Below are 55,023 nucleotides of genomic sequence, written 5' to 3' on the forward strand. Positions count from 1 at the left end.
AAATTTGGCGGTGGCGTTCAGCCCCAGCTCTGACATGGCATAGACAATGCGGCGCTGCACGGGCTTTAAACCGTCGCCAATATAAGGCAGCGCGCGGTCCATGATGACGTACATGGAGTAATTTAAGTACGCATTCTCAGTAAACGTATGCAGGGCAAGACGCTCTGCACCATCCTGCGTCAATTCGCTCATTAAGTCCTCATCCTCACATCGTGACCCGCAACGGCGGATCACCCGGCGGTTGTTTGGCGAGGATAGTACCTTATTCGTGGGTGTTAGTCACAGGCCAGACGCAGTCAGGCCTGGGGTTTTTTCCCGGTTGACCGATCGCCGAAAATCCGCCTCAGGACAAAATGCCGAATGTCTTATTTCTAATAGTTTGTGACCGCGCTCGCAATTAATTACCGGCGACGTTATAGCGTATTAATCCTGTCCCGTTTCGGGGACAACATTTAGTATTGTTGATTCGCCTTCCACGCCCTACATTCAATTTTAACGCTGTTACACACTTTTATTTTTTTCCAGGTTGGATTTAACGAATTGCCACTTAAGCACCGCTAACGAAATAATAGACAGGTGACTGAATGCAGAATCTGACTTCACGACAACACCGGTTACTGAAATTACTGCTGCAGGCGGGTACGCCGCTGGCTTTAACGCAATTAGCCCAGCAGTTAACCGTTTCTGAAAAAAGTATTTATCGCGATTTGCAAAGCCTGGAAATCTGGCTGGGCGCCTGGCAGGCGCAGTTGATCAAGCTGCCCGGTCGCAGCGTGATACTGCAAACCGAGGATATCGCGCAACGCCTGCGATTACAGCAGCATCTGGCCAGTGAAGAGAACTGGTCTGAAGGTTTAAGCAACAATGCACGCCGGGTGAAAATTCTGTCACAGCTGCTGAGGGATGCGCCGCGTGAAACCTCCATCAGTAAGTTATCTGAACGCTATTTCATTAGTCACGCTTCTATCGTCAACGATTTAAAGGTCATTGAAGAGTGGCTACAACCGCTGGCGCTGGCGCTGGTCAGAAGTCAGAGCGGTACGCATGTCGAAGGCAGTGAGCAGGCATTACGTCAGGCGATGGTATCGCTGATTAACGATGTTATGCAGCATAACGGTGGCAGTAACACGGCGCTACCGCGGCTGGACCCGGGCAGTTACCAGGCGCTGATCCACTATTTTGGCGAGGAGGATGTGGCGTTTGTGCAGACCTTACTGCAGCAGATGGAGCAGCAGCTTGGCTATCCACTGAGCGATGCGTACTACATCAATCTGTCCACCCACATCCTGATTATGATCCACCGCATGTCGCAGGGTAAGGCTTTATCTCTGCCCTTAGCGCTGAGCGCTCAGGAAATGGATAATCGCATTCTGAAGATTGCCCGTCAGATGGTGCGACAGGTTGAACAACGTTTAGACCAGTCAGTGCCGGCGGATGAAGTCGGATTTATTTATCAGTACATTATTTCGTCGGGCATTGTGGTTGAAGAACGCGGCAGCGATATGTTGCCGCAATATCAATTATCGAATGAAGCCTCGCGTAATATTACGGTTGAATTAATTCGCTGCTTCTCAGAACTTATTCAACAGGACCTCACTGCCGATCCTTTATTATTTGAAGGTTTACTTTTCCATATTAAGCCATTACTTAACCGGCTGAAATATCATATTAGCATTCGTAATCCATTGCTCGATGATATTAAAACGGAGCTGAGTGAAATTTTTACGCTGACTCAGCGGGCCATGCAGCTTACCGCCGCGCGTTTTCATTACGAGTCGATTGCGGACGACGAAGTGGGCTATTTATGTGTCCATTTTCAGGCCGCGCTGGAACGGCAAATCGCCCATAAACGCATTTTGCTGGTCTGTTCCAGCGGCGTCGGCACCTCGCATCTCCTGAAGAGCCGTATTCTGCGCGCGTTCCCGGACTGGATTATTGCGGGCGTCATTTCGGCCAGTAACCTCGGCGATTTTTGCCAACAGGAGCCGGTTGATCTGGTGATCTCGACTATTCACCTCGACACCTCGCTGTTTCCTACCGTGTATGTGACCGCGTTTTTCAATGACGACGATATTCGCCGTGTGACTGACGCCATGATTGGCAGCCAACTGCCGAAGGCCGTTAACAGCGCCCTGGCAGAACATTAACTGAATGAGGTCTGACTGATGGATATTTCTCGCATTCTTACGCCACGCCGCGTCAATCTCAACCTGCAAGCCAGCAGTAAAGAGGAGGCCATCATTGAACTGACCGATTTGCTGTTCAGTGACGGTGCGATTAGCGATAAACAGGCCTTTATCAAGGATGTCTGGCTACGCGAGGCAGAGGGATCGACAGGGTTTGAAAATCACATTGCCATTCCCCACGGGAAATCGTCAGCCGTGAAACAGACCACGTTAGCCATTGGGCGCAGCCAGCAGGATATTCCCTGGGAAACGCTGGATGGCAGCCAGGTGCGCTGCATCATCCTGTTTGCCGTTCGCCTTGAAGATCAAAATACCCCCCATATTCGCCTGCTGTCCCAGGTGGCCAGTGCGCTGGCCGATGATGAGGTGATTGCGCAGTTGCTGGTGGAAAACGACCCCAGCGAAATCATTCGGCTGTTCAGTCAGTACGCCGAAACCGACCTCTGTTAATCCTACACGTCCGAGGTAGACCATGAACATTGTCTGTGTTGCCGCCTGCACGGCGGGTATCGCGCATACCTACATTGCGCGCGAAAAACTGATCAAGGGAGCCCATGCCCTTGGTCACACCATCCACGTGGAAACGCAGGGCACCATTGGTACTGAAAACGCCCTCGATACGGAAACCATCGCCGCCGCCGATGTCGTCATTCTGGCGGTGGATGTCAAGATCAACGGTGAGGAACGCTTTCGCGGCAAACCGATCGTCAGGGTGAAAACTGAAGTGGTGATCAAGTCGCCGATTAAGTTTCTGGAAAAAGTGGCGGATTCACTGGCGCGTGCCTGAGGAGATCCACAATGAACGATAACAAAAGACAGTACGGACAGGAGATCAAAGGTCATCTGTTGACGGGGATCTCCTGGATGATCCCGCTGATTGTCGCCGCCGGGATCTGTATCGCGCTGGGCCAGGTCATCGGTGGTCCGGACGTAGGCAAACATCCCGGCACGATTGCCTGGATGCTGAACCAGATGGGCGGCTGGGGCATGGGATTGATCGTGCCGTTGATTAGCGCCGCCATCGCCTACTCGATTGCCGACAGGCCGGGCTTTGCGCCTGGCTTAATCGTAGGCTTTATCTGCGGCCAGATCGGCACGGGTTTTATCGGCGGCATCCTTGGCGGCTTCCTGGTGGGTTATACGGTGATTCTGTTGCGCCGCAGCATTCGGCTGCCGCAGTCGATGCAGGGCCTGATGCCGATCATGGTGTTACCGGTGCTGAGCACCATTATCGCCGGGCTTTTGATGATGACCTTCATCGGCCAGCCCATCGTCTGGTTGCAGAAGGCGCTGATTGCGCTGTTGGAATCCATGCAGGGCGGTTCGAAGTTCGTTATGGGCGCCATTCTGGGGGCGATGGCCACCTTCGACTTTGGCGGGCCGGTCAATAAAACCATGTCGCTGTTCGCGGATGGCATGCTGGTCGACGGTATTTACGGACCGGAAGCGGTCAAATTTGTCGGTTCGATGATCCCGCCCTTTGGTATCACCCTTTCCTGGCTGTTAACCCGCCATAAGTACACCCGCGCGGAAAAAGAGGCGCTGAAGGCGGCCTTTCCCATGGGGATCTGCATGATCACTGAAGGTGTGATCCCGATTGCCGCCCGCGATCTGCTTCGTGTCGTCGGCAGCTGTGTGGTGGCTTCCGCCGTCGCCGGCGGGCTGATTATGGTCTGGGGCGTCGAAGCGCCCGTGCCTCACGGCGGCATGTTCGTAGTGCCCCTCTTCACCAAACCCTGGCTGTTCTGCCTGGCGCTCGGTATCGGCAGCACGATCTGTGGCGTGATGCTATCGCTGCTGAAAAAGCCGGTGACCGAAGCCGACGAAGAGTTTGACGACGTGGAAGACCACAGCGTTCGCGACGACGACATTAAATTCACACTGGAATAAGGAGTGCGTATGTACGCGGCAATGAACGACCTGATCGCACGGGCTGCCCGTAATCAGTATGCGGTACTGGCCATCAACTGTTTCAATCTGGAGAGCGCACGTGCAGCAGTGAAGGCGGCGGAGGAGCAACGCGCGCCCCTGATCCTGAATGTTTATCAGGGGCACAGCCGCCATTTCCCGCCCGCTGTCGCCGTGCCCTTGGTTCAGGCGCTGGCAGCGAATGCCCGCGTGCCGATCGCGCTGGCGCTTGACCACGGAAAAGCCTTTCCGCTGATTGGACAGGCCTTTCGCGCCGGGTTTACCGGACTGATGATCGATGCCTCCTCCGAGCCGCTGGCAGAAAATATTCGCCAGACGGCAAAAGTGGTCGAGATGGCGCATACCGCCGGGGTTTGTGTGGAGGGCGAACTGGGGCATATCGCCGATGCCCCAACCTATGCGCTGGCAGACGCTGCGGTGAAAATGACCCAGGTGGCGGACGTGGTGCCCTTTCTGCAACAGACGGGCATCGATCTGTTAGCGGTGTCGGTTGGGACCGCGCACGGGCTCTATCCCGCTGGCGTCAAACCGCAAATCGACTTTCAGCGTCTGGCTGCGCTGCATGGGGTTTCGCCGGTTCCTCTGGCGCTGCACGGCGGCAGCGGCACGCCAGCCGACGATATTCGACGCGTCAGTCAGCACGGCGTCGCCAAGATTAACGTTGGCGCGGCGGTCTTTGATGCAGGCAAGCAGGCGCTCCATCAGGCGCTTAAGCAGCATCCCGCTGCTGAGCTGCCTGATCTGCTGGCGCTGATGGAGGCCGCCTGCTGCGAAGTCGTACATGACTATCTGAGCTGTTCCGGCTCCGCTAATCAGATCTGATTTTTTTCTGCTGTAACCCGGTGCGCGTCTCTGAACGTCAGCGCAGGGCATCCCTTTGTCGTAAAACAAGCTGAGGAAGATTTAACATGTTGATTTCAATGAAAGAGATGTTAAGCCCCACCCGCCAACACCGCTTTGCTATAGGCGCATTTAACGTGGCCGACAGCTGTTTTATCCGCGCGGTGGTGGAAGAAGCCGAAGCCACACAAACTCCGGCCATTATCTCTATTCACCCCAGCGAACTGGCGTTCGTGACGGATGCGTTTTTTGGCTATGTTCGGGAGCGCACTCTGAAAAGTACCGTGCCCTTTACCCTGCATCTGGATCATGGTGCTTCGGTTGCCCACGTGCTGCGCGCTATTCAGTGTGGCTTTACATCGGTCATGATTGACGGCTCGCTGCTGCCCTATGAAGAAAACGTGGCGCTGACCAAAGAGGTAGTGAAGCTGGCGCACGCGGTGGGCGTATCTGTCGAGGGCGAACTGGGGACCATTGGCGATACCGGCACCTCGGTAGAGGGCGGCGTCAGTAAAGTGATTTACACCGATCCCGCGCAGGCGGAAGACTTTGTGCAGCGCACCGGCGTGGATACTTTAGCGGTGGCAATAGGCACGGCGCACGGTATCTATCCCAAAGATATGAAGCCCGAACTGCAAATGCATATTCTGCGGGATATCTCGCAACGCGTGTCCATTCCGCTGGTCTTGCACGGCGGTTCGGCGAATCCCGATGCCGAAGTGGCGGAGGCGGTTACGCTGGGCGTGGGTAAAATCAATATTTCCAGCGATATGAAATATGCCTATTTCCAGAAGGTGCGCGAAGTCTTGACCCGCGAAACCTGGTGGGATCCAAACGTGATTTATCCTGAAGCGATTGAGGCGGCCAAGGCGGTCATTCGCTACAAAATGAACTTGTTTGGCGGACTGGGGAAAGCCTCTCTGTATTGAGTACTTAAGGGTAAAAATGTGTGGTTGGTGTTCCGTGCGGTTCCCACCGCCACGGTATCGGATCTGACGTCCTCGCGCCGCTAACGCGGTGCCTTCGCGGCGTTCGTCAGCCTGACGAACCAGCGGAGACGGTACTTCCTGTACCGGCTCCGCTTTTTGCCCGCGTCCTGCGGGCAAATTCTGGCTTCCTCGCTCTGCTCAGCGCTGCGAATTGTCTGTTCCGCTCCCGTGGCGGTGGGCACAGTGACGCATGTGCGCCGTTTCGGACGGCTATCTGCAGTTTTGAAGCCCGGCGTTAACACATCAGATAAACCCCCTGCTTTCTCTTTACTTCATCACACCCATCCACTGCTGGGCGATCTGCGCATATTCCCCGGTCGCGGTGCTCAGGTGCAGCCACTGATCGACATACTGCTTCCAGCTCATATCATCACGCGGAATCATGTAAGCTTTTTCACCGTACTGCAGCGGTTTATCCGGGTTGAGCGCACACAGGGAAGGAAAGCGTTTTTGCTGATACAGCGCCTCTGAGGCATCGGTGATCATCACATCGGCTTTATTGTCCACCAGCTGCTGGAAGATGGTCACATTATCGTGAAACAGCGTTAACGCAGCCTGAGGTAAGTGGCTGTGAACAAACGCCTCGTTCGTGCCCCCTGCTGGCTCAACCAGACGCACGCTGGGCTGGTTCATCTGTTCGACCGTCTGGTACTTCGCCTTATCGGCGCAGCGCACCAGCGGAATTTTACCGTCCACGCCTAACGGCTGCGCAAACCAGGCCGTTTGCTGGCGCTTCAGCGTGACCGATACGCCACCCAAGGCGATATCGCACTGCTTCGCGATAAAGTCCTGCATCAGGGTTTTCCAGGTGGTGGGTACCCATTGCACCTTCGCCCCCAGTGACGCGGCCAGGGATTCAGCCATGCTGATATCCAGCCCTTCATAGCTGCCATCCGGTTTCAGGAAGCTGTAAGGTTTGTAGTCCCCAGTAGTACAGACTTTCAGAGTTTTGGTGTTAAGAACGCTGTCCAGACGCGACTGGGCCTGCGCGCCGCCAGCCACCAGCAGTAACGTGATTACGAGTGTTTTTTTCATCATTGTATTTTTTTCGACAGTGAGTTTGCGCTGGTATGGTGACATAACCTCGGGGGTTATTGCGCTATTCGCAAAAGTGTTGTGATCATTCTCGCATTTTTCTCCCGCCCGCCACAGCCTAAGCTACCCCCCATTGACGCATACGGGAGACAAGCTTAATGAGTAACATTTTAATTATCGATGGCGGTAAAACCTTCGCCCATTCGAAAGGCGAGCTGAATCATACGCTGACCGAGGTGGCCGCCAGCCAGCTGCGTGATCTGGGCCATGAGGTCACGATCACCGTTGCCGACCACGCGTATGTTGTGGCCGATGAGGTGCAAAAATATCTCGACAGTGACGTGGTGATTTATCAAATGCCGGGCTGGTGGATGGGTGAACCCTGGACCGTGAAACGTTACATCGACGAGGTTTTCACCGACGGCCACGGTAAGCTGTATGCCAGCGATGGCCGCACCCGTGCCGACGGCGCAAAAAAATATGGTTCAGGCGGACTGATTCAGGGCAAAAAATATATGCTGTCCCTGACCTGGAACGCACCACTGGAGGCCTTTACCGACCCTGAACAGTTCTTTGAAGGCGTGGGCGTTGACGGACTATATCTGCATTTCCATAAGGCGAATCAGTTCCTGGGCATGGAAGCATTGCCGACCTTTATCTGCAACGACGTGATGAAACAGCCGGATGTTCCACGTGATATTGCACGTTATCGCACGCATCTCAGCAAAATTTTTGCTTAAATAGCGTTTCACCCAGAAAGAGGAAACGTAAATGTTAACCGTCGTTGCTGAAATTTGTGTTAAGCCGGGCTGTCGTCAGAAAGTGCTGGATGCGTTTCACCAGGTGATCCCTACCGTGCTGGAAGAAGAAGGCTGCCATCAGTACAGCCCTCTGGTCGATCACCAGGCGCAGGTGCCCTGGAAACACAATTCACCTGATTCGATTTTTATGCTGGAGCAGTGGGAAACCCTGCGCCATCTTGATCAGCATCAGCAGATGCCGCATATGGAAGCCCATCGTACGGCGATTAAAGACTATGTGACTGACGTGAAAATTCTGGTGCTGGAGCCGGGTAAATAATCCTGGCGGAACACGCACAAAAAAAGCCCCGTTCAGGGGCTTTTTCCATCAGGCTGCGGATTACACTTCAATATCCGCTTTATCGCCTTTTTCCTGCAGCCAGTTACGACGATCTTCGGATCGCTTTTTCGCCAGCAGCATATCCATTACCCGCAAAGTCTGTTCAATGTCATCGTCACTGACGGTGAGCTGCACCAGACGGCGCGTGTTGGGATCGAGCGTGGTTTCGCGCAGCTGCAGCGGGTTCATTTCACCCAGCCCTTTAAAGCGCTGCACGTTTGGCTTGCCCTTCTTGCGCTTCAGCTGCTCCAGTACGCCCTCTTTCTCGTCTTCATCCAGCGCGTAATACACTTCTTTGCCCAGATCGATGCGATACAGCGGCGGCATGGCGACATAGACGTGGCCATTTTTTACCAGGGTACGGAAGTGCTTCACAAACAGCGCACACAGCAATGTGGCGATGTGCAGCCCATCCGAGTCCGCATCAGCAAGGATACAGATTTTGCCGTAGCGCAGCTGTGAGAGATCTTCGCTATCGGGATCGATACCGATCGCCACCGAAATATCGTGCACCTCCTGCGAGGCCAGCACTTCATCGGACGAGACTTCCCACGTATTGAGGATCTTACCTTTAAGCGGCATGATCGCCTGATATTCGCGATCGCGCGCCTGCTTGGCCGATCCGCCCGCCGAATCCCCTTCCACCAGGAAGAGTTCGGTTTTATTCAGATCCTGCGCGGTGCAGTCTGCCAGCTTACCCGGTAGTGCCGGGCCGCTGGTCAGTTTTTTACGCACCACTTTTTTGGCTGCGCGCATACGGCGCTGGGCGCTGGAGATCGCCAGCTCCGCCAGCTGTTCTGCCGCCTGCACGTTCTGATTCAGCCACAGGCTAAAGGCATCTTTTACTACGGCAGACACAAAGGCGGCGCACTGGCGCGAGGATAAACGTTCTTTTGTCTGGCCTGCAAACTGCGGATCCTGCATTTTCACTGACAGCACATAGGCGCAGCGATCCCAGATATCCTCTGCGGACAGTTTGACGCCGCGCGGCAGAATATTGCGGTATTCACAAAACTCACGCATGGCATCCAGCAATCCCTGACGCAGACCGTTGACATGGGTACCGCCCTGCATGGTGGGAATCAGGTTCACATAGCTTTCGGTCAGCAGCTCACCGCCTTCCGGCAGCCACAGTAATGCCCAGTCCACCGCTTCGATATCACCGGCAAAGGTTCCGACGAAGGGCTTCTCTGGCAGGGTTGGCAGGCCGTTGACGGCTTCGCACAGGTAATCCGTCAGACCATCTTCGTAGCACCAGCGCTGTTCGGTATTGTTCAGCTTGTCTTTGAAGACAATTTCCACCCCTGGACACAGCACGGCTTTCGCCTTAAGCAGGTGTGATAAGCGGGACACCGAGAAGCGCGGGCTGTCAAAGAAGTGCTCATCCGGCCAGAAATGGACGCTGGTGCCGGTGTTGCGCTTCGCAACCGTGCCCGTGACGGTCAGATCCTGCACTTTTTCACCGTTTTCGAAGGCGATACTGTAGATCTCACCATTACGCCGCACGTTGACTTCAACACGTTTAGAGAGGGCATTGACCACCGAAATGCCGACGCCGTGCAGGCCACCGGAAAACTGGTAGTTTTTATTAGAGAATTTCCCCCCCGCGTGCAGCCGGCACAGGATGAGCTCAACGGCCGGGACGCCTTCTTCCGGATGGATATCCACCGGCATGCCGCGTCCGTCGTCAGTCACTTCTAACGACTGATCGGCATGTAAAATCACTTCTACGCGCCTGGCATGGCCCGCCAGTGCCTCATCGACACTGTTATCAATCACTTCCTGACCCAAGTGGTTAGGGCGCGTCGTATCGGTATACATTCCCGGGCGACGGCGAACCGGCTCAAGGCCAGTCAGGACCTCAATGTCACCCGCATTATAGCTTGATTGACTCATGGTAACTGTCTGATTAGAAGAAGAAAATGGTTGCGATTTCCGCGTTACTCAAGCGTGATTCAGGCCCAGAAAGTCCAGAATTTGCGGGAAATGGCGTTCGAATCCAGTAAATGCATGATTTCCGCCCTCTTCCACCGTATGACGGCACGCGCTGTAGTAATCGAGCGCCTGGCGGTAATCGAGCACTTCATCGCCGGTTTGTTGCAGCAACCACAACAAATCAGGTGCTTCCAGCGGTTCAATCTGCATCACTTTCAGATCGTAAATGTGGCGAGACTCTAACACATATTGCTGACCGGTGTAGGGATTCTGATTCTCCCCTAAAAAATCCACCAGCAACTCGAACGGCCGCACGGCAGGGTTGACGACCACTGCAGGCAACATAAAGCACTGGGACAGCCACGTCGCGTAGTAACCGCCCAGCGAGGAGCCCACCAGGCCCATTTCACGCCCGCTGTGACTTAACACGATGTCTTCCAGCATCGCCGCGGCCTCGGCCGGAAAAGTGGGAAGCTGCGGCACAATCATCTCTATGTCGGGATGATTGTGACTCAGCCACTGTTTGAACAGCGTCGCTTTCGCTGAGCGCGGGGAGCTGTTAAAGCCGTGCAGGTAAAGCAGCGCCTTCATCCGTCAGTATCCTTCGGCATCAAGATCGGGGCAAAACGCCTGAGTGCTGAGCCGGTTCACTTCTGTATCAAGCTGACCGTCATTGTGCAGCGTAAACCAGCGCCAGCCTGGCGCAAGGGTATCAATGGTAAAGCTGGTGCAGTGCGGTTTGAACTGCACGCAGGTGGAAGGCGTGGCCAGCACGCGGCGACCGTGCCACGCCACATCCATTTCCTGATGGATATGGCCGCACACCAGTGTCTTTGCCAGCGGATAGTGCTGTAACACGGCATCAAGCTGATGGGGATTGCGCAAACTGTGTTGATCAAGCCAGGTGCAGCCTGAAGCAAGCGGATGGTGGTGCAGCAGCACCAGCGTATGACGCAGGGGAAAGCGCGCGAGGGCGTTATCAAGCCAGTCGAGCTGATAGTCGCTTAACATGCCATGAGGCACGCCGAAGACCTGACTGTCCAGCAGCACGACCTGCCAGTGTTCGCCCACCAGCACATGCTTGTGCGCGTTGATGCCGGCTCTGGCCAGCGTATCCACCATTGCGGGCTGGAAATCATGATTACCCGGCAGCCAGACGCAGGGTTTTGGCAGGCGCGAAATGCCCTCAACAAAATGCTGATAGGCTTCGACCGAGTGATCCTGAGAGAGATCGCCGGTGGCCACAATGAGATCATAGTCGCGCTGTTGTGCGATGATCGCATCCAGCACGGCGTCATAACTCGACCAGGTATTCACTCCCAGCAGCGATTCGTGTTTTCCTGCGAACAAATGCGTGTCCGTCACTTGCAGAATCCGCACCCCAGATTCTGTTGCCGCAGGAAGAGTTAGCAGGCTATCCAAAGCGTTTCCTTCGTCTCTACGCCGTTCAATGCATTATACGTATCAGCAAGCCGGTACTGCCATGGCGCCATGCGTCAGACAGTAGCGTAACCAGTCAGCGAGGAACTGATTGATTTGATGCTTTTCATCACGCTGATTCATCTTTTTATTCGGGTAATCATAACGCGCTTTAAACCGATAGATCTGCTGTGTTGAACACACTTCAGCGACCATGGCGTCATGATACAGCCTGACAGACATGGAAGGCAGGCTCCAGTAACTCACCGCCGGTGCCGTCTGGCGAATTTCAACCAGAGTAGTGTAACGTGTTGATTCTTCTATTGTTAACTGATAGCGGGCGCCGCTCACCTGATAGCTAACCGATGCGCCTGCCTCGTCATCGCGCGGGAGCAGACGGCGTAACTGGGCGAAATTGGTTTCGCACAGCCGCATCATCTCGGGGAAATCAGGGATATAGCGCTGTTTCATTTTTGCGTCCACTCTTCTCGAAGTTCTTTATGGTGCAGTGCCAGCCATTGCAAGGCGATGACAGATGCCGCGTTATCAATAATCCCCTGTTCCACCCAGTGGTAAGCCTGTTCACGGCTTACGACATGCACAAGAATATCCTCATTCTCTTCCTCCAGGCCATGGCATCCTGTTGCCAGGCCGGCATCCACTTCTCCCACCATAACTGATAAACGTTCGCTGGTGCCGCCCGGGCTGGCAAGATAGTTCAACACGGGCTTCACCCGGCCAACGGTCAGACCGGCTTCTTCTGATGCTTCACGGCGTCCCACCTGTTCCGGAGTTTCACCGGGTTCAATAATGCCCGCAATCATTTCCAGCAGCCAGGGCGTTGGGCTGCAGTCGAAGGCCGGAATGCGGATCTGCTCAATCAGCACCACTTCATCACGGATGGGATCATAAGGTAGCAGGACGGCAGCATGGCCGCGCTCAAAAACTTCACGCGTCACTTCTCCGCTCATGCCGCCTTTAAACAGACGATGGCGAAAACGGTAGCGAACGATGGAAAAAAAACCGTCGTAGGCCGTTTCACGTGCAATAATTTCTACATCATTTTTTGTGAAAGTCACAGGTGATGTTTTATTGTCCTTCATCGTTTGGTTCCTTTTGCAGATTGGGATGACACAGATAAAACACAAGCCCGGGCACTATCTAAACAGTCATTACAGAGTTATTTACCTGAAACACGCAAATATGGCACGTTCAGCCACCTTATCTCACAGTTGCCCTCTGCTAGAATCTGCGATAATTTTTGGCTTACCGGCGGCACTATCATTGCGATTTGCTGCAACAAAAGGAATGCAAATGAAAAAACTGCTCCCATTATTTATTGGGCTGAGCCTGGGCGGTTTCAGCGTCGCCAGTCAGGCAGAAAACCTGCTTCAGGTTTACCAACAAGCGCGTTTAAGCAACCCGGACCTGCGGAGCTCCGCTGCCACTCGCGATGCTGCGTTTGAGAAAATCAACGAAGCGCGCAGCCCTTTATTACCACAACTGGGTTTGGGTGCAGATTACAGCTATGCAAATGGCTATCGTGATAGTAGCGGTATTCATTCCAACACGACCAGTGGCACACTGCAATTGACGCAAACCATTTTCGACATGTCAAAATGGCGCGCGCTGACCCTGCAGGAAAAAACCGCAGGTATTCAGGACGTCACCTATCAGGTTGCTCAGCAGGATTTGATTCTGAATACCGCGACGGCCTATTTCAACGTGCTGAAAGCCATTGATACGCTTTCTTACGTCGAAGCACAGAAGATGTCCATCTACCGCGAGCTGGATCAAACCACTCAGCGCTTTAACGTGGGCCTGGTGGCCATTACCGACGTGCAGAACGCCCGCGCCCAGTATGACAGCGTGCTGGCCAATGAAGTCACGGCGCGTAACAATCTGGATAACTCGGTGGAGTCTCTGCGTCAGATCACCGGCATGGACTATCTGGCACTGGCCTCACTGAACATCGATCGCTTTAAAACCACCAAACCTGATAACGTTAACGCGCTGCTCAAGCAGGCAGAAAGCCGTAACCTTAATCTGCTTTCTGCCCGTCTGAATCAGGATTTAGCTCGTGAACAGATCCGCTCTGCGGAATCAGGCCACCTGCCAACGCTCGATCTGACCGCGTCTACCGGTCTGTCTAACAGCAAATACGGCGGAAGCCGCGCTGAACAGAGTGCAAACTCAACAGACTCGATTACAGGAAACAGTAAAGTCGGCCTGAGCTTCACGCTTCCGCTTTACAGCGGTGGCAGCGTGACCTCACAGGTGAAGCAGGCGCAATATAACTTTGTCAGCGCCAGCGAACAGCTGGAGGCGGCTCACCGCTCTGCGGTTCAGACGGTACGTTCTTCTTACAACAACGTGAATGCGTCCGCGAGCAGCATTGCGGCGTACAAGCAAGCCGTGGTCTCTGCGCAGAGTTCATTAGACGCCATGGAAGCCGGTTATCAGGTCGGTACGCGTACCATCGTTGACGTGTTGAACGCCACCTCAACCCTGTATAACGCGAAACAGCAGTTGTCCGATGCACGTTACAGCTATCTGATTAATCAGCTAAATATCAGCTATGCGCTGGGCACGCTGAACGAGCAGAGTCTGGGCATTCTCAACAGCCAGTTAGGCAAAGAGATCTCCACCTCACCGGAAACCGTTCAGCCCCAGAACGTTCAGCAGGTACTGGGTGAAGATCACATCGCGAGTTCTTCTGAAACCGCGACGGCGCCAGTGCGCCCGGCCGCCCATAAAAGCAGCCGTAACCCTTTCGCTAACTGATCGCCCTGCGGGCCGCTTTGCGGCCCGCTTCTCTTAAAAACGTATAACTAAGTAAAGATCCCCGTCCTGCCTGGCCGTTAGCTTCATTTCTCGCCACTCATCCCCTATTCTATGCGCTACCTTTGGGCACAGGATATTTATAATGAAACGGACTAAAACGATCCGCTATGCCGCCTTTCGTAAGAGCTGGCAAGCAAGACACTTAACGCCTGTTGCTATCGCTGTATCAGCGGTATTTATGCTGGCAGGCTGTGAACAAAACGACGAAACCGTCTCGCTCTATCAGAACGCCGATGATTGTACGAAAGCCAATCCCGGCCAGAGTGCGCAATGCACCACCGCGTTTAACAACGCCAAAAAGGAAGCGGAACGCACCGCACCGAAATACGCCACACGTGAAGACTGCGTGGCAGAATTTGGTGAAAACCAGTGTCAGCAGGCGCCTGCACAGGCTGGCGTGGGCAGCACTAATGCCGAGTCGCAGCAAAGCGGCAGCTTCTGGATGCCGCTGATGGCGGGCTATATGATGGGCCGCATGATGGGCGGCGGCGCGGGTTTTGCGCAGCAGCCGCTGTTCTCACCTAAAACGCCAAACAGCCCGGCTAACGGTCAGTTCGTTGATGCGTCCGGCCGTAACTATGGTAACGCCACCTCCGGTAAAACCATGACGGTTCCTAAAACCGCCATGGCGCCTAAACCGACCACCACCTCAACGATTACGCGGGGTGGCTTTGGTGAAACGGTCGCGAAGCAAAACAGCATGCAGCGTAGCAGCAGCGCGTCCGGCACCTCCAGCCGTTCGCTGGGAGGCTAACCCCGCTTATGCAACGCATCGCGATTTCAGAGCGCCCGGGCTGGCGGGAAAAAGCCACGGAGTTTGGTTTTCGTTTTCACACCATGCACGGTGAGCCCTACTGGTGTGAAGAGGCTTACTATCAGTTCACGCTGGCGCAGATTGATTATCTTGAGGACGTCACCGCCGAGCTTCATCAGATGTGCCTGCAGGTCGTGGAAAAAGTGGTGAACAGTGAAGCGCTGCTCACCAAATTTCGCATTCCTAAGCATACCTGGGACTTCGTGCGTGATTCATGGCAACAGCGTCAGCCCTCGCTTTATTCGCGTCTCGACCTCGCATGGGACGGCAAAAGCGATGCCAAACTGCTGGAGAACAACGCCGACACGCCGACGTCGCTGTATGAGGCGGCGTTTTTCCAGTGGCTGTGGCTCGAAGACCAGCTCAATGCCGGTCAGCTGCCGCAGGGCAGCGATCAATTCAACAGCCTGCAAGAGAAACTCATTGAACGCTTTACGGTGCTTCATCAGCAACAGGGGTTTAACTGGCTGCATTTCGCCTGCTGCCGTGATACCGATGAAGATCGTGGAACGGTGCAATACTTGCAGGACTGCGCCACGGAAGCCGGGCTGCCGAGCGAATTTCTCTACATTGATGAGATAGGGCTGGGGGAAAAGGGCCAGTTTACTGACGCCCAGGATCAGGTCATCAGTAATCTGTTTAAGCTTTATCCGTGGGAATTCATGCTGCGCGAGATGTTTTCTACCAAGCTGGCCGATGCGGGCGTACGCTGGCTGGAGCCGGCATGGAAGAGCATCCTGTCAAACAAAGCGTTGCTGCCTCTGCTGTGGGAGATGTTCCCTAATCACCCTAACCTGTTGCCCGCCTGGTTTGCCGAAGACGATGTGCCACCGATGGAGAAATACGTAGTTAAGCCACTGTTCTCGCGCGAAGGGGCCAACATTCGTATTGTGGAAAACGGCAAAGAGATCGCCCGTGTGGACGGTCCTTACGGCGAAGAAGGCATGATCGTCCAGCAGTTCCATCCGCTGCCGAAATTTGGCGACAGCTATACCCTGATTGGTAGCTGGTTGATCGACGATCAGCCTGCGGGCATCGGCCTGCGCGAAGATCGCGACCTGATCACCCAGGATCTTTCGCGTTTCTATCCGCACGCGTTTATCGAGTAGCGCTTTCCTCCAGGCCAGCTCGCTGGCCTGGTTTCCCTCTAGCCGACCTGTACCGACAGCATACTGATTGCGCCCATTTCCATACCTTCAACAGGGACGGTGACGGCCTCACCTGGCTGACGGGACCCCAGCACGTACAGCAACGGCAGGAAGTGCTCCGGCGTGGGATTGGATAACGCCGCATCCGGATGCTGCATAAAATTCACCAACGGATGGGAATCTGCTCCGGCGTCAACCGCCAGATTATCGCGCACATAGTTGTTGAATCCGGTCGCCCAGTCATAAGCGTTTCCGCCGCCCCACAGCACCTTACGCAGGTTGTGTACCACATTGCCGCTGGCGACGATCATCACGCCGCGATCGCGCAAGGCAGACAGTTTTTGCCCTATTTCAAAATGCCAGGCCGCAGGCTTGCCGCTGTCGATACTAAGCTGGACTACCGGAATATCCGCCTCAGGATACATTTTAATCAGCACGCCCCAAGAGCCGTGATCGAATCCCCATGCATGGTCCTGATAAACCGGCACAGGCGATAAAATCTCAGCAATTTCATTTGCCAGTTCAGGCGAACCCGGCGCGGGATAGCGGGTATCAAAAAGCGCCTGCGGAAAACCGCCAAAGTCATGAATGGTGCGCGGGTTTTCCATCGCTGTGACCGCCGTTCCCTGGGTGTACCAGTGAGCCGAAATGGCCAGGACGGCCCGCGGTCGTGGCAGCGTAGCACCGGCTTTACGCCAGGCTTCGGTGTAGCGGTTTTCTTCTAACGCATTCATTGGGCTGCCGTGTCCCAAAAACAGTGCTGGCATACGTAACTGGCTCATAGCGATCCTCAATGTGTTAACTCTATGAGCACTACGATACGCTGTTTGCAGGGGTTATCACGCGGATAAGCATGATGTTCTCTGTCAGGAAATTTGAACGAAAGAGATGAGTCAGATAAGCAGGAAGGATGGGAGAAGAGATGAAGCAATCAGGCCAGTATTTCTGGCCTGACAGTAAGCCGGTTAGCTGGCCTGACGCGTTTCGTGCTCGCGACGATAGGCAACCAGATCTTCGATCGTCACGACCGGCATCGCATGCTGTTTAGCGAACAGGATCACTTCAGGCGCATGCGCCATAGAGCCGTCGTCGTTGGTCAGTTCACACAGGACGCCTGCAGGTTTAAAGCCGGCCAGCGTGACCAGATCGATGGTCGCTTCAGTATGACCGCCGCGGGTCAGAACACCACCATCGTGGGCACGCAGGGGAAAAACGTGGCCCGGACGGTTCAGATCTTCGGGTTTGGCGTTATCGGCAATCGCCGTGCGAATGGTAGTGATGCGATCCTGCGCGGATACGCCGGTAGTGACGCCCTTCGCCGCTTCGATGGTCACGGTAAACCCTGTGCCATAGGCGCTGGTGTTGTTTTCCACCATCATCGGTAATGCCAGCTGTTGGCGGCGTTCTTCGGTCAGGCAGAGACACACGATACCGCTGCCGTGGCGAATGGTGAGAGCCATCTGCTCGACGGTCATGGTTTCGGCAGCGAAAATCATATCGCCTTCGTTTTCACGATCTTCATCGTCGAGCACCATCACACCGCGTCCTTCACGGAGTGCGGCGATAGCACGTTCTACACGCTGTTTCGGCGTGCCAAATTCAGAAAGTAGAGTCTGATTCATGGTAATAAAACCTTTTAAATGTATTGGGTTACCAGAATCAGGGCAAGCTTAGGAGTGACGCCGTGTATAGACGTAGCAATGACGCAAAACAGACATAATGCCTGACAGATGTCGTTACCCTCTCCCATCCGGACTTTAACCGTCGGCCCCGGAATTTCACCGGATCTGCTGACCTTCACCATCACAGTGAAGCGCTCGCGGGCTGTCAGCCTGGGCTGATTTACCGCCGGTGGGGAATTTCGCCCCGCCCTGAGAATAAGCGTTTTAACTATAACGCTTCCTATTCGGGGCGGCAATCCACAAAGCCATTATTGCTTTAGCATTTTTTGCGCTAAGGATTTCAGGTTTAACCTTTTCAATTCAGGCATTACACTTAAGTGACTCTAGCGTTGGTACAATGCTGCCATAGCAACCCGTAACCAGGAAACCATCATGATCGACACGAAAAAAATTGAACAAATGGCCCGTCAGGTTCATGACGCGCTGCCGAAGGGAGTTCGTGAATTTGGCGATGATGTCGAGAAGAAAATCCGGCAGACGCTGCAGGCACAAATGACCCGCATGGATCTGGTCAACCGTGAAGAGTTTGATGTCCAGACTCAGGTTTTACTGCGTACGCGTGAAAAACTGGCGGCGCTGGAACAGCGTCTCGCTCAGCTGGAAAGCAAGAGTTCAGCGTCTGCCGCGCCCGCTGCCACCAGCACACCTGGCCCGGCACCGGCCATCGTGCCAGCCGCACATCCTGCTGACAAACCGGCTAAATAAAGGGCGGGCGGGAGCCCGGGCTCCCGCCGCCATGACTCAGTCGCCGCGAATGGTTTTGATGATATTGGTGGTCGAGATGCCATCTTCAAAGTTCAGCACCCGCACGTCACCGCCATTGGCCCAGACTTCCTGGCAGCCCGCGATATCTTCCGGTTTGTAATCCCCGCCTTTTACCAACAGATCGGGCAATACGCTGGCGATTAAGCGCTGTGGCGTGTCTTCTTCAAACAGCACGACCCAGTCTACCGCTTCCAGCGCACCCAGCACGATCATACGGTTTTCCTGCGGGTTCACCGGACGGCTGTCGCCTTTGAGGCGTTTGGTGGACGCATCGCTGTTTACCGCGACAATCAGGCGATCGCCCAGCTTGCGCGCGTTGGCAAGATAGGAAACATGGCCGGCATGCAGAATGTCGAAGACGCCGTTGGTCATCACCACTTTTTCGCCGCGCTGACGCGCCATGGCGACGGCCTCTTTCAGCTCGGATTCAGTCATGATACCAAAACCGCGCTCTGGACGCGCACGAATGGCGTTTTCCAGCTCCACGATGCTGACGGTTGATGTCCCCAACTTCCCAACCACCACGCCTGCAGCGGCGTTAGCCAGAAAACAGGCTTCTTCCAGCGAATCCCCTGCGGCTAAAGCAGCGGCCAGCACGCCAATGACGGTATCCCCGGCGCCGGTCACATCAAACACTTCCTGCGCCTGGGTCGGCAAATGCAGAGGCGCTTTACCCGGCTGCAGCAGCGACATGCCGTTTTCAGACCGCGTGACCAGCAGGGCGGAAAGGTCGCAGTCGGCGATCAGCTTCATGCCACGTTCCACAATCTCATTCTCTGTCTTGCATTTGCCCACCACGGCTTCGAACTCAGACAGGTTGGGCGTCAGCAGCGTCGCCCCGCGGTAGCGCGCAAAATCCGTGCCTTTCGGATCGATCAGCACCGGCACATTCGCCTCGCGTGCCAGCGCGATCATCTGCTGAACGCTGTCCAGTGCGCCTTTGCCGTAATCCGACAGCACCACCGCACCGCTACGGGACAGTGACTGGCGCATTTTTTCGTGCATCGGGGCGGCGTCCACCTGCTCAAATCCCTCTTCGAAGTCCAGACGGATGAGCTGTTGGTTGCGAGAAAGGACGCGCAGTTTGGTAATGGTGGGATGGCTTTTTAAGGTGACAAAATCGCAGTCAACACGAACATCCTTCAGCGTTTTACTCAGTACCTGAGCCGCATCGTCTTCTCCGGTCAGTCCGATCAGACGGGAACCCGCCCCCAGCGCAGCAATGTTCATTGCCACGTTAGCGGCGCCGCCTGGGCGTTCTTCAACGGTTTCCACCTTGACCACCGGCACCGGCGCTTCAGGCGAAATACGGCTGGTGGGGCCGTACCAGTAACGATCCAACATGACATCGCCAACGACCAGCACCGAGGCCTGGCCGAACGCGGGCAGAGTAACTTTCATTCCAGACACTCCAGACTGCATTCAAAATAGTGCGCGGATGATAACACAGTTGCGACAGGTGCTATCAGCATCACGCCGTGAGAGAGTGTGGTGACTGTAGCCATCGCTGCCAGCTGGTGTTCACCGACTCTTTTTCCTGCGCAAAGGCGTCAGGTTCAACATGCCCGGGCTGCTCCTGAAGCGCCAGATGATGCAGCGCATCGCGCAGCGTGACATAAGCATGCGTGAGCGCTGCCGCTTCCTCGTCAGACATTTTGTGGTGGATTGCCATCCGTTCAAAAATCCGCACATTGTCTGACCAGCGCGTCAGGTCGGGCTGCTCCGCCGCATAGCGCAGCACCAGGTACTGGGCGATGAATTCAATATCCGTAATGCCGCCTTCGTCTGTTTTGATCTCCCAGCGGCCCTTGTGCTTGTTGCTCAGGTGCGCGCGCATTTTGTCACGCATCTCTCTGACTTCCGTTTGCAACGCTGCCGCATCGCGCGGCAGACAGAGGATCGCACGGCGAATGGCGCTAAAACGCGCGCTCAGATCGGGCTCACCGAACACCACGCGGGCGCGGACCAGCGCCTGATGCTCCCACGTCCAGGCTTCGTTGCGCTGATAGTCGTCGAAGGCTTCAAAAGTACTGACCAGCATGCCAGCCGCGCCCGAAGGCCGCAGTCGCGCATCCACTTCGTACAAAATGCCGGACGACGTACGGGTGCTGAACAGATGCATGATGCGCTGCGCCAGCCGCAGGTAAAACTGCCGTCCGTCTATGCTGCGCTCGCCCTGCGTGACGGCTTCCATCGGGCAGTCGTGCAGGAAAACCAGATCGAGATCGGAGCTGTAGCCCAGTTCCCATCCGCCCAGCTTGCCATAGCCCAATACCGTGAAGCCCCGCTCGTGTTCATGCACAAGGTGTGACGGTGGGCCATAGCGCTGCACCATCATATTCCACGCCTGCTGCACCACCGATTCGATAATGGCCTCGGCCAGCCAGGTTAAGTGATCGCTCACTTTCATCACCGGCAACGTGCCCGCAATATCCGCCGCCGCGATGCGTAATAACTGTGCCTGTTTAAACTGGCGTAATGCTTCAAGCTGCTGCTCTTCATCATCCGCAGGAATGCGCATCAGGTACTGACGCAGCTCATCCCGGTAGGCATCCGTAGCGGTTGGCTGATAGAGCGTGGCGGGATCAAGCAGCTCATCCAGTAACAGCGGATAACGTGCCAGCTGGCTGGCCACCATCGGTGAGGCTGCGCAAAGACGAATCAGGTGACGCAACGCGCCGTGATACTCGGTGAGCAGCTCAAGGTAGGTACTGCGGGTCAGAACGCTCAGCAGCAACGGCGCCAGGCGGCTGAAGGTCACCGCGGCATCGCTGCGTGAACAGACTTCACTCAGCAGTTGAGGCATCAGCTGATCCAGCGCCTGACGGCCGCGCGGGCCGATAGTGCGGTGACCGATATCCTGGCGAAACGCTTCCAGCGCCTGATTGAGAGCATGACACTGCGTGGTATCCAGTTGTGGCACCAGCGGGGCCAGCTCAGTGTCTTCCAGGCTGTCGTGCCACAGCATGTTAAAGTCGGCCAGTTCGGGGCGATCGCCCACATCCGGCGTATCCTCACCGATTAACTCATCGAAGATGGCACGCACGGCGGCCATATGCGTTTCCAGCCGGGCGCTCAGCGCAGCCCAGTCATCACAGCCCATCGCCCACGCCAGCCGGGCGCGGGGTAACGCCTCTTCCGGCAGCGTTTGCGTTTGTTCGTCCGCCAGACTTTGCAACAGGTTTTCCAGCCGACGCAGAAACAGATAAGCCGCGCGCAATGCCGCAACCTGCTCGGGTGGCAGTAACGCCAGAGATTCAATAGCAGACAGCGTAGGTATCAAGGCCCGGAGCTGAAGCGAGCGCTCACGTCCACCACGAATCAACTGAAAAACCTGCACGATAAATTCTGTTTCGCGAATCCCGCCCGCGCCCAGCTTGATGTTGTTTTTCAGCCCGCGGCGACGCACTTCACGCGCGATCATCGCTTTCATATTGCGTAACGACTGGATGACGCTGAAATCGATGTAGCGGCGATAAACAAAGGGCCGCAGCATCTGCTGCAGTTCCTGGCTCCAGCGATCCTGCTCATCGCCCATCAGCCGCGCCTTCACCATGGCGTAGCGCTCCCAGTCGCGGCCCTGCTCCTGGTAATAATCTTCCAGGGCGGCAAAGCTCATGACCAGCGGCCCGCTGTCGCCAAACGGGCGCAGGCGCATATCGACCCGGTAAACAAAGCCGTCGGCCGTGGGCTGATGGAGTACTTTGATCAGACGCTGGCCCATGCGGGTAAAAAACTGCGCATTGTCGAGTTCGCGGCGACCGCCGCGCGTGGTGCCGTTTTCCGGCCAGGCAAAAATCAGATCGATATCGGAGGAGAAATTCAGCTCGCCGCCGCCCAGCTTGCCCATTCCGAGGATCAGCAGCGGCTGTGGTTCACCCGCGGCATTGCAGGGCGTGCCGAATTCGCGACAGCAGTCCTGATAAACCCAGTGGCGCGCGGCGTCGATCAGCACCTCGGCTAATACGCTCAGCTGCTGCAGCGTCTGCTCTGTCGTGGCAAGCTGCAAGCACTGCATCCAGGCAATGCGAACCAGCATGCGGCGGCGAAACAGGCGCAGCACGCGCATCAGGCTGGCTTCACTGTCCACCGCCGCCATGTCTCTGCCCAGCCACTGCGTATACTGCTGCCACTCGTCGGCCTCGGGCGACTGTGCGGCAATCTCCTGCCACCAGTGCGGATTCTGCTGCAGGTTATCCAGCACAAAGTCGCTGAAGGCCAGACCGGCAAGCTGCGCCTCGCTGAGAGCGGTATCCGCAAGACCGAGCTGTTCAACTGCCCGCGCGGCTTGGGTGCGCAATACGGTGGTTAAGGATGGCAACATGTTCTCTCCCTGATAGCGTGCTGTATGACTTAGCGTGGCGAACCGCTGGTTAACCAAAAGGGTGACTGTTTCATCGCCTGCGCCGTTAACCAGTCCAGGCTGGCGTGCTGCTGTTCCCTGATTGCGCGCTGCAGCTGCTGCCACGGCGCCAGCCAGTCGTGAACGGCATCCGGCGAGTAAGCGCCCGCCAGCAAATGCACCGCCAGCAGCTGTCGATCCAGACGCGTGGCCTTGTCCTGATACTCATTCACCTGATGGACGGTGCTGAAGGTTTCTTTCAGATCGGCATTGATGCGGCCCAGCATGATATCGCCAAAGCGTTTAAAGGAACCGTTGAGCTTAGTTTGCCCCTTTTCATCAATCCACTGCCGCCAGTGCGCCTCGGCTAACCAGTGAGTAAGTGCTAACTGGGTTTCTACCGAGAGAGCCGAAAAACAGAAGCTGTCGGCATCGACATCTTCATTCAGCAGCGTTTCTTCCAGCGTGGTCAGCTTCTGACGCAGCTCGCTACTGGCCTTGCGCGGGACTACCGCCCCAAACAGCGCAAACGCCTGACGCAGAACATCCAGCGCCTCACGAACCGCTTCTCTGGCGCGCTTATTGCCACGCAGCCACACTTCTTCATGATATTGCCAGTGGTGAAGACCTGCCGCCATGGCCGCTGCCATGCCCTCTTCCACCGTGGCTTTCGCCCCGGCTTTTAACAGCGGAAAGGCGGTTACCTCACGCGAGGGATTACCTTTGGCTAACTGATAGCCGCGCGCCGCCTTGCTCAGGCTGCCCATCCGCAGGTCGCCCACGGCCACTAACTGCTGAGCAAAGGTCAGCAACTCGCTGCGCTGGCCACCTTTTAGCTCAAGCTCAACCTCTGACAGAGGTTCGCTCAACTCCCCCGCCGTCACGTCGCCCCGATCGCAGGCAATTTCTATTTCACTACTGCCCGCCGTGACTACCCAGATCTCTCGTTCAAAATGGGTACTGAACAGCGGCTGCAGACGCTGCTGTAGCGCTGCCACATCCGTTCCTTCCGGCCAGATGTCTGCGGGCAGACGGCTGATGTCCAGCGTTGGCTCAGTGAGGTCAACGTTGTATTCACCGCGCTGATGTAGCCCACCCAGCGTTTTGCCGGCGGTTTTCAGCGTCATTTCGTAGCGTTGATCAACGCCCCGAATGCGCAATCCCATATTCCAACGACGTAACTGATTATCGTCGGTTTCAAAATAGATATTGGTCAGCTGACGGGCAGCCTGGTGCTGATGCGGAAACGCCGCCAGCCGTTCTGCCAGTTTCCCGGCAGCATTGGGTTTAGTAATGAACTTAAGTTCGATTTCGATGGTCATATTTTTTTATTCACTAACGCCGCTGGCACTTAAGGATATATTCCCTGCCTGTTTAAGGTTATCTTCTGCTGCATCCACTGAGCTGAAGGTTAGGGTTTTCAGGCGAAGAGTAATGCACAGAAGCCGGACTGTCTCTGCTTTCTTTGTGCTTTCGCTACCCTTTTCGCACTGTCATGAGACCAGGATAGTTCTCATTCAGATTTACGCGAAGCCTCTACAGACTGTGCCGGTAAATTATCTTTAATTTTTAAGCAAAACGAAATCTAATGAAAAAAATCACAATCGCTGGAATCACTTTGCTGGCCCTCAGCACCCTTGCACCTGCTCACGCCGATGAAAAACGTTACGTTTCTGACGAATTATCCACCTGGGTTCGTAGCGGTCCCGGCGACCAGTTTCGCCTGCTGGGCAAGCTGAATGCGGGTGAACAGGTACAGCTGCTGCAGACCAATGATGCCACCAAATATGGCCAGGTACGCGATGCCGAAGGCCGCACCGTCTGGATCCCCCTGTCGCAGCTGAGTGAAAATCCCAGCCTGCGCACCCGGGTACCGCAGCTGGAACAACAGGTTAAAGACCTGACCGCCAAGTTAGCCAATATTGATAACAGCTGGAATCAGCGCACCGCCGAAATGCAGAACAAAGTGGCCAGCAGCGACAGCGTGATCAACGGCTTAAAAGAGCAAAATCAGAAGCTGAAAAACGAACTGATCGTGGCGCAGAAGAAAGTCAGCGCCGCTAACGTTCAGTTGGATGACAAACAGCGTACGATCATCATGCAGTGGTTTATGTATGGTGGCGGCGTGCTAGGCGTCGGCCTGCTGCTGGGGCTACTGTTACCGCACATGGTGCCGCGCCGTAAGAAAAACGATCGCTGGATGAACTAGTTTTACCACCGCTCGCTATCAGGGGATCGTAAGATGCCCCTCTTGGCCTGTCTGCAATATGTCGAATTTGTGCAACAATAGAGTTTGTGCCCGTCTGGATTCAGGTGCCGGAAGCCCACAGACGCGCAGATCACTTATTTATCTCTGGAGTTGTGCGTGAAGACGTTTCTTGTTGGCGGTGCAGTGCGCGATGCGCTGTTGAAGTTGCCGGTTAAAGACAAAGACTGGGTTGTGGTAGGCGCGACCCCGGAAGCCATGCTGGAACAAGGCTACCAGCAGGTCGGCCGCGACTTCCCCGTGTTTCTGCATCCCGACAGCCGGGAAGAGTATGCGCTGGCGCGTACCGAACGGAAGAACGGCAAAGGCTACACCGGGTTCACGACCTGGTCGGCGCCAGACGTCACGCTGGAGCAGGATTTACAGCGCCGCGATTTGACGATTAACGCCATTGCCCGCGACGATCAAGGCGAGCTTTACGATCCCTACCACGGACAGCAGGATATTGCCGACCGGCAGCTGCGCCACGTTTCCGATGCCTTTAGTGAAGATCCCCTGCGCGTCCTGCGCGTCGCGCGTTTTGCCGCGCGCTTCGCCCACCTTAATTTTCGTATTGCCGACGAAACGCAGGCGCTGATGCGACAAATGGCAGAGAGCGGCGAGCTGGCCGATCTCACGGCCGAACGCGTCTGGAAAGAGACGGAAAAAGCCCTGTCCTCCCATAATCCCCAGGTTTACTTCCAGGTACTGCGCGACTGCGGCGCATTGCAGGGACTGTTTCCGGAAATCGATAACCTGTTCGGCGTGCCGGCGCCCGCCCGATGGCACCCGGAAATTGATACCGGGGTTCACACGCTGATGGCGTTAACCCTGTCTGCTGGCCTGTCGGAAGCGATTGACGTGCGCTTTGCGACGCTGTTTCACGATGTCGGTAAAGCCTTAACGCCGGTGGAAAAATGGCCCAGCCATCACGGACATGGCCCGGCAGGCGTTCCGCTGGTCGCCGCGCTGTGTCAACGGCTACGCGTGCCGAATGCGATCCGTGATCTGGCGCTGCTGGTCACGGAGTTTCACGACATGATGCATACCATTGAGCAGCGCCCTGCCGACGCGTTGATTGGCTTATTTGACCGCCTTGACGCCTGGCGCAAACCCGAGCGGGTTAACCAACTGGCGCTGTGCAGCGAAGCGGATGCCCGCGGACGCGGTGGCCTTGCCAACATGCCTTATCCTCAGGGCAACTACCTGCGACGTGCGTTTGCCCTGGCTCAGGCCGTGCCATCTAAGGCGGTCGTGGAGGCGGGATTTAAAGGGATAGAGGTGCGGGAAGAGCTCACGCGACGTCGTATTGAGGCTGTCGAACAGGGCTTAGCGTAACGCGGCCAGTTGCCCGACCGCGTTACCCTGTGGCTTACATGAAAATCATGTACACCGCGCCCGCCACGATAAAGCGGTAGATGGCAAATGACACGAAAGAGATGCGTTTGATCAGCTCCAGGAACACTTTGATGGCCAGCAACGCGACAACGAATGCGGTGATAAAGCCCACCGCAAACATCGGGAAGTCGGCCATCGTCAGGAAGCCGAGGCTTTTATAGATATCCAGCCCTGTCGCCCCGATCATCATCGGTACGGCCAGGATAAACGAGAACTCGGATGCGGCATAGCGGCTCACGCCCATCAGCATCCCGCCTGAAATGGTGGCGCCCGAACGCGAGAAGCCCGGCCACAGCGCCAGACACTGGAAGCAGCCAATCATAAACGCCTGACGATAGGTGATATCATCAATACCTGGCGATTTTGGCTGTTTCGGTTTCAGGAATTCCGCTGCCAGCAGCAGTAAGCCCCCGACCACCAGCGCATACATGACGTTAATCGGATTAAACAACGTTTTAATCTGATCGTGCAGCGCCAGACCAACCACCACCGCAGGGATCATGCCCAACAGGATATGGATCAGGGTTAACCGACCTGTCCCGACACCTTCATGTTTAACTTCACCAAAGTGAATGCCGATCAATCCAAACAAACGCCGCCAGAACATCACGACGACGGCAAGAATGGAACCTAACTGAATGACCACTTCAAAGGTTTCTGCTTTGTCGCCCTCAAAGCCCAGCAGGTGCCCCACTATAATCATGTGCCCGGTAGAAGAGACCGGTAAGAACTCGGTTAACCCTTCTACCACGCCCAGGATTGCAGCTACCCACAGCTGATGAAGATCTGCCATCAATGTATTCCCTCTGTCCGTTTTAAAATCATGAAAAAGGCGCTAGCTGTTGCGCTATCGCCTTAAATCTTATCTGCTTAAGTCTGAGTAAAACCTTAAGCTCAACTGCCGTTTAGTCTGTCGTAACGAAACGGCACGTGCTGAGACAAACAGTAATTTGGTTTGGTTTCATTGTGATGGCAATCACATCGTAATTATTTAGGAATAGTCCCGCGCTCAATTCGCACGCCAACCTGCGCTGCCTGAGCCACCGCGCCCGGTTTTGCTACCCTGATGCGCACGCCAGGTGAATTGAAACGGTTCATCAACAGATCCGCAATTTCTTCCGCTACGCGCTCCACCAACGCAAAACGCTGTCCCGTCAGATGCGACAGAATCGCTTCTGAGACATCGGCATAGCTCAGGCAGTCTTTCACATCGTCGCTGGCGGCGGCCTGACGGTTATCCCACGCCATTTCTACATCGATCACCAGCTTCTGCTGAATTCCCTGCTCCCAGTCGTAAACCCCTATCGTGGTGAAGACGGTGAGTTGTTCTATAAAGACGATATCCATGATGATGCTCTCTGTTTTTGGTCGCGCCGGATACCACTTCCGGCAGATTGTGCGTATTATCCATGGTAGACGTGATCAAAACGACCCCAAAGGAAACGGGACGGTGTTATGAGTGCTTTCGCGCTTGGTATGATTATTTTCGCGTATCTGTGCGGTTCAATTTCCAGTGCGATTCTGGTTTGCAAACTCGCCGGTTTACCCGATCCCCGCACCCACGGTTCAGGCAACCCGGGCGCAACCAACGTACTGCGTATCGGCGGCAAACTGGCGGCTGCGTCTGTGCTGGTGTTCGATATTGTGAAAGGTATGCTGCCCGTGTGGCTGGCCTATCTGTTTCATGTGCCCCCACTTTATCTGGGCTTAACCGCCATTGCTGCCTGTCTGGGCCATATTTATCCGGTGTTTTTTCGCTTTCGTGGCGGGAAAGGCGTGGCGACGGCGTTTGGTGCAATCGCCCCCATTGGCTGGGATCTGACCGGACTCATGACGGGAACGTGGCTGCTGACCGTGCTGCTGAGCGGCTACTCATCGCTTGGCGCGATTGTCAGTGCGCTTATCGCGCCGTTTTATGTCTGGTGGTTTAAGCCACAGTTTACGTTTCCGGTTTCCATGCTCTCCTGCCTGATTTTACTGCGTCATCATGACAACATTCAGCGCCTGTGGCGCGGCCAGGAAAGCAAAATCTGGAAGCGAAAAAAGAAAAAGTAAGCGTAAAAAAAGCCGGTTAACCGGCTTTTTTGATCTCAGATGGCGGGCAGTTCCGACAAGGGCCAGCGCGGCCTGACGCTCACGCCCAGTTCTCCCCGCGTGCCGCCTTTAAGGCGCACCATGCCCGCGTAGGCAATCATGGCCCCGTTATCGGTACAAAATTCAGGACGGGCATAGAACACCTCACCGCCCCGCTTTTGCATCATCACGGCCATCTGTTCACGCAGGGTGCGGTTAGCACTGACGCCGCCCGCAATGACCAGACGTTTAAAACCCGTATGATCCAGCGCGCGTTTGCATTTAATCGCCAGCGTATCGACAACCGCATCTTCAAACGCCCGGGCGATATCGGCGCGGGTTTGCGCGTCATCTTCATTGCCACGAATGGTATTCGCGGCAAAGGTTTTCAAGCCTGAGAAACTAAAATCCAGCCCCGGACGATCCGTCATCGGGCGCGGGAAGGTGAACCGCCCGGCGGTGCCCTGCTGCGCCATTTTCGACAGCATCGGGCCGCCAGGATAATCCAGCCCCAGCAGTTTGGCGGTTTTATCGAAGGCTTCACCTGCGGCATCGTCAATCGACTCGCCCAGCAGTGTGTATTCGCCAATACCGGTGACGCTGATTAACTGCGTATGACCGCCTGAAACCAGCAATGCGACAAACGGGAACGCGGGCGGATTCTCTTCCAGCATCGGTGCCAGCAGATGACCTTCCATATGGTGCACCGGCACCGCAGGTACCTTCCACGCAAAGGCCAGCGCGCGTCCAACCGTTGCGCCCACCAGCAACGCGCCCACCAGGCCCGGTCCGGCGGTATAGGCGACCGCATCAATTTGCTGCGGCGCCAGGTTGGCCTGCTTCAGGGCCGCCTGGATCAGCGGCACCGTTTTGCGCACGTGATCGCGTGATGCCAGTTCCGGCACCACGCCGCCGTAATCGGCATGCAGTTTTACCTGGCTGTACAGTTGGTTAGCCACCAGGCCAGCCTCGTCATCATAGATTGCGATGCCGGTTTCATCGCACGATGTTTCAATACCCAGAATTCGCATTGCTTCACCTCATTCTTGCGGCGCGCAGTTTAGCATAGCCCTTGCACGAAAAGAGGATGCAATCCACGCAAAAAGTCATTTTCTGCTGCCTAAAGAGTGCGCTATACTCCCGCCCCTGGAAAAAACCGGCAGCCGCACAGGCAAACGCTCCTGTTGGTTCTAAATTATCCATGGTGCTTTACAAGCCGACGCGAGTTGGAGTAAAATGCTGCACCATTTTGAAATGTGCTGGCGCCGCAGTCAGCAGCAAAACCGAATTTTATTGAGGTGAGAGTTACATGCCGGTAATTAAAGTACGTGAAAACGAGCCGTTCGACGTAGCACTGCGTCGCTTTAAGCGTTCCTGCGAGAAAGCAGGCGTTCTGGCTGAAGTTCGTCGTCGTGAGTTCTATGAAAAACCAACGACCGAACGTAAGCGCGCTAAAGCATCTGCAGTTAAGCGTCATGCCAAAAAACTGGCTCGCGAAAACGCACGCCGCACTCGTCTGTACTAATTTCCCGGAGGTTCGCCTCCACAGCGTGATAAACGCAGACCGAGTCAAGTAAAAGGCCGTGCTTTCCGAAAGGAAGCGCGGCTTGTTGTCGTTTATGAGCTGAAAAAACGGGGCTTATGGCAGGACGTATTCCACGCGTATTTATCAATGACTTACTTGCCCGCACGGACATCGTGGAGTTAATCGATGCCCGCGTTAAGCTGAAAAAGCAGGGAAAAAATTATCATGCGTGTTGTCCTTTCCATAATGAGAAAACGCCCTCTTTTACCGTAAATGGCGAAAAGCAGTTTTATCACTGCTTTGGTTGCGGCGCTCACGGTAACGCAATCGACTTTCTGATGAACTATGATCGTCTTGAGTTTGTTGAAAGTATTGAAGAGTTAGCCACTTCCCATGGTTTAGACGTACCTTACGAAGCGGGCAATGGGCCAAGCCAGATGGAACGCCATCAGCGCCAGAGCCTGTACCAGCTGATGGAGAACCTGAACGGTTTTTATCAGCAGAGTTTGCAGCAGTCCAGCGCCCAGTCAGCACGCGATTATCTTGAACATCGTGGTCTGAGCGCCGACATCATCAACCATTTTTCGATTGGCTATGCGCCCGCCGGTTGGGACAACGTCCTGAAACGCTTCGGCAAGCAGCCTGAAGATCGTGAATCGTTGATGGAAGCGGGGATGCTGGTCAGTAACGACAAAGGCCGGGTTTATGACCGCTTTCGCGAGCGCGTGATGTTCCCGATTCGCGATAAGCGAGGCCGCGTCATCGGTTTTGGTGGCCGCGTTCTGGGTAATGATACGCCTAAGTATTTGAACTCACCGGAAACGCCGGTTTTTCATAAAGGCCGTCAGCTCTATGGCCTGTATGAAGCGTTAAAAAATCATCCTGAACCTAAGCGCCTGTTAGTAGTAGAAGGCTATATGGATGTGGTTGCCCTGGCGCAATTCGGCGTGGATTACGCGGTTGCGTCACTGGGGACATCAACCACGGCTGAACATATTCAGCTGCTGTTTCGCAGCACGGACAACGTGATCTGCTGTTATGACGGCGATCGGGCCGGGCGTGAGGCAGCATGGCGTGCACTGGAAACCGCATTGCCTTACATGAATGACGGTCGTCAACTACGCTTTATGTTTCTACCCGACGGCGAAGACCCGGATACGCTGGTTCGCCAGGAGGGTAAAGCCGCATTTGAGGCGAGGATGGAGCAGGCGATGCCGCTCTCTTCGTTTCTGTTCGACAGCCTGCTACCTCAGGTAGATTTGAGCTCTCGCGACGGTAAAGCACGTTTAAGTACGTTGGCGTTGCCGCTGATCACACAGATTCCCGGTGAAACACTGCGTATCTATATGCGCCAGGCGCTGGGTAACAAGTTAGGTATTCTGGATGACTCTCAGCTTGAAAAGCTGATGCCAAAGCAGGCCCCGGGCGGAAGCGCACCGGTCGCCCCACCGCTTAAACGCACCACGATGCGCGTTTTAGTGGCGCTGCTGATTCAGAATCCGCAGCTGGCAACCCTGGTGCCGTCACTGGACGGGCTTGCCGAGTCGAAAATTGCCGGTTTACCGTTATTTATTGAATTAGTGACGCGCTGTAATGAGAATCCTGGATTGACCACCGGTCAGCTACTAGAGTTATATCGCGGAACAAATTTTAGCCAGACGCTTGAAACACTGGCCGTCTGGAACCACATGATAGTGGATGAGGAAAGCGAGGAGGTATTTCAGGACTCCCTTGCCAGCGTTTATGACTCGGCGTTGGAAGAGCGACTGGAGTTCCTGATTGCGCGTGAACGTACGCACGGGCTCAGTACCGACGAGCGACGCGAGCTTTGGGCGCTGAGCCAGGCCTTCGCGAAAAAGTAACGCATTATCCGGCCTGCGGCTTTCCCTAAGCGAAGCGGCATGCTGAAAAATTGAGGGGCGAAGCACGTTTTGTTTCTGTTGGCGCGCAGTCACCGGCGCGTACTGATGTACGTGAGGATGACGAGCACTTGGCAGCGGCAAAAATGGCGAGTAAGCCAGCTTCCGCTTTCGGGCCGTCGGCGTCGAAGCAAGTTTTGTCGCTGAAAGCGCGCAGTCACCGGAGCGTACTGATGTACGTGAGGATGACGAGCACTTGGCAGCGGCAAAAATGGCGAGTAAGCCAGGCCCGACATAAAATTTGCGGCTTAAGTGCCGATTACTGATGGGCAAAGCCCAGGCCGCGACGAAGGCAGCGGCGAGAATAAATGCCTTCACTGTTATTGTTGGCACGCTGCCGACCAACACCAATCTAATTAACAGAAGTGTGGATACCGTCTTATGGAGCAAAACCCGCAGTCACAGCTCAAGCTTCTTGTCACCCGTGGTAAGGAGCAAGGCTATCTGACCTATGCTGAGGTCAATGACCATCTGCCGGAAGATATCGTCGACTCCGATCAGATCGAAGACATCATCCAGATGATTAACGACATGGGCATCCAGGTGGTTGAAGAAGCCCCGGACGCCGACGATCTGATGCTGAATGAAAACAGCTCCGATACTGACGAAGATGCCGCGGAAGCTGCCGCTCAGGTATTATCCAGCGTTGAATCTGAAATTGGCCGCACCACTGACCCGGTTCGCATGTACATGCGTGAAATGGGTACCGTTGAACTGCTGACCCGCGAAGGCGAAATCGACATCGCGAAGCGTATCGAAGACGGTATTAACCAGGTTCAGTGTTCCGTTGCTGAATACCCGGAAGCCATTACCTACCTGCTGGATCAGTACGATCGCGTTGAAGCAGGCGAGTCGCGCCTGTCAGATTTAATCACTGGCTTTGTTGATCCTAACGCTGAAGAAGACCTGGCACCGACCGCCACTCACGTGGGTTCTGAGCTGTCTGAAGCCGATCGTAACGACGACGAAGATGACGACGAAGAGAGCGATGACGACAGCTCTGACGACGATAACTCTATCGATCCAGAACTGGCGCGCGAGAAGTTCTCTGACCTGCGCACGCAGTACGAAACCACGCGTGACGTGATCAAAAGCAAAGGACGCAGCCATGCTGCCTCGGTTGCCGAGATCCAGAACCTGTCTGACGTCTTTAAGCAGTTCCGCCTGGTACCGAAGCAGTTCGACTACCTCGTGAACAACATGCGTGAAATGATGGAGCGTGTCCGTACTCAGGAACGTTTGATCATGAAGCTGTGTATTGAAGTGTGCAAAATGCCGAAGAAAAACTTCATTACGCTGTTCACCGGTAACGAGACTAACGAGAGCTGGTTCAAAGCCGCACTGGCCATGAACAAGCCGTGGTCTGAAAAACTGCTGGACGTGCAGGATGACGTGATGCGTTCTCTGCAGAAACTGGCCCAGATTGAAGAAGAAACCGGCCTGACCATCGAGCAGGTGAAAGACATCAACCGTCGTATGTCGATCGGTGAAGCGAAAGCCCGCCGCGCGAAGAAAGAGATGGTTGAAGCTAACCTGCGTCTGGTCATTTCCATCGCGAAGAAATACACCAACCGTGGTCTGCAGTTCCTGGATCTGATTCAGGAAGGTAACATCGGCCTGATGAAAGCGGTTGATAAGTTCGAATACCGTCGCGGCTATAAGTTCTCAACTTATGCCACATGGTGGATTCGTCAGGCGATTACCCGTTCTATCGCTGACCAGGCGCGTACCATCCGTATTCCGGTGCACATGATTGAGACGATCAACAAACTCAACCGTATCTCGCGCCAGATGCTTCAGGAGATGGGCCGCGAGCCGACGCCAGAAGAACTGGCTGAGCGCATGCTGATGCCTGAAGATAAGATCCGCAAGGTGCTGAAGATTGCCAAAGAGCCTATCTCTATGGAGACACCGATTGGTGATGATGAAGATTCACATCTGGGTGATTTTATCGAAGACACCACGCTGGAGCTGCCGCTGGACTCTGCCACCTCTGAGAGCCTGCGTTCTGCCACCCATGACGTGCTGGCTGGCCTGACCGCCCGTGAAGCCAAAGTGCTGCGCATGCGTTTCGGTATCGATATGAACACCGACCACACGTTAGAAGAAGTGGGCAAACAGTTTGACGTTACTCGTGAGCGTATCCGTCAGATTGAAGCGAAAGCCCTGCGTAAACTGCGCCATCCGAGCCGCTCGGAAGTGCTGCGTAGCTTCCTCGACGACTAAGTCAGTTAAAACCCCGGTTCGCCGGGGTTTTTTATATCTGCCGCCCTGCCCTTTTCCCGCAAACCGCCAGCATTAAGGCCGCAGCTGTAGCGCATCGTACATCTGACGATATAGCGCCACCATCTCTTCCAGCGACGCACGATTTAACCCACTCGGATTCGGCAGCACCCAGACCTGGGTTTTCCCCATATAAATCGGCTGCTCGCCCCACTCCACCTTGCTCTGCCGAAACGCGCGTTTAAAGGCATCCTTACCCAGGATAGCCAGCGCAGCAGGTTGGTAACGTATCACCTTATCCATCAGCCGCTGACCGCCATCGCGTAGCTCATCACCACCCAGTTCATTCGCCTGGATGGTCGGACGCTCGACCAGCATCGTGATACCGCAGCCGGTCTCCAGTAAGCGCTGCTCCTCTTCCGGCTTCAACTGCTGCTCGGTAAACCCTGCCAGATGAATCACCTTCCAGAAGCGGTTGCCGGGATGGGCAAAATGGTAGCCGGTGTGCGCCGTCGACTGACCGGGATTGATACCGCAAAACAGCACGTTCAGATCCGTTGCAATGATATCGGTGATGTTGTGTTCGCTCATGGGGCTCCTGGCTTTGCGCTGCGCCTTACAGCCGCTCACGCATCCTTATTCGTCATAATCTTGCCACTGATTAAAGCGCATTTGCCGGTTAACGTCCTGGCCTGAGTGGGTTTTTTTTATTGTTAAGCGGGGAAAGACATTTAAGGATAACAGCGTCAGTTGCACCGCCGCCCATCAGCCAGAGATTTTCGTCTGTTTTATCATAGTTATCAGCAAGTAAAACATTGCTGCTTATTTCAGCAACCAGCCGAACAACGCTGGATTGCCCTGGACAGATACTTTATAATCCCCGCTCCATTGGCCCCTTAGCTCAGTGGTTAGAGCAGGCGACTCATAATCGCTTGGTCGCTGGTTCAAACCCAGCAGGGGCCACCAGATTTAGTGATGAAAATCATGCAGTTAAGCCACCTTAAAAGGGTGGCTTTTTTGTTTTCAGAATTCGTCATTGGTCGTAAAATACCAGATATAGATCTTCTCAAACGGCCGAGACGGCAAAATGATTCGCCGCGAGTTTGCGATGAAGGGCTAAGCATAGTCCTTTGAAAAGTTCGCAAAATAGCAGGCTTAGGACAAGCCCTGGCTGGGAGAGAAGGCAGATAAGCAGCAAACCATAATGGCTTTTGCCTGCGAGGCAATGGGAAACCCACTCGCAACCGAGTTTAACGCAAAAATTTTTGCGTCTTATCGTGAGCAGCGATTAAGCGGCAAAATTACTCGCTCCAACCGAGTAAAGATAGTTACACCTCGCACAGTAAATTTAGAGCTGGCGTATTTCAGAGCAATGTTTAACGAGTTGCGTCGGTTAGATGAATGGACCGCGCCTAATCCGCTTGAGAATGTACGCGAGTTTAAGATCAGTGAATCAGAGATGGCATATCTCACCATTGAGGAAATTAGAACTCTCCTTACCGAATGTGAGAAGAGCCGATCCAAAGACCTGACAACCATTGTGAAAATCTGCCTGGCAACTGGAGCACGATGGAGTGAGGCAGAAGGCTTAAAGGGGAACCAAATTCGTGCCGGCCAGATCATATTTGTAAAAACTAAAGGCAAGAAAAATCGAGCGGTGCCGATAACAGATAAACTACTGGCAGAACTACCTCTTAGCCGCAAAGCGCAGCCCCTGTTCACGCCCTGTTATTCTGCTTTCAGGAAAGCGATACAACGGGCCGGCATCGAAACGCCACCAGGACAGTTGACGCACGTGCTTCGTCACACCTTTGCGTCACACTTTATGATGAATGGTGGCAATATTCTGGTGCTTCAGCGAATACTAGGACATACAGATATAAAGGTAACGATGCGGTATGCACATTTTGCGCCGGATCACTTATCTGAAGCACTAAGGTATAACCCCTTGCAATCCGCAGAATTATAATCAGTAGTCAAGAACACCTATAACTAGTCCGTTCTTGAAATTGAGAGTTCCCTCAACGTTTAGATTTTGATGCGCATTATAAAAACGATCATCTGAAATTATAGTAACCCCACTTTCATCTTTGCGATGAAGAGCGTTAATAGGCACACTCATTCTAACCTCTACATTTTCGCCTTCAGAATTAATATCTCTCGAAATGTATTCAAAATCTTGATTGACAATTTCAACTAATAAATCATTAGTTACACCAACAAAAAGCAAACTTGTTGAGTCAACAAAAAAACATCTACCACCATATCCTCCTTTTGTGTCTCCATCATAATAGGCATTAAAAAAATACGTTGGTCTATTACCAGAATCATAATTAAAAGAACCTCTTGAATTTGGTTTTAATTTTATATCTTCCGTATAGTCAAAGCTTTCATTTAAAAGCTGTGAAAGTCTTTTATCAATAACCTCAATCAATTCTGACTCTGGTGCAATTATATTTAAAATACGAAGATAATATTGAAGCCTACTAAAAACCCTTAAAAAGACAACGTCAAATTCATCATCATTACCAGGTGGGTCGACTAAATAACAACACACTTCATTTTGATCTATAGTAGCGATAGTCCCGTAGTTGTAATTACCATTTATTACAGATTTTACGTTTTTTTTCTTGCATATATCATTATATGGTTTTGATATTGCCAATTTAATTGCTGACGTTCCTTTCGTCTCAAGCTGTACTAACCCAGAAGCTGATATTGCTAAGCTGAAATCAAGTGTCTTATTCCTATTGGATTCTGGTATAACATCCCAGTCAGCATTTGTTATCCCATAGAAATGAGAAATAATTAACATTCCAATAGATTCACCTATATTATCAGTCACCCCACGAGGAAGTGCCCTTCTGTATCTTTTCTGAATAGTTGAATTTGAAACAACAATATGTAATGATAACAAATCTTCCATTGATTTAACTTTTGTAGCAAACTCAGCCTGCGTTATCCCATACCCTTTGTTATAAAAAAGAGTGTATAAAACAAAGTCCGCACCTTTTATGTTACATCCATTTTTGATAACGCGTCTAATTTCATCTGTTACTTTTTTAGGGTAATTTGCTTTATTTAAAAGCTTTAATCTATGCGGTAAATTATAAAACTTAACTTTAATCAACAAATTGCTTTCAATGATACCTTGCATTTGACTCATTGGGTCCCTCCAAAGAATGTTTAATAGTTTAATTCAATTAGCTTTAATCTTTAGCATGATTTCATGAGTATTGTAAAATGCTGATTACAGCTTCCCTACAAACAGTGGCAGCAAAGTGGCAGCAGAGCGCAACGCTATTCAACGCTTTCTGTCGCTATTCGGTCTAAAGAAAAGATAAAAATCAGTAACTTACTGATTTAACTCACTTCAAAATGGGACTCATAATCGCTTGTTCGCTTCCTTAAGTCTAACGAAAATGAAGCTTGTAAGGTTAGCCAAAATTTCAAAATGACTTGCTGAGGTAACATTCAATTTTTTTCGCTTACATCGATAAACAGGTTGCAGCAAAATACGATATTACTGCGAGCCATTTAAAAATGGTAGATATAAGTCCTGCATTTAAAATTAAACCCACTTACTATATCTTATATAAAAACAAGCAACGATACCGACCCAGGCAAAGACAAACCCCATTGGGTAAAATGGAACAAATAACACAATAAAATAAGCGCCAACAGCACTGGCTATAATCGGTATAAGATAGAAAAAAGATTGCATTAACCATACAATAAAAGCTTCATTTACTCAAACTCCATCAAAGCCTCAGCTATTTTATCAAAGTTGTAATGGCCACATTAAAAAATTCACAATAGCGAAATTTAGCTTTTTCCATTTACCACACATATAATTAACTCAACATTTCACCCACAAATTTATCCCTTCGGCTCAATTCCCCTTGCCTTTAACGCCTCCCTAGCCAGATTCTTCAACCAGTTTGCTAAACTAATTCCTTCTTCAGTTGCAACCGCATCGAGCTGTTTTTTCAAGGCGGGATCAATGCGCATTTGAAATTGTGGGGACTTGCCTCGACCTTTTGGTTTTTTTTCACGCATTATGATTGACATGTATTGACCTATTCCCTCATTTTAATCCTTTAAAAGACCACACTAACATGAGGACTTTTATGAGAGCAACGCCCCGGCAGTGATGCAACACATACCGGAGCGTTTAACCACAACGTTCACTCTTTAGGAAACAACGCTATGGCTAACACCGATAGTAACACAACTGCCCATCATCAAATCTTGGACATTCAGCCAGTTATCGGATCTGCGATCTCAAACCTCTTGAAAACGCCGCTCGGCACCACGCACGATCTCTTTCAGGTGCTGGATACGTGCGTGCGCTATGTCGATGCCCTGGTGGAATGTAACGAGCTCGCAGCTCGCATGGCGCTATGCGGTCGCCTGCTTGCTGCACTGGAAGTCCTGAGGGTTCTGTTGGACCAGCCACTGCCAGAACACCTGATTGAGCGCCTCACGCTGGAGAAAGGTGATGACAAAGCCTGTCGCACCAAGGATTTGATAGACTCGGAAGAGATGCGGCAATATTGCAGCGCGTTAACGTTAGTATTGCTGAATCAGCAGGCCCCGGCAGACTTGCAAAAACATATCACGGGCTTGTTATTCCAGATGGTTAACATCATGGCTGATGACTTAACCGCGCCGCGCTTTTTGCGAACAGAGTCGGGGCTGGTGATGATAGAGAGCAAATTTACACATATCGTTCACTGATTTTGGACCCTTCCCTTCTTCCGCAGGGAAGAAGGGAATTCGCATGCAAAATTTAAAATCTCACTGTTGACTCACTCTCAGTGCCAAAATGCTTTATAGCCCTGAGTTTTCTTCTGCCGAAAATACCGCCACGATTCATCTCCATTCACTGGACATATATTTTGTCGTGCTGACACTCCTGGAATCTTTTCATTCCCGTACAGTTATTGCCACTGTCCCCAAGGGTCCGCGCCCTACCCGCCGTACAGTTATTAACAGAACTCCCAGAGGGCGCTGTCGCCCCCTTAAACGTCAACGGCGCGCTGGCCTTCAGCCTCATCTCCCAGCGATCCCATCCAGGCCGCAGCCATAAAAAAACCCGCTTTCGCGGGTTGGGCTTACAGCAGCTGCGGTGACGGATTATTGCTGCCTTTTGCCATCATCGGCACCGTATTGATCTGCGCCGGTTCGACGATAATCCCGGACACGCTCTCCAGGGTTTTAAAGGTACAACTGCAGTTAATGTTCTGGCACTGGTGATAACGTTCCTTCGTCTCTTTCGAAACGTAGCGACTGCTTTTCGTATGGGCGGCGGTCTGACATTTTGGGCAATGCATCATGGTGGTTCTCCTCTCTGGCATACAACAATATTAGCCAAAGACTAAACAAAAAGCAACTTAAATTAGACTTAATCTAACCAACCTGTTTTTCCACTAAGACGTAATCCACGTTTTCAACCATCAGCTCCAGGTTCAACAAGGTGGTAAATCCACTTTTATCGATGGTATGCACGATATTGGTAATCAGCCATTTTTGATTATCGATGACCGATTTAAAGCCCTGGGCTTTGACCGGCGTTTCAGGAATCAGCTTTGCAGCGCCCAGTGCCAGTAGGATCTTCAACGTAGCCCGGTTACGTTGCAGATCCTGCCACTTCGCTTTAGCCGCCTCCTCTGCTTCCTCCTGGCTACTGAAGTGCGTATTCAGTACATACAGCTTCTTATTGCTGCCAAAAACATAGGTTTTTCCCGGGTCTTGTTGCCCGATTGTGGGGATATTTTTGGCCGCCGGATGGACAGGGTTCACCGCCGGTGTTGCTGGCGGTATCGTGTTGACGGTTATCCCTTTCTGCTGCGCCTTTTTCTGATCGTACCATTTTGCTTCAACGCCACTGTAATCGTCGCGCTTAAACAATTTGTACTCATACTTATCGCCATCCTGTCGGTTCAGATTCAGGAGTGGAATCGGCTTTCCGCTCACGGTCACGCCCTGCCCGGGGGGAAAGAACAGTAGCGTCTTATCTTTTATTGCCGCCACCGCGCCAACCAGCATAGCCAGCCGGGTAATGAACGTGCCGTCCGTTTCCTGCGTCTGATCGATATGCTTAATCTTTTTTTTGGCTATCTCCGGCCGCACGTCGGAGGTAAGTCCGTTACGTTTCGCGATTTTGTCCACAACCTCGCCAACCGTCATGTCTGGATATGAATCAGTGATTTTAACATCGAGCGAGCCGCTAAAATCGGCGCTTCGGGCGACAACCGTTATCGTGTCCGGCGCGCCTTGGTAGGTGACCTGATCAATGATGTAGGAGCCCTTATCTGCAAGCGGCTGCCCCTTCCAGCCTATCTCTAAGACCACTTTTGCGCCAAAGGGCGGCATGACCAACTGGCCGTCACTGTCGTCGAGCACCAGGTCCAGCTGATCGACCTCCAGGCCGCGGTTGTCCGTCAACTTCAGAGAAATCAGCCGTGGGCGAATATCTTCCGTTTTATCCTTCGTCTCAATTTTGATAGTAAAGTCCGGCGTAGGCGCAACGCGCAGGGGCACCGGAATCGGGACGATATCGCTCATCTCAGCGCCCTCCATTCAGCGCAGAAGTGGCGCTGTTGATGACAGAGCCGACCCGTTGCGCTGCGTCGCTGGCCCGGTTTTGCAGTTCTTCCGCCTGCCTTTTTAAGTCCCCGAACATACTGGTTAGTGAATCGTCTACCCGCATCAGGTTGAGGGTAAAGCCTATCTTGCGCGCGCTGCCGTCGCTGTAGAACTCCGTATGCGTGGCCGAGAAATCCGTCACAACAAACATGCCGTAAATAATGCCATTGCCGCCAATCAGCGGCCACGCCAGCCCTTCATCGGCCATGGCCTTCAGCGCCAGCAGCGTGACATTGCCGCCGGTGATTTCAGGCCGGAGCTCGCCAGACAGCTTGATTTTATCGTCGCCGCCGCCCAAAAACTGGGTCGACTCACGACGCCCCACGCGGCTGTTTTTTGCCCAGCGATAGGTAATGTCATGCTGTAAATTGTCGAAGGGAAGGGTTTGCCGTACAAACGGCATCATGCCTAATATCATCATCATGGTTAATTAATCCAGACTAAACATGGAGTTATAGCTATGGTCAGACGTGGGCCATGGCGATGCAGTGGAATACTGCGCAACGGCCTGTCCAATCGCCTGAGGCTCACCTGTCGCATAGATATTGTTGGTGACCGTGTGCTGACGGTTATCCACGTTTGAATTGTTAACCGAGGGCAAAGGCTGATTGAGCGTGCTGTTCAGGCTGGCGCGCGATGCGGCCGGACGGGCATCCGCGTTATCCTCATCCTCTTCATCCTGCTCACGCATTTTGGGCGGAGGCAGCTTGTCTTTCACCTTGTCAGATTTCTCATCGATGATGCCAAGCTTGCCCAGCACCCAGTCAATGCCGCCTCGCAGCTGATTCAGGGCTTCACCGGGTAATTTGAGTGCTGTCGCCAGCATATTGCCGAAGCGCTGTCCCATCTCACCTGCCGAGGCCAGTTCCTGCTGAGAAAACTTCACGGGTTCCAGCAGCTTTGAGAACCAGGCCCCCAGCTCGGACACTTTATTGCTGAACCACTCAAATACCGGCTTCAGCGGCGCGAACGCGTCGCTTATCGGCCCCATCGCCGCACTGAAGCCCTGAGCGATGCCGCTGATAAAGGCGCTAATCGGTTCCCAGTACTGATAAACCAGCATGGCCCCCGCCGCGATAGCGGCACCAAGCACCACCACCGGCAGCGTGATCGCTCCCAGCGTGGCCGTAATGGCGCCGCCGATGATGGCAAATGCACCGCCCAGCAGCTCCACGCCCGCCATAATGGTGCTCAGCCCGCTAATGACCGGCCAGGCAATGTTCCCGACGCTGGCCAGGGAATCCACCAAGGTCAGCCCACCGGCCGCCAGCGTCAGCAGGCTGTCAGAAAGTTGAGGATTGATATTCATGACGCCGGTCAGAACGGACTGAACGGATAAGCCGTCCTGACTGATAGCTTGCAGGTTAGTATCCACAGAGGCATCTGCTGCAGGCGGCTGGGCTGCGGGCGACTGAGACAGCTGATCCAGCCGGCCACTGGCCGCGCCCTTCATCAATGCTGCGGCAGGTGCGGCGCCCTGTTCACCAAAGATGGCCTGCAGATAAGTGGCCTGCTGGGCAGCGTCGAGCTTGTTTTTCTCAAACGCCGCCTGCACCTGGCTGAGCACCGCGAAAATGGGCTGACTGTTGCCCTGGTCGTCAGCGGTTTGCACATTCAACGCTTTAAGCGCGCTATCTGCGCTGGCATCAGGCGCCTGAACGTGCGTTAACATCGCACTGGCGCCGGCGCCTGCCTGGCTGCCCGTTATACCGTTTTCCGCCAGCACGCCCATCATGGCCGCAGTCTGGCCAACACTCAGTCCCGCCTGTTTTGCCACCGGGCCGACACTGGCCATCGCCTTATTGAGTTCTGTGATATTGCCCGCGCCCTGCCCGTCAACGCGTCCCTTGCCGTCTTTCGCGTCACTGGGTGACAGGTAATCGATAACTTTGCGGCCCTTCTCGACAAAGTCTTTGGCCTTCGAACTGGCGCTTTGTACGTTATCTGCCAGCGCCATGCCCGCACGGTAACGTTCACGGGTGCGGTTGAGCTTGTCCTGGCGCTGATTTAGCAGATTCATGGACTCACCCTGCGCATTGAGGGTGGATGTCGTGCGCTCTGTTTGTTGATTCAGCTTCTGGCGCTCGCTGCTCAACCGGCGCGTGGAAATTCCCGCCTCGTTCAGGGACTGGCGCTGATCCTGCACTGACTGACGCAGTTGAAGGTTTTTTTGCTGCAGCGCGTTAGCCGACTGACGCAGCTTATCCAGCGCCTGGGTTTGTTCCGCGGTAGGGTTTTGGGTGTTTTTAAGTTGAATGGCAAGTGCCGCTGCTTCTGCCCGGGTATTTTTAAGATTTTGTTGGGTCAGCGTCAGTTCTTTGCGGGTTTCACGGAACCCTTCAATCTGCGCGGATTTGGCGTTGAGCTCGTCCAGGCGATCCTGCGTTTCCTGGATATCCGCAGACAGCTTTTCGGTTTCTTTACGTACGGCATTGAACGGGCGCGTAGCCCGATCAACCGCTTCCAGCAGCACTTGCAGCTTGAGCGTGTTACTCATCTGAGGTTACTCCACTGCGGATCATCACTCTATGCCGCCAGTCGAGTAACTCTTCCAGCGACATGGGATACATTTCTGAGGGTGGCCAGTGAAAAACGCTGGCAATATCGGCCATCAGGTCATTGACCGTCAGATCGCGGGGCCAGCTTACGCGGCCGATTTCGCTGACAAAAAACCAATCACCTTGCCGCCCAGGGCAATCAGGTCAACTGGGTCCAGTGCGTTGCACTCTGCTTTGGTCAGCGATGGCATGGTGATGCGGGGCAGCACCATCAACAGGGCATCCACATCGGACGAGGCCAGATCAGCCAGCCGCACACCGCGCAGCGCGCCGGCGGTCGGTTTCACCAGCTCAACCTGAGCGATCACCACATCGCCACGTGAAATCGGGCTTTCCAGCACCACCAGGTTTTCTTTCAGTTCTGGCTTATCAAGCTGTTCCATTTTTTCTCCATCCCAATCAAGAGGGGCCAGCGCAGGACGCGCCGGCCGTTGTTATTACACCAGGCCGAGGTTTTTACGGCGCTGTTCCAGACGATCGACGCCGTTGACCTTCTCCACCATGTTGACGGTGTCGATTTCGATCAGCTCTTTGCCATTCCAAGTCAGTTTGAAATAGGTGTTTTTACTGGTGATTTTGGTTTCGGTGTTTTCGCCCTGTTTGGCTTCACCGAAGTCAAAGGACTGGTGCTTACCGCGTACTTCGATTTCCACGGCGATTTCTTCGCCGGTGTCATCACGCTGATAAGAACCGGTGAAACGCAACGGTACGTTCGCCATCGCGCCCCACTGGCTTAATACCAGCTCATCCATCCCGCCCAGCGTCCACTCCATATCGAGTGCCGCATCGTCCAGGCCGTTATCAATGAATGCCGCACCGTTCATACCGCCAGCACGGTAGGTATCCAGCTTGCGTGACAGCTTCGGCAGCGTAACTGCGGTGACGATGCCCTGATAGCTGTTTGAATCGTTGAAGAGGTTCAACCCCTTGAGTTTACGTGGCAGTGCCATTTATCCGGCTCCTTAGCTGTTTACGGATGCGGCGAAGTTCGCCAGATAGGTATCGGTGATGCGCTGACGCAGGGTCAGATCTTCCAGCGGCGGCACCGGCGTGTAGTCGTAATCGATAAACAGTTTACCCGCCTTCAGGCTCTCTTTATCGTTGGCGCTTTCGTCGTACCAGCAGTTGGCGCCCAGCAGATAACCGGCGCTGACCAGCTCACGGAACTTGGCATTGATACCGGCGATGATTTCGCGTACCAGTACTGGCGTCAGCGGTTTGTCGTTGGCCCACATGTGCGCTTCCGCCATGGTATCGGCCAGCACCTGCGCTGAACGGGTGTAGTTTTCAAAGGCAAAAAGTGGATCGTCACTGCAGGTGCGGTTGCCCCAGAAACGGAAACCGTCCTTGCGAATCAGCGTGGTCACACATTTTTCGTTCAGCAGATCGGCATCGGTGCCGGTCTGTTGCAGATCCCAGAAAACATCTGCAGAGATACCCGTCACGCCATTGACGCCCACGTTAGACAGGGTTTTATGCCAGCCGGTGTCGTTGTCAATTTTGGCGCGCAGGCCCAGCGCACGTGCGGTGGCATAAGCCATTTCAGATTTATTGGTTGCCGTGTTCCAGGCAATAAAATCTGGCCAGATCACCATCAGCTCGCGCTGGCTGAAGTTTTCGCGGTACTTCATGGCGTCAGAGATGGTTTTACTGTTCCAGGCGGACACGTAGGCAAAGCCACGCAGCTGCTGGGCAATGCTGGCCAGCGCTGTCGCCACTTCCAGCGAATCCAGACCCGGCACGCCAAGAATGCGCGGTTTAACACCCAGCTGCGTTTGCGCGCTGAGCAGCGCCTTCATGCCGGTGTATTTACCGTTCGCATCCGTCGAGCCAATCAGGTTAGAGGTGGTTTCAGCCTGGCTCGCGCCTTCTGCAACGCGAACCACGACGGTTACCGGCTTCGCCTGGTCAGCAATCGCCTGCAGCGCGGCCGCTAAGGTGCCTTTGGTACCGGCTTTACCGATAGCTGCCTGCACGTTGGTCAGCAGAACAGGTGTGTTAAGAGGAAATGCCGTTGCATCAGCATCTTCTGCGGTGCAGATCATGCCAACAATGGCGGTTGAAACTGTTGAAATGGTGCGTGTACCGTCATTGACTTCGACGACGCGGACACCGTGATGAAAATCAGACATCTGTAGCACTCCGTGTTGTGGGTGTGCTCAGAGTGTCAGGTCAGTGAAAAGGATGCATTCGATTGCGGTTTGCTGGCATATGACTAAACAGCACTTGAACTAATCGCAATTATAGTGAAGGATTCTCAGCGCCAGACAGCGCACGAAAAAAAATAACCCATTGTAAATATTAAACTTAATGACTCAACGATTCTTTTTAACAGAAGTTTTTATGAGGTTCGCTTTTCATGATATATCCAAGCGTATGAACAGGGGCACAGGGGAAATAAAGAACAGGATTTGACGTTACTGCAAATGGCTCAGCTGGGGCTAAAACTTAAGGTCTGGGAAGTGATGAGTGAAACCGTTAATTGTAATGAAGTGATACGCCGCGCGATAAATTCATCCGTTAATGACTGATGAAGGATATCGCCGCAGCGTAGTAGATGCAGAGCGAAGAATGTCATCCTGCTCAACCAGCTCTCAAATTTCCAGCATGCTACTCTGGTGCTTGAGGCCAGTCGGGTTTGGCTGTATCCACACGGTTAAGCATTACCCGATATTTTTTCCAGGAAAGTAAACGGGCTTTTTCTTCATCAGTGGCCATCTCTAAGTCTGCGGCATCCTGAAGCGGCGCAACGACTTTAGATGCTGCGACAAGTCGCTTAGCTTTTTCAGCTTCTGCAAAAGCCGTCAGCTCTTGCTCCGTATAAATCCGCTCTACAATGCCCTTACCGTCAAACACCCAACCACCGGTATTATCGGCAAGACGGTTTTGCTCCGTATTTTCAATCTCCGTTACGCTAAGCCCATCAGGAAATAAAGAGGATACATCGGTAAAATTGTTCGCAATAGCCGCGACAATCCCTTTTTCACGATACGCAATTTTGATAGTGTCTGGCGAAAACAATTTCTGACTTTCATACCATTCATTACCGTCTTCATCGAACAAAAACCATGCACCGCCCTGTGCCAGCGCTTTCTGCTGCTCGGTTCTGGGTTCACCACGTTTAAAGTTTTTAAGATTCATCATTATGAGCGTCCCACCGTTATCCATTGACCACTTCTGTAATACTGGATATAGCTCCAGAAAAGCCCTTCTGCGGAATAATCAGCATCACCATTGGTAAAACCGGTTAATACGGTATTCGCATTGCGATAATCCGTGATGCCGTTAGCACCGACCTGGTGCTCTGCTGTTAAGCGTATATCCGTCACTCTGTTAGCCTGAGCATCACTTGCCGCATTCCGTATCGCAGCGAGTTGTGAATTGAGCCAGTCGCTTAGCCAACCGCCCCAAGCGCTTCCATATAAATTACCGTCCGTTTGAAAGCACGCATCCTGGGCGTAGAAATTACCTTCTATACGTGTATTTGCACCCAAATACAGCCGCCCATCATTTGCATTGATGCGCAACGGTCGGGAGTTATCCCATAAGCCATCAGGATCGCCATTTACCGTTTTCAAAATATAAAAATCGTTGCCATCAAAGCGGAGAAAAAACGCCTTATTATCGGTGCGAATACGATAGCTATTTAGACTTGTCGTACTAAGCTCACCTGTCATAGTTCCCCCGGCGACAGGAACTGCGTCAATATCTCTGGCAGTAGGTTTATTATTTGTATGATATAACTCATACCAGTCATTCCAGGTCTGATTGTCGCCGTTCATTGTACGGACTTTAAAGTGATTACCATTTGCGTAACTGGCAGCAAGCTGGACGCGATAATTCCCTGTATGTCCTGAGAAGTCCAACAAAGATGCCTCGAAACCCGGCGAGTTTTTAGCTGAGGAATAGACAAAACTGACAGCATTAGCTGATAGATCGTTAGTGTCTTTGTAAGCGCTGTCGCCTTCTCCACGAGCGTAAACAGTCCGTACCGCAATCGCCCCACCGTTAACCAGTGCACGTCCAGCAGTAACATCATCTTTTGAAGTCTGGATCTCACTCAAGGCCGCACTGCCTAATTCAAGATTTTTTCGGGCTTCAGCCATCAATCCAGCATTTTTAATCTCCGCTAATGCATTAGCCGTTTGTAGATACTGAGGGTGAGGATTGGCTGCCTCGACGTGTTTTTTCATCACGTCGTCGGTATAGCCTTTTACCTCAATCGTTTTATCATCCACATACTGCCGCGTGGCCAGCACAACCGAAGGGTCGATCTTTAGCGTAACGGAACTGGGACTATTTACGATCAGAATCATGCGCACGGTCTGAGTACGACCGCTGCCTTCCTGCAGCTTTGGCTTGTAAGTTTCCGCGCAGTTCGCGACGGCAACCATCGTGCCGTCGTCGTCATACAGGGCAATCTCGCGGATCCAGAAGCCACCCTCGTCCTCTGGAATAATCTGTTCAGCAATAATATGGTTGCTGTTAGCGGTATCAGTTTTCAGCGTATTCAGTGCGGCACGGCGCTTTTCGCTAATCAGTTTGGTCTGCGCGGGGTCCGGTGTTGGCAGGCTGCCTCCACCATCGCCCAAAGCCATTTCGGTAATCTTCAATTGAGTACCCTGGGCTGCGGCATTGGCCAGCTTTGCCGCGCCCTGATTGGTCAGTAGGGCAAAATATTTCGTTGTCATGCTCTCACTTCCGTCAGATCATTAAGATGGACCGCTGCACGGTGTAACCTGAACCGCCTGCGGTGTTGATTAAGGTATAAAGGGATAAACGGTTAATTCGTCACCGCTATAGCTGGCGACAGTCACAGGTAAAGAACCCGTTGAATCAAGATTGATAGACAATCCAATCAAATGTCGGCTAACCGGTTTTGCATCAGCAATTAACCGCTCCAGCTCGTTGTACATTGCCTCATCAATCCCGGCTTCCTGCACGCCAACATCGATGCGAAAGGTGCCCGGAACCCCATCGTTTTGCCACCATTCGGTGAAACGGATCAGGTAGCCAATCGGCTCCACCACACGACGCAGAGAGCCAATCGTCCCTTTGTGTTTATGGATATATTCCGATGCAGCAACCACGCTGCGTTTCGTGCTTTCGCTCCAGCCCGAATCCCAACGATCCACCGACCAGGCCCAGGCCAGATAGGGCAGTAGCTCTACCGGACAGGTCTGCGAATTCCATAACTGGCGCAAAGGAACAGGAATGGACTCCAGCGCTGCGCAGGCTTCAGCCGCGGCAACTTCCAGGGCTGATGAACCCGTTGGCAGCAGGCGTTTACTCATCGGAACCTCCTACCGTGATCTGGTAGCCGGTGCAGAACGCGGCCTGAGTTTTATCCAGCACCACATCGGCCACCGGCTGGGCCAGTTCGACGCGCTGTACACCTTCTACATGTAGCGCGGCATACAGCGCAGACTTGCGAATATCGCGGCCTAAACGTGCCTGGGTGTTTACAAATGCCTTGAGCTTCGCCTCGGATGCGGCACGGATGGGCTCCGCCTCGGGACCGGGATACAAATACAGCGTGGCGTCAACGCGATAATCCACAATCTGAGCCGACTGGACGGTAACCCGGTCAGCAACCGGACGGACATCTTCGTCATTTAGCGCGGCATTCACGATCGCCAGCAGGTCGCTGCCCGCCGCACCGTTGCCTTCGCGGGACAGCACGGTAATCGTGACGCTGGCGGGAGAGGGACTGATAGCCGAGGCATCGGCTACGCGGCCATCGGCGCTGCGTGCATGAAATTCGTAAGCGCCGGACGGCCCCGCAACACTCAGCCCTTCAAACGCGGCGGCAATGCGGGCGCGGAAGTCTTCATCCCGCTCCATTACCGCCTCAACAGGGGGCGTAACGGTATTATCCGCCGGCGTCAGCACCAGCCGCGTCACGCCGTTGTTGGCGCCCAGTTGATCCAGATCGCTGCCGTTGGCCCAGGCCACCATCACCGCCTTGGCCGCCTCGTTGATGCGCTGACGCAGAATGACTTCCCGGTAGGCGTTCTCCTGCAGGAGTTTCACCAGCGGGTCGGACTCCAGCGCCAGAACCCGAGCAACCGATGCCTGCTCGTCTGCAGGATAGAGCGAAATCAAGGTGGCTTTGCGTTCGGCAAGCAGCGTTTCATAGTCCAGCGTTTCCACCACGTTTGGCGCAGGCAGCTGGCTCAGGTCGATAGTAGGCATGATTCAACTCACAGGGACGGTTAACGAAAAATCCTGCGCGGTGTCCGCACGGTTGCCGGTGATTTCCACCACCATCCCGCCGTCAAACGCAGATTCAAAATTAATGGCAGTCAGGCTGATGCGCGGCTCCCACTGCAGGATCGCCATATAACAGGCCGACATGATTTGCAGGCGCAACCTGTCGTTCTGCGGCTGGTCGATTAGCGCCGACAGCAGTGAACCGTAGTTACGGCGCATCACCCGCGATCCCAGCGGCGTCGTCAGAATGTCACGGACGGACTGGCGGATATGCTCCAGCTCAACGAGGGTTACGCCTGTTTCGCGGCTCATGCCGGTGTAGCGTGCTGTTGTCATAATGGTGCTCCTGTGGTGCCACCGCTGTCGCCCGGATGCTGGTGCGTATGCAGCACTTTGCCGTTGGAGGCGAAGCTGCCGCCGCTGTGCGACACATCGCCCTTCATGGTGCCGCCCTGGGTCACTTCCAGCGTGGCGGTTTTCAGTAACGTGGTGCATTCCACTTCTGGCGTATCCAGCAGGATTTTGACAGCCGCCTTGATCGTCGCCGTCTGAATCCCTTCGGCTTTAAGCGCGCCGGTTGCAGGCTCGTATTCAATGACCGCACCATCGGGAAAAGAGTAGTGCAGCGCATCGGCAGAGGCCGAGGGCGCCGGGCTGGCGTCAGAGAACACGCCGGGTAACACGAAGCCGCTGTTCAGCTCACCGCCCAGGCTTATGATCAGCACCTGCTCGCCTGGCGACGGCGCATTCCATGAACGGGTTCTTCCCGCCCGGGCACTTAGCCAGTGCAGCCAGTCAGTGGTGTTATCGCCGGTTTTTACCCGGCAGGTTCCCGCCTCCAGATTGATGGCGGCAACGGTGCCAATGCGGACCATATTGCGCAGCAAGCGCTTGATTTCTAATATTTGCTCGTTCATGGCATTAGTTTCTCGTTGCAGGAGAAAAGCGGCAATCGAATGCCGTTTACCCAGGGATGGCTAAACAGCGCGTCAGCGGATAAGGGTTATCGCTATGTTTTCCATTCGCTGACCAGCTTGCCTTTGATGTACAACTGCCAGGGGCGCTCAACATTTTCCGGCATAGCCGGTTCTGGCAGATGCGTGATGTGTAATGCGCCGTTCTGCTGCTCAACCCAGACGCGTTCGGTCAGTTGCAGAGTGATATTCACCTTACTGCGCCCATCGCCGGTTGCCTCAAGGGTGAAGGTAAAGCCGGTGCGACGTTTCTCATCCGAAACCATGATGTCGGGCTGGTTTTCCCGAAGCCATGTCAGCAGGGGAACCATGATCAGATCGATATCCTCTGCGTAGTCAGTAATCGTGACGGCCAGCTGGAAGTGGTATTCAAACGACAGCGAGCTGGCCAGCGTGGAAACCAGGTTTCCGGACTGAATCGCTATCGTCAGGTTGTCAGGATTTTGCTGAAGCAGCGGAACGCTGTTTATCAGCACCTGGCGTAGTTGGGTCGCTTTCAACATCATGCTGCTCCTGGCACGCTTTAATCATCTCAATCTGCAACCCGCACGATGCGAGCGCAGCCTCTAACTGGCGGTTATCCGCCGCCAAATCACCCTGCGTCTGCAGGTTGTTTTCCGGAATGGGGCAACTTGTCACGCGTGGACAACCAGTCCAGATAATCTCGGGCATTGCTGAAGGCCGGACGGCTGTGCAGCCGGATAACGTCAGCAGGCAAAGCAGCAGCGCTCCAGACACGTAAAGCGGGATTGGCATCGGTTTCTCTTCTGATAATGGTTTCACGATGGAGCGCCTGCGCGCTGGCCTGGTTCTGAAGCAACCGCAGCGCCGCCTCGCGTTTTCGGCTAGCCTGGATATCCGCATCGAGTTGGGCCAGCGCCTTGTCACGGCTGCTGACGTCAGCCGTCAGCGTACTCACCCTGCGCTGTGCCTCATCCCGTTGATGAGTCATCACGCTAAGGCGCCAGCCGGTTAAGCCCAGGGCAATAAGCAAAATGGCGATCGCCAGTGCAACCAGTCGCATCATGCCGCTCCTTTTAAACACCACGCCATTTCGCGCTGGCGACGGTTATCCAGGCCCGGGTTGTAGGTGCCTTTGACATATACCCAGCGCTTAAGCTGCAGGCAGGCATCGTGCCAGCGGCCGCTGTTGATCAATCCCGCCAGCGTTGAGTGACAGGCGGCGTGCACGCCAACGTTAAAACCGAATGACACCACCGCGTCATAAACCTGGTACGGCATTTCACGTGGCATGCATTGGTCGATCCCGCGTTCAACGCGCATCACGTCGTAAACCAGGTTTACTGCGGCCTGGCGCTCGTTCACCACGCTGGTCGGGGTAACACCTTGCGTGTGACCAATGCCGTTGGTCCAGACGCCGGCGCTGCACTGATAGGGCGAGGTGCGGCAGCCTTCTGCATCGGCAATCAGCTTCAGGCCGGCTTCAGAGGTTTTCAGCATGTTGATTTGCGGTAGCAACGCGGCCAGGGCCAGTACGGCCGCCACGGCGCAACGTTTAGCGGTCTGGCTCAAAGTTAAGCCCCTGTAAGTTGCGCTGCTGTAGCTCGTAAGTTTTGCGACGGTAGTGCCAGTTGATAAAAAACGTCGCAACGTTGGTGCACATGGTCAAAACGGCGACGCCAGAGCCAACCATAAAGGCGATATCCTGCGGTGTGTGACGTCCAAACCACATCAGGACGATCCCGATGAGGTAATTAATCAGAGAACTGATTTTTTCCATTGGCGCTAATCCCACAGATTGAGGGTTTCACCCGTGGCCGCCTGAGGCAGCTCCGGTAACACCACTCTGCATCCGTGCGGTAATGTTGGGCCTTGTTCTGCCAGGCCAGGATTGGCGGCATAAACCTGTTCAACCGCCTGCTGCGTGCGTCCGTAGTAACGCCAGCAGATCTCATCAACGGTTTCTTCCTGTTGTGCGTAAATCAGCATTGATTGGCCCCTTATGAGCGTAAAAGCCATGGTCGAGTAGGCGATAAGTTGAGAACATCCGCTGTCGTGGTGACAGGCAATAAAGGCCCCGTTGGCCAACAGAAACCTGTTCAGAGAATTGCACCGTCGGGCCACCAAACCGCCCTGAAGCCGAATCCAGATAACCTGGATACGCGATGTGCATTGGCCTTCGCGCAGAGCGATCCAGAGATTGCTGTGCCTGCCGCTTGTCAGAAGTAGTGTGTGCCTCAGCAGGCGCTTGCTCAACGCAAGGCCGTCCGCTCAAGGCTGGGCGGGCAGAGGGTTACACCCCGAATGCGGGCGCCGATGGAAGGGTCGCGAAAGCGCTGGGATGACGTGAGCACATTTGCTTTCACAGCGACGACCGGGAGAGGTCGTAAGCCAGCAACAGGAAAGGGGCAGTAACCAAAAGATTGCCGCGAACGCTGACAGGAAAGCGGCCGGGATAACGTTATTCAGTAAAGGTGGGGGAAGACTACGCCTGGCGAACAGGGGTTGCTGCAAACGCCTGCAGGCAGCAGATGCCCGGCGTTTTCGGTCGGTCATGACGCAATGTCAGCGATAAAACGTACTGGCGCGGTTTTGCTGTTGCCCGCGCCTGAACCCTCTCATCCGTTAAGATGGCTCAGGCAACGGACAACCGTCCTGATGTCACAGTGAACGCGTCGCCATCATGATTTTTTTAAAGGCGTCGCCGCAAAGACAACAGAAAAGTGGTTATCGGAAAGGGTGTAGTTCGCAGCGATTTCAGCGATCAAATTTAACGCGATTTCCCTGTCACGCTCCCGGCAGGCTCCTTCACTGGTAAGCCTGGCGATAAGTTCGACGCGTTCAAGCATGACTCGCTCATGTAATTCATTTCCCACAATTCCCTCCCCCAAATAAATACTGTACATACATACAGTATCATAGCATTCATTAACTGTGGAAGCGTTTTAAGATAGTTCGTAAAAAATTATATCATGTTGATAGGCATCAACTTTTGTTGTACTGCCTGCCAGACAGGTGAAGGCACACTTACGCCAGAAGCGTAAGAAAAATCAATAGATTTTCCTCATTTACCCATCCAAAACAGCAGGTTTTCACTCCGTCTTTTCGTCACGTCAGGGCGAAAAAGAAATCCTCACCGTTGGCTGGGCTGCAGGAGAAGCATCGCCTCTGTCGTGGCCTGAAACAGGGCCAGGAATGCGTAAAGGCGAAGCCCGGCAGATAAACCTGGAAGCCCTTTCGCCTTGGTGACCTCTGCGCCACGGATCTGTGCGCAGATCGTCAGAGACCTCACTTCTGGCATAAAAACGGCTTACGGGGTCCGTACAGTTATTAACAGAACTCCAAGACAACGAAGCGGACTGGCTTTTTTCGTCGCCCGTATCTTCAGCACGTTTGGGCACCAGCTTCCATAGCTTTAACCGCGTCAGGACTGGCGTATCAGCACCAACGGCAGTGGCGTAAACGCCTTTAATTGACTGGATTTCCTCACCAAACGCATTACAGCTTTCGGCGGGCTGGTACCAGGTGCGCACCGCAAGCGCGTCGCGTTTAACGAACGGGCCGCCCTGGGCATTGATGTAGTCGGCCCATTGACCGGCATCGGCCGCATCGTGCACCGCGGCGAATTCCACGCTCAGGCCATGCGCGGTTTCGGTGTCCGCCACGCGGCGAAGTTCGCGATAAACTGTTACGGGCGCACCTCCAATAAACTGAAACTGGCGGATGTGCCAGCGTGCTGCCCATGCCGACACCGCCATCGCTGTCTCTTTTAGCGGTTTACCGCTCTCGTTATCCCGCTCGCCCTCTAGCGCATAGCCGTCAATGTTTTTAGAAACATATTTGGCAACATAGCCGGTCGCGCTGCCTTTCGCCGGATCGATCGCTTCGACGTGAAAACGGGCTTTGCGCGCCTTTGGGCTGTTCAGTTCCTCACTGTCCTGCTGGCAGGCGTAATGGCGCAGGATCTCGTCTACGCGGTTAACGTCTTCAGGGCGCATAAACATCAGCAAATGCCAGTGGGGCGTGCCATCATGATGCGGCTCCGCAACCCGTAAACCAAAAATACTGATCTTTTCACGGTGCAGTTTAGCCCGCACTTTTTGCCAGAGTGAGCAGAGATAGCGCTGTGTTTCGGCCGGGCTGGCCCCCGTCCATTTAGCGTTACGGTGACCACTCTGCAAGGTCGCGTGATAGCGTGACGGCGCGGTTAACGTG

At 54.0% G+C, this 55,023-nt stretch carries 59 protein-coding genes, 1 tRNA gene, 1 pseudogene and 1 riboswitch (2 of these 62 cut by a window edge); of the genes and pseudogenes, 21 read left to right on the forward strand and 40 right to left on the reverse strand.

Annotated features, from left to right (window positions below; translation table 11 throughout):
- Positions 1–192, reverse strand: partial view of a DNA topoisomerase IV subunit A gene (gene parC, locus NYE92_RS11560; RefSeq protein ID WP_014605037.1) — the beginning only. The gene continues 2,082 nt to the left of window position 1, outside the view; only the first 192 of its 2,274 coding nucleotides appear in the window; it begins with the start codon at positions 190–192; the stop codon falls past the left edge of the window.
- A gap of 392 nt (positions 193–584) precedes the next feature.
- Here parC and NYE92_RS11565 point away from each other — a divergent pair, with 392 nt between their 5' ends.
- The 6 genes from NYE92_RS11565 (at position 585) to NYE92_RS11590 (ending at position 5,884) form a co-directional block, all read left to right on the forward strand.
- Positions 585–2,147 carry a transcription antiterminator gene (locus NYE92_RS11565; RefSeq protein WP_259019014.1) on the forward strand — a complete coding sequence of 521 codons (1,563 nt, stop codon included), beginning with the start codon at positions 585–587 and terminating at the stop codon, positions 2,145–2,147.
- Positions 2,148–2,165: 18 nt separating this feature from the next.
- Entirely contained in the window at positions 2,166–2,636 is a 471-nt protein-coding gene (locus NYE92_RS11570) for a PTS sugar transporter subunit IIA (protein ID WP_014594631.1), read from the forward strand.
- Positions 2,637–2,658: 22 nt separating this feature from the next.
- The gene (locus NYE92_RS11575) at positions 2,659–2,973 is read left to right on the forward strand and encodes a PTS fructose transporter subunit IIB (protein WP_013027232.1); all 315 of its coding nucleotides are present in this window, start codon (positions 2,659–2,661) and stop codon (positions 2,971–2,973) included.
- 11 nt (positions 2,974–2,984) lie between these two features.
- A complete protein-coding gene (locus tag NYE92_RS11580; protein ID WP_013027233.1) occupies positions 2,985–4,076 on the forward strand; it encodes a PTS fructose transporter subunit IIC in 1,092 nt (363 codons plus the stop codon).
- A gap of 9 nt (positions 4,077–4,085) precedes the next feature.
- Positions 4,086–4,937 (forward strand): class II fructose-bisphosphate aldolase, encoded by an 852-nt coding sequence (locus NYE92_RS11585; protein ID WP_014605035.1) that lies wholly within the window; start codon positions 4,086–4,088, stop codon positions 4,935–4,937.
- 86 nt (positions 4,938–5,023) lie between these two features.
- A complete protein-coding gene (locus NYE92_RS11590; RefSeq protein ID WP_014605034.1) occupies positions 5,024–5,884 on the forward strand; it encodes a ketose-bisphosphate aldolase in 861 nt (286 codons plus the stop codon).
- A 327-nt stretch (positions 5,885–6,211) separates the two neighbouring features.
- Here the strand turns inward: NYE92_RS11590 and NYE92_RS11595 are convergent, their stop codons facing one another.
- Positions 6,212–7,024, reverse strand: a complete 813-nt coding sequence (locus tag NYE92_RS11595) for a transporter substrate-binding domain-containing protein (protein ID WP_024471049.1) — start codon at positions 7,022–7,024, stop codon at positions 6,212–6,214.
- A 113-nt stretch (positions 7,025–7,137) separates the two neighbouring features.
- Here NYE92_RS11595 and NYE92_RS11600 point away from each other — a divergent pair, with 113 nt between their 5' ends.
- Positions 7,138–7,719 carry an NAD(P)H-dependent oxidoreductase gene (locus NYE92_RS11600; RefSeq protein WP_014594633.1) on the forward strand — a complete coding sequence of 194 codons (582 nt, stop codon included), beginning with the start codon at positions 7,138–7,140 and terminating at the stop codon, positions 7,717–7,719.
- 31 nt (positions 7,720–7,750) lie between these two features.
- Entirely contained in the window at positions 7,751–8,059 is a 309-nt protein-coding gene (locus NYE92_RS11605; protein WP_013027237.1) for a putative quinol monooxygenase, read from the forward strand.
- A 60-nt stretch (positions 8,060–8,119) separates the two neighbouring features.
- Here the strand turns inward: NYE92_RS11605 and parE are convergent, their stop codons facing one another.
- Genes parE through nudF form a run of 5 tightly spaced genes read right to left on the reverse strand, consistent with a single transcriptional unit; the run spans position 8,120 to position 12,576 of the window.
- Positions 8,120–10,015: a DNA topoisomerase IV subunit B gene (gene parE, locus NYE92_RS11610; RefSeq protein WP_014594634.1), complete on the reverse strand. Its 1,896-nt coding sequence runs from the start codon at positions 10,013–10,015 to the stop codon at positions 8,120–8,122.
- A gap of 48 nt (positions 10,016–10,063) precedes the next feature.
- Complete coding sequence (yqiA, locus tag NYE92_RS11615) at positions 10,064–10,645, reverse strand: esterase YqiA (RefSeq protein ID WP_013027239.1); 582 nt, start codon at positions 10,643–10,645, stop codon at positions 10,064–10,066.
- 3 nt (positions 10,646–10,648) lie between these two features.
- Entirely contained in the window at positions 10,649–11,476 is an 828-nt protein-coding gene (gene cpdA / locus NYE92_RS11620; RefSeq protein WP_014605032.1) for a 3',5'-cyclic-AMP phosphodiesterase, read from the reverse strand.
- Positions 11,477–11,518: 42 nt separating this feature from the next.
- A complete protein-coding gene (locus tag NYE92_RS11625) occupies positions 11,519–11,944 on the reverse strand; it encodes a DUF1249 family protein (protein WP_014605031.1) in 426 nt (141 codons plus the stop codon).
- Complete coding sequence (gene nudF / locus NYE92_RS11630; protein WP_013027242.1) at positions 11,941–12,576, reverse strand: ADP-ribose diphosphatase; 636 nt, start codon at positions 12,574–12,576, stop codon at positions 11,941–11,943. The genes NYE92_RS11625 and nudF overlap by 4 nt, the downstream gene beginning before the upstream one ends.
- A gap of 211 nt (positions 12,577–12,787) precedes the next feature.
- On the opposite strand from nudF, the gene tolC reads away from it, so the two are divergent.
- The 3 genes from tolC to NYE92_RS11645 all read left to right on the forward strand — a co-directional run bounded on the left by tolC (position 12,788) and on the right by NYE92_RS11645 (position 16,240).
- Entirely contained in the window at positions 12,788–14,257 is a 1,470-nt protein-coding gene (tolC, locus tag NYE92_RS11635; protein ID WP_024471050.1) for an outer membrane channel protein TolC, read from the forward strand.
- A gap of 142 nt (positions 14,258–14,399) precedes the next feature.
- Positions 14,400–15,071: a DUF1190 family protein gene (locus NYE92_RS11640; RefSeq protein WP_013027244.1), complete on the forward strand. Its 672-nt coding sequence runs from the start codon at positions 14,400–14,402 to the stop codon at positions 15,069–15,071.
- Between the two features lie 8 nt (positions 15,072–15,079).
- On the forward strand, positions 15,080–16,240 hold the full coding sequence (locus tag NYE92_RS11645; protein ID WP_014594637.1) for a glutathionylspermidine synthase family protein: 1,161 nt from the start codon (positions 15,080–15,082) through the stop codon (positions 16,238–16,240).
- 38 nt (positions 16,241–16,278) lie between these two features.
- On the opposite strand, the gene ygiD is transcribed toward NYE92_RS11645, so the two are convergent.
- Together ygiD and ribB are read right to left on the reverse strand one after the other, a co-directional pair.
- Positions 16,279–17,061 (reverse strand): 4,5-DOPA dioxygenase extradiol, encoded by a 783-nt coding sequence (ygiD, locus tag NYE92_RS11650; RefSeq protein WP_210450176.1) that lies wholly within the window; start codon positions 17,059–17,061, stop codon positions 16,279–16,281.
- 183 nt (positions 17,062–17,244) lie between these two features.
- Complete coding sequence (gene ribB / locus NYE92_RS11655; protein ID WP_013027247.1) at positions 17,245–17,901, reverse strand: 3,4-dihydroxy-2-butanone-4-phosphate synthase; 657 nt, start codon at positions 17,899–17,901, stop codon at positions 17,245–17,247.
- A gap of 112 nt (positions 17,902–18,013) precedes the next feature.
- Positions 18,014–18,162, reverse strand: a riboswitch (FMN riboswitch).
- Positions 18,163–18,333: 171 nt separating this feature from the next.
- Here ribB and ubiK point away from each other — a divergent pair.
- Positions 18,334–18,666 carry a ubiquinone biosynthesis accessory factor UbiK gene (gene ubiK, locus NYE92_RS11660; RefSeq protein WP_013027248.1) on the forward strand — a complete coding sequence of 111 codons (333 nt, stop codon included), beginning with the start codon at positions 18,334–18,336 and terminating at the stop codon, positions 18,664–18,666.
- Positions 18,667–18,702: 36 nt separating this feature from the next.
- Here the strand turns inward: ubiK and hldE are convergent, their stop codons facing one another.
- The 3 genes from hldE to NYE92_RS11675 all read right to left on the reverse strand — a co-directional run bounded on the left by hldE (position 18,703) and on the right by NYE92_RS11675 (position 24,390).
- On the reverse strand, positions 18,703–20,127 hold the full coding sequence (hldE, locus tag NYE92_RS11665) for a bifunctional D-glycero-beta-D-manno-heptose-7-phosphate kinase/D-glycero-beta-D-manno-heptose 1-phosphate adenylyltransferase HldE (RefSeq protein ID WP_029570671.1): 1,425 nt from the start codon (positions 20,125–20,127) through the stop codon (positions 18,703–18,705).
- A 70-nt stretch (positions 20,128–20,197) separates the two neighbouring features.
- On the reverse strand, positions 20,198–23,050 hold the full coding sequence (gene glnE / locus NYE92_RS11670; RefSeq protein WP_210450175.1) for a bifunctional [glutamate--ammonia ligase]-adenylyl-L-tyrosine phosphorylase/[glutamate--ammonia-ligase] adenylyltransferase: 2,853 nt from the start codon (positions 23,048–23,050) through the stop codon (positions 20,198–20,200).
- Positions 23,051–23,079: 29 nt separating this feature from the next.
- Positions 23,080–24,390: an inorganic triphosphatase gene (locus NYE92_RS11675; protein ID WP_210450174.1), complete on the reverse strand. Its 1,311-nt coding sequence runs from the start codon at positions 24,388–24,390 to the stop codon at positions 23,080–23,082.
- 266 nt (positions 24,391–24,656) lie between these two features.
- On the opposite strand from NYE92_RS11675, the gene NYE92_RS11680 reads away from it, so the two are divergent.
- The gene (locus NYE92_RS11680; RefSeq protein WP_014605025.1) at positions 24,657–25,277 is read left to right on the forward strand and encodes a TIGR04211 family SH3 domain-containing protein; all 621 of its coding nucleotides are present in this window, start codon (positions 24,657–24,659) and stop codon (positions 25,275–25,277) included.
- A gap of 156 nt (positions 25,278–25,433) precedes the next feature.
- Positions 25,434–26,651 (forward strand): multifunctional CCA addition/repair protein, encoded by a 1,218-nt coding sequence (locus tag NYE92_RS11685; RefSeq protein WP_014605024.1) that lies wholly within the window; start codon positions 25,434–25,436, stop codon positions 26,649–26,651.
- A 34-nt stretch (positions 26,652–26,685) separates the two neighbouring features.
- Here the strand turns inward: NYE92_RS11685 and bacA are convergent, their stop codons facing one another.
- The gene (gene bacA / locus NYE92_RS11690; RefSeq protein WP_014594643.1) at positions 26,686–27,504 is read right to left on the reverse strand and encodes an undecaprenyl-diphosphate phosphatase; all 819 of its coding nucleotides are present in this window, start codon (positions 27,502–27,504) and stop codon (positions 26,686–26,688) included.
- Positions 27,505–27,698: 194 nt separating this feature from the next.
- Entirely contained in the window at positions 27,699–28,058 is a 360-nt protein-coding gene (folB, locus tag NYE92_RS11695; RefSeq protein WP_013027255.1) for a bifunctional dihydroneopterin aldolase/7,8-dihydroneopterin epimerase, read from the reverse strand.
- A 108-nt stretch (positions 28,059–28,166) separates the two neighbouring features.
- Here folB and plsY point away from each other — a divergent pair, with 108 nt between their 5' ends.
- Entirely contained in the window at positions 28,167–28,766 is a 600-nt protein-coding gene (plsY, locus tag NYE92_RS11700) for a glycerol-3-phosphate 1-O-acyltransferase PlsY (protein ID WP_013027256.1), read from the forward strand.
- 35 nt (positions 28,767–28,801) lie between these two features.
- Here the strand turns inward: plsY and tsaD are convergent, their stop codons facing one another.
- Entirely contained in the window at positions 28,802–29,815 is a 1,014-nt protein-coding gene (tsaD, locus tag NYE92_RS11705) for a tRNA (adenosine(37)-N6)-threonylcarbamoyltransferase complex transferase subunit TsaD (RefSeq protein ID WP_014605023.1), read from the reverse strand.
- A gap of 278 nt (positions 29,816–30,093) precedes the next feature.
- Here tsaD and rpsU point away from each other — a divergent pair, with 278 nt between their 5' ends.
- The 3 genes from rpsU (at position 30,094) to rpoD (ending at position 34,454) form a co-directional block, all read left to right on the forward strand.
- The gene (gene rpsU, locus NYE92_RS11710; protein ID WP_001144069.1) at positions 30,094–30,309 is read left to right on the forward strand and encodes a 30S ribosomal protein S21; all 216 of its coding nucleotides are present in this window, start codon (positions 30,094–30,096) and stop codon (positions 30,307–30,309) included.
- A 116-nt stretch (positions 30,310–30,425) separates the two neighbouring features.
- Positions 30,426–32,171, forward strand: coding sequence for a DNA primase (gene dnaG, locus NYE92_RS11715; protein WP_014605022.1), 1,746 nt, complete (start codon positions 30,426–30,428; stop codon positions 32,169–32,171).
- A 438-nt stretch (positions 32,172–32,609) separates the two neighbouring features.
- Complete coding sequence (rpoD, locus tag NYE92_RS11720; protein ID WP_013027259.1) at positions 32,610–34,454, forward strand: RNA polymerase sigma factor RpoD; 1,845 nt, start codon at positions 32,610–32,612, stop codon at positions 34,452–34,454.
- A gap of 72 nt (positions 34,455–34,526) precedes the next feature.
- On the opposite strand, the gene mug is transcribed toward rpoD, so the two are convergent.
- On the reverse strand, positions 34,527–35,042 hold the full coding sequence (gene mug, locus NYE92_RS11725; protein ID WP_029569167.1) for a G/U mismatch-specific DNA glycosylase: 516 nt from the start codon (positions 35,040–35,042) through the stop codon (positions 34,527–34,529).
- A gap of 299 nt (positions 35,043–35,341) precedes the next feature.
- Between mug and NYE92_RS11730 the strand changes: the two genes are divergently transcribed.
- Positions 35,342–35,417: transfer RNA gene (locus tag NYE92_RS11730), tRNA-Ile, on the forward strand.
- Between the two features lie 94 nt (positions 35,418–35,511).
- Positions 35,512–36,420: pseudogene (locus NYE92_RS11735) on the forward strand (tyrosine-type recombinase/integrase).
- On the opposite strand, the gene NYE92_RS11740 reads toward NYE92_RS11735, so the two are convergent.
- Both NYE92_RS11740 and NYE92_RS11745 read right to left on the reverse strand, forming a co-directional pair.
- A complete protein-coding gene (locus tag NYE92_RS11740) occupies positions 36,421–37,617 on the reverse strand; it encodes a hypothetical protein (protein WP_029569168.1) in 1,197 nt (398 codons plus the stop codon).
- A 713-nt stretch (positions 37,618–38,330) separates the two neighbouring features.
- Positions 38,331–38,522 carry a toxin-antitoxin system HicB family antitoxin gene (locus NYE92_RS11745; RefSeq protein WP_029569169.1) on the reverse strand — a complete coding sequence of 64 codons (192 nt, stop codon included), beginning with the start codon at positions 38,520–38,522 and terminating at the stop codon, positions 38,331–38,333.
- 138 nt (positions 38,523–38,660) lie between these two features.
- On the opposite strand from NYE92_RS11745, the gene NYE92_RS11750 reads away from it, so the two are divergent.
- A complete protein-coding gene (locus NYE92_RS11750; protein WP_029569170.1) occupies positions 38,661–39,191 on the forward strand; it encodes a hypothetical protein in 531 nt (176 codons plus the stop codon).
- 377 nt (positions 39,192–39,568) lie between these two features.
- On the opposite strand, the gene NYE92_RS11755 is transcribed toward NYE92_RS11750, so the two are convergent.
- The 22 genes from NYE92_RS11755 to NYE92_RS11860 all read right to left on the reverse strand — a co-directional run.
- Complete coding sequence (locus tag NYE92_RS11755; protein WP_014604972.1) at positions 39,569–39,790, reverse strand: ogr/Delta-like zinc finger family protein; 222 nt, start codon at positions 39,788–39,790, stop codon at positions 39,569–39,571.
- Positions 39,791–39,863: 73 nt separating this feature from the next.
- Positions 39,864–41,021, reverse strand: coding sequence for a contractile injection system protein, VgrG/Pvc8 family (locus tag NYE92_RS11760; RefSeq protein ID WP_029569172.1), 1,158 nt, complete (start codon positions 41,019–41,021; stop codon positions 39,864–39,866).
- Position 41,022: 1 nt separating this feature from the next.
- Positions 41,023–41,526: a phage tail protein gene (locus tag NYE92_RS11765; RefSeq protein ID WP_014604970.1), complete on the reverse strand. Its 504-nt coding sequence runs from the start codon at positions 41,524–41,526 to the stop codon at positions 41,023–41,025.
- 6 nt (positions 41,527–41,532) lie between these two features.
- Complete coding sequence (locus NYE92_RS11770) at positions 41,533–43,599, reverse strand: phage tail tape measure protein (protein ID WP_014604969.1); 2,067 nt, start codon at positions 43,597–43,599, stop codon at positions 41,533–41,535.
- Entirely contained in the window at positions 43,592–43,714 is a 123-nt protein-coding gene (locus tag NYE92_RS11775; protein ID WP_013027268.1) for a GpE family phage tail protein, read from the reverse strand. The genes NYE92_RS11770 and NYE92_RS11775 overlap by 8 nt, the downstream gene beginning before the upstream one ends.
- A gap of 32 nt (positions 43,715–43,746) precedes the next feature.
- Positions 43,747–44,043: a phage tail assembly protein gene (locus tag NYE92_RS11780; RefSeq protein ID WP_013027270.1), complete on the reverse strand. Its 297-nt coding sequence runs from the start codon at positions 44,041–44,043 to the stop codon at positions 43,747–43,749.
- 54 nt (positions 44,044–44,097) lie between these two features.
- Positions 44,098–44,610: a phage major tail tube protein gene (locus NYE92_RS11785; RefSeq protein ID WP_013027271.1), complete on the reverse strand. Its 513-nt coding sequence runs from the start codon at positions 44,608–44,610 to the stop codon at positions 44,098–44,100.
- 12 nt (positions 44,611–44,622) lie between these two features.
- Complete coding sequence (locus NYE92_RS11790) at positions 44,623–45,792, reverse strand: phage tail sheath protein (RefSeq protein ID WP_014594650.1); 1,170 nt, start codon at positions 45,790–45,792, stop codon at positions 44,623–44,625.
- A gap of 478 nt (positions 45,793–46,270) precedes the next feature.
- Entirely contained in the window at positions 46,271–46,804 is a 534-nt protein-coding gene (locus NYE92_RS11795; protein ID WP_014604968.1) for a tail fiber assembly protein, read from the reverse strand.
- Positions 46,804–48,351 carry a phage tail protein gene (locus NYE92_RS11800; protein WP_014604967.1) on the reverse strand — a complete coding sequence of 516 codons (1,548 nt, stop codon included), beginning with the start codon at positions 48,349–48,351 and terminating at the stop codon, positions 46,804–46,806. Before NYE92_RS11800 ends, NYE92_RS11795 begins: the two co-directional genes overlap by 1 nt.
- 69 nt (positions 48,352–48,420) lie before the next feature.
- A complete protein-coding gene (locus NYE92_RS11805; RefSeq protein WP_014604966.1) occupies positions 48,421–48,954 on the reverse strand; it encodes a phage tail protein I in 534 nt (177 codons plus the stop codon).
- Complete coding sequence (locus NYE92_RS11810; RefSeq protein WP_013027277.1) at positions 48,947–49,855, reverse strand: baseplate assembly protein; 909 nt, start codon at positions 49,853–49,855, stop codon at positions 48,947–48,949. The genes NYE92_RS11805 and NYE92_RS11810 overlap by 8 nt, the downstream gene beginning before the upstream one ends.
- Positions 49,856–49,858: 3 nt before the next feature.
- The gene (locus NYE92_RS11815) at positions 49,859–50,209 is read right to left on the reverse strand and encodes a GPW/gp25 family protein (protein ID WP_013027278.1); all 351 of its coding nucleotides are present in this window, start codon (positions 50,207–50,209) and stop codon (positions 49,859–49,861) included.
- Entirely contained in the window at positions 50,206–50,790 is a 585-nt protein-coding gene (locus NYE92_RS11820) for a phage baseplate assembly protein V (RefSeq protein WP_013027279.1), read from the reverse strand. Before NYE92_RS11820 ends, NYE92_RS11815 begins: the two co-directional genes overlap by 4 nt.
- Before the next feature lie 92 nt (positions 50,791–50,882).
- On the reverse strand, positions 50,883–51,353 hold the full coding sequence (locus tag NYE92_RS11825; RefSeq protein ID WP_014594656.1) for a phage tail protein: 471 nt from the start codon (positions 51,351–51,353) through the stop codon (positions 50,883–50,885).
- The gene (gene lysC / locus NYE92_RS11830) at positions 51,283–51,558 is read right to left on the reverse strand and encodes an Rz1-like lysis system protein LysC (RefSeq protein WP_227008744.1); all 276 of its coding nucleotides are present in this window, start codon (positions 51,556–51,558) and stop codon (positions 51,283–51,285) included. The genes NYE92_RS11825 and lysC overlap by 71 nt, the downstream gene beginning before the upstream one ends.
- Positions 51,440–51,874 (reverse strand): Rz-like lysis system protein LysB, encoded by a 435-nt coding sequence (lysB, locus tag NYE92_RS11835; RefSeq protein WP_029569173.1) that lies wholly within the window; start codon positions 51,872–51,874, stop codon positions 51,440–51,442. Before lysB ends, lysC begins: the two co-directional genes overlap by 119 nt.
- The gene (locus NYE92_RS11840; RefSeq protein WP_024471098.1) at positions 51,871–52,380 is read right to left on the reverse strand and encodes a lysozyme; all 510 of its coding nucleotides are present in this window, start codon (positions 52,378–52,380) and stop codon (positions 51,871–51,873) included. The genes lysB and NYE92_RS11840 overlap by 4 nt, the downstream gene beginning before the upstream one ends.
- On the reverse strand, positions 52,364–52,588 hold the full coding sequence (locus NYE92_RS11845; RefSeq protein ID WP_014604962.1) for an HP1 family phage holin: 225 nt from the start codon (positions 52,586–52,588) through the stop codon (positions 52,364–52,366). Before NYE92_RS11845 ends, NYE92_RS11840 begins: the two co-directional genes overlap by 17 nt.
- Before the next feature lie 5 nt (positions 52,589–52,593).
- Positions 52,594–52,797: a tail protein X gene (locus NYE92_RS11850; RefSeq protein WP_014604961.1), complete on the reverse strand. Its 204-nt coding sequence runs from the start codon at positions 52,795–52,797 to the stop codon at positions 52,594–52,596.
- Between the two features lie 692 nt (positions 52,798–53,489).
- Entirely contained in the window at positions 53,490–53,657 is a 168-nt protein-coding gene (locus NYE92_RS11855; RefSeq protein WP_227008678.1) for a hypothetical protein, read from the reverse strand.
- A 264-nt stretch (positions 53,658–53,921) separates the two neighbouring features.
- On the reverse strand, positions 53,922–55,023 hold the 3' portion of the coding sequence (locus NYE92_RS11860) for a replication endonuclease (RefSeq protein WP_029569174.1). 962 nt of this gene lie beyond the right edge of the window; the window shows 1,102 of its 2,064 coding nt (coding positions 963–2,064); the start codon falls outside the window, past its right edge — the gene reads right to left on this strand; the stop codon is at positions 53,922–53,924.

Source organism: Pantoea sp. B566 (genome assembly GCF_024793925.1).
GTDB classification, from domain to species: Bacteria; Pseudomonadota; Gammaproteobacteria; order Enterobacterales; family Enterobacteriaceae; genus Pantoea; species Pantoea ananatis.

Excerpts from the sequence above, each read along its gene's own strand:
- NYE92_RS11820 (WP_013027279.1), bottom strand. The coding sequence starts at position 50,790 with ATGAACGAGCAAATATTAGAAATCAAGCGCTTGCTGCGCAATATGGTC.
- NYE92_RS11575 (WP_013027232.1), top strand. The coding sequence starts at position 2,659 with ATGAACATTGTCTGTGTTGCCGCCTGCACGGCGGGTATCGCGCATACC.
- NYE92_RS11825 (WP_014594656.1), bottom strand. The coding sequence starts at position 51,353 with ATGATGTTGAAAGCGACCCAACTACGCCAGGTGCTGATAAACAGCGTT.
- glnE (WP_210450175.1), bottom strand. The coding sequence starts at position 23,050 with ATGTTGCCATCCTTAACCACCGTATTGCGCACCCAAGCCGCGCGGGCA.
- parE (WP_014594634.1), bottom strand. The coding sequence starts at position 10,015 with ATGAGTCAATCAAGCTATAATGCGGGTGACATTGAGGTCCTGACTGGC.
- NYE92_RS11750 (WP_029569170.1), top strand. The coding sequence starts at position 38,661 with ATGGCTAACACCGATAGTAACACAACTGCCCATCATCAAATCTTGGAC.
- bacA (WP_014594643.1), bottom strand. The coding sequence starts at position 27,504 with ATGGCAGATCTTCATCAGCTGTGGGTAGCTGCAATCCTGGGCGTGGTA.
- NYE92_RS11800 (WP_014604967.1), bottom strand. The coding sequence starts at position 48,351 with ATGACAACGAAATATTTTGCCCTACTGACCAATCAGGGCGCGGCAAAG.
- NYE92_RS11595 (WP_024471049.1), bottom strand. The coding sequence starts at position 7,024 with ATGTCACCATACCAGCGCAAACTCACTGTCGAAAAAAATACAATGATG.
- NYE92_RS11590 (WP_014605034.1), top strand. The coding sequence starts at position 5,024 with ATGTTGATTTCAATGAAAGAGATGTTAAGCCCCACCCGCCAACACCGC.
- yqiA (WP_013027239.1), bottom strand. The coding sequence starts at position 10,645 with ATGAAGGCGCTGCTTTACCTGCACGGCTTTAACAGCTCCCCGCGCTCA.
- NYE92_RS11740 (WP_029569168.1), bottom strand. The coding sequence starts at position 37,617 with ATGAGTCAAATGCAAGGTATCATTGAAAGCAATTTGTTGATTAAAGTT.
- NYE92_RS11640 (WP_013027244.1), top strand. The coding sequence starts at position 14,400 with ATGAAACGGACTAAAACGATCCGCTATGCCGCCTTTCGTAAGAGCTGG.
- ribB (WP_013027247.1), bottom strand. The coding sequence starts at position 17,901 with ATGAATCAGACTCTACTTTCTGAATTTGGCACGCCGAAACAGCGTGTA.
- nudF (WP_013027242.1), bottom strand. The coding sequence starts at position 12,576 with ATGAAGGACAATAAAACATCACCTGTGACTTTCACAAAAAATGATGTA.
- NYE92_RS11755 (WP_014604972.1), bottom strand. The coding sequence starts at position 39,790 with ATGATGCATTGCCCAAAATGTCAGACCGCCGCCCATACGAAAAGCAGT.
- rpsU (WP_001144069.1), top strand. The coding sequence starts at position 30,094 with ATGCCGGTAATTAAAGTACGTGAAAACGAGCCGTTCGACGTAGCACTG.
- NYE92_RS11850 (WP_014604961.1), bottom strand. The coding sequence starts at position 52,797 with ATGCTGATTTACGCACAACAGGAAGAAACCGTTGATGAGATCTGCTGG.
- NYE92_RS11625 (WP_014605031.1), bottom strand. The coding sequence starts at position 11,944 with ATGAAACAGCGCTATATCCCTGATTTCCCCGAGATGATGCGGCTGTGC.
- NYE92_RS11765 (WP_014604970.1), bottom strand. The coding sequence starts at position 41,526 with ATGATGATGATATTAGGCATGATGCCGTTTGTACGGCAAACCCTTCCC.
- NYE92_RS11790 (WP_014594650.1), bottom strand. The coding sequence starts at position 45,792 with ATGTCTGATTTTCATCACGGTGTCCGCGTCGTCGAAGTCAATGACGGT.
- NYE92_RS11815 (WP_013027278.1), bottom strand. The coding sequence starts at position 50,209 with ATGACAACAGCACGCTACACCGGCATGAGCCGCGAAACAGGCGTAACC.
- mug (WP_029569167.1), bottom strand. The coding sequence starts at position 35,042 with ATGAGCGAACACAACATCACCGATATCATTGCAACGGATCTGAACGTG.
- NYE92_RS11775 (WP_013027268.1), bottom strand. The coding sequence starts at position 43,714 with ATGGCCGATATTGCCAGCGTTTTTCACTGGCCACCCTCAGAAATGTAT.
- NYE92_RS11810 (WP_013027277.1), bottom strand. The coding sequence starts at position 49,855 with ATGCCTACTATCGACCTGAGCCAGCTGCCTGCGCCAAACGTGGTGGAA.
- NYE92_RS11645 (WP_014594637.1), top strand. The coding sequence starts at position 15,080 with ATGCAACGCATCGCGATTTCAGAGCGCCCGGGCTGGCGGGAAAAAGCC.
- NYE92_RS11760 (WP_029569172.1), bottom strand. The coding sequence starts at position 41,021 with ATGAGCGATATCGTCCCGATTCCGGTGCCCCTGCGCGTTGCGCCTACG.
- NYE92_RS11565 (WP_259019014.1), top strand. The coding sequence starts at position 585 with ATGCAGAATCTGACTTCACGACAACACCGGTTACTGAAATTACTGCTG.
- dnaG (WP_014605022.1), top strand. The coding sequence starts at position 30,426 with ATGGCAGGACGTATTCCACGCGTATTTATCAATGACTTACTTGCCCGC.
- folB (WP_013027255.1), bottom strand. The coding sequence starts at position 28,058 with ATGGATATCGTCTTTATAGAACAACTCACCGTCTTCACCACGATAGGG.
- NYE92_RS11585 (WP_014605035.1), top strand. The coding sequence starts at position 4,086 with ATGTACGCGGCAATGAACGACCTGATCGCACGGGCTGCCCGTAATCAG.
- plsY (WP_013027256.1), top strand. The coding sequence starts at position 28,167 with ATGAGTGCTTTCGCGCTTGGTATGATTATTTTCGCGTATCTGTGCGGT.
- NYE92_RS11785 (WP_013027271.1), bottom strand. The coding sequence starts at position 44,610 with ATGGCACTGCCACGTAAACTCAAGGGGTTGAACCTCTTCAACGATTCA.
- NYE92_RS11600 (WP_014594633.1), top strand. The coding sequence starts at position 7,138 with ATGAGTAACATTTTAATTATCGATGGCGGTAAAACCTTCGCCCATTCG.
- hldE (WP_029570671.1), bottom strand. The coding sequence starts at position 20,127 with ATGAAAGTTACTCTGCCCGCGTTCGGCCAGGCCTCGGTGCTGGTCGTT.
- tolC (WP_024471050.1), top strand. The coding sequence starts at position 12,788 with ATGAAAAAACTGCTCCCATTATTTATTGGGCTGAGCCTGGGCGGTTTC.
- ubiK (WP_013027248.1), top strand. The coding sequence starts at position 18,334 with ATGATCGACACGAAAAAAATTGAACAAATGGCCCGTCAGGTTCATGAC.
- NYE92_RS11805 (WP_014604966.1), bottom strand. The coding sequence starts at position 48,954 with ATGAGTAAACGCCTGCTGCCAACGGGTTCATCAGCCCTGGAAGTTGCC.
- NYE92_RS11845 (WP_014604962.1), bottom strand. The coding sequence starts at position 52,588 with ATGGAAAAAATCAGTTCTCTGATTAATTACCTCATCGGGATCGTCCTG.
- NYE92_RS11570 (WP_014594631.1), top strand. The coding sequence starts at position 2,166 with ATGGATATTTCTCGCATTCTTACGCCACGCCGCGTCAATCTCAACCTG.
- NYE92_RS11795 (WP_014604968.1), bottom strand. The coding sequence starts at position 46,804 with ATGATGAATCTTAAAAACTTTAAACGTGGTGAACCCAGAACCGAGCAG.
- NYE92_RS11745 (WP_029569169.1), bottom strand. The coding sequence starts at position 38,522 with ATGTCAATCATAATGCGTGAAAAAAAACCAAAAGGTCGAGGCAAGTCC.
- NYE92_RS11680 (WP_014605025.1), top strand. The coding sequence starts at position 24,657 with ATGAAAAAAATCACAATCGCTGGAATCACTTTGCTGGCCCTCAGCACC.
- NYE92_RS11770 (WP_014604969.1), bottom strand. The coding sequence starts at position 43,599 with ATGAGTAACACGCTCAAGCTGCAAGTGCTGCTGGAAGCGGTTGATCGG.
- tsaD (WP_014605023.1), bottom strand. The coding sequence starts at position 29,815 with ATGCGAATTCTGGGTATTGAAACATCGTGCGATGAAACCGGCATCGCA.
- NYE92_RS11675 (WP_210450174.1), bottom strand. The coding sequence starts at position 24,390 with ATGACCATCGAAATCGAACTTAAGTTCATTACTAAACCCAATGCTGCC.
- NYE92_RS11580 (WP_013027233.1), top strand. The coding sequence starts at position 2,985 with ATGAACGATAACAAAAGACAGTACGGACAGGAGATCAAAGGTCATCTG.
- rpoD (WP_013027259.1), top strand. The coding sequence starts at position 32,610 with ATGGAGCAAAACCCGCAGTCACAGCTCAAGCTTCTTGTCACCCGTGGT.
- NYE92_RS11605 (WP_013027237.1), top strand. The coding sequence starts at position 7,751 with ATGTTAACCGTCGTTGCTGAAATTTGTGTTAAGCCGGGCTGTCGTCAG.
- lysB (WP_029569173.1), bottom strand. The coding sequence starts at position 51,874 with ATGATGCGACTGGTTGCACTGGCGATCGCCATTTTGCTTATTGCCCTG.
- NYE92_RS11855 (WP_227008678.1), bottom strand. The coding sequence starts at position 53,657 with ATGCTTGAACGCGTCGAACTTATCGCCAGGCTTACCAGTGAAGGAGCC.
- ygiD (WP_210450176.1), bottom strand. The coding sequence starts at position 17,061 with ATGAGCCAGTTACGTATGCCAGCACTGTTTTTGGGACACGGCAGCCCA.
- NYE92_RS11780 (WP_013027270.1), bottom strand. The coding sequence starts at position 44,043 with ATGGAACAGCTTGATAAGCCAGAACTGAAAGAAAACCTGGTGGTGCTG.